This window comes from Kocuria gwangalliensis, assembly GCF_039544365.1.
Lineage (GTDB): Bacteria > Actinomycetota > Actinomycetes > Actinomycetales > Micrococcaceae > Kocuria > Kocuria gwangalliensis.
Genome location: NZ_BAABLN010000008.1, coordinates 115344 through 171604 on the forward strand (window position 1 = coordinate 115344; position 56261 = coordinate 171604).

The window sequence follows — 56261 nt, forward strand, 5'->3', positions numbered from 1 at the left end:
CGAATCCAATGGTGACCGTCAGGTGCCCCGCGGACAGGTCGTGGGCCTCACCGGTGTCCTGCGGCGGGGCGTACTGGGAGCCGCCGTCGAATCCCGTGTCGGTGACGTCCAGGCCCTGGGTGATGCGCGCGCACGCTGCGCTCCATTGGGTGAGCAGGTCCACGAGTTCGGCGCGGTCTTCGGTGAGTACGTTGAGCGCGGCGAAACACAAGCGGTCCTGGGCGGGGGTCACGATCCCGGCTTGGTGGTCGCCGAAATAGTCGACGACGTCGCTGTGGGCCTCGCCGTTGACGGTGTCCTGGATCGCGGCGGCCGCGGGTCGTCCGAACCAGCCGAGCCCCGCGCCCACCGCCACGGCACCGGCTCCGGTGCCGAACAGGGCGCGACGGCTCACGCCCTGTTTCGCACCCGACCGCTCCGGCCTGTCGGACCGGTCGGGCTGATCTCCCGATCCGGGCTGCTCCGGGGGTTCGGGGTGTTCTGCGCGGTGATTCATGGATTACTCGACGACCTTTTCCGTGACCATGGACAGGGGTTCGGACAGGGCGTTCACGGCATCCGAGAGTTCCTTGACCTGCTCCTGGCTCAGCTCGTCGTAGTAGGCAAAGCCATCGCCCTCCTTGTGCTGATCCAGCAGTTCTTGCAGGTCGCTGAAGCGGGTGTCCAGCGTCGTGTTCAACTCGGCGTCTCGCTTGTCGAGCAGCGGGGACAGATTTTCGTAGGCAATGCGTGCGCCGTCCACGTTGGCCTGGAAATCCCACAGGTCCGTGTGGGACCAGATTTCCTCTTCGCCGGTGACCTTGCCCGTGGCGACCTCGTCGAGCAGTTCCTTGGCCCCGTTGGACAGCTGGTCCGCCGTGAAGCTCAGGTCGCGGGTGCGGTCGTAGAGCACTCGGGTATCGGCCACCAGCTGGTCGGCGTACTTCTGCCGGTCGGCCTGGCTCAGCTCCTGGTACCCCTCGGCCGGGGGCCACAGGTCCTTCTCGATCCGGTGCCACCCCGTCCAGTCCTGGCCTTCTTCCAGGTCCGCTTCACGCAGGTCCAGTTTGGGGTCCAGGTCCCCGAAGGATTCGGCCACGGGTTCCACGCGCTCCCAGTGCATGCGCACCGGCGCGTACATCTCCCGGGCCTTCTCAGCGTCCCCGGCCGCATATGCTGTGGCGAACTCCTCCGTGCCCGTCATCAGCTGCTCGGTCTGGTCTTTGACGTACGCCGCGTACTGGGTGGTGGCCTGGTCCTTGAGCTGCGAGTCCTCGGCGTTGACCTCGGCACCACCCTCGCCCTCGGTCACGGTGAATTCATTGCGGATACCCTCGCCGACCATGCCGGGCTTACATGCCGTGAAGTACTGGCCCTGCGGTGCGGACACGGTCAGCGTGCGGTTGAGCCCGGGTGCGATGTTCTCCACCTCGCCCACAATGCGCAGGCCGTCCTCGCCCAGCAGATAGAACTCGGTCACTTTCGAGCCCTCATTGGTCACATCGAAACGCAGGGTTCCGGCGGGGGCCTCTTCGACGCCGACGTCGCATTGGTCGTCGGTGCTCGAGACGGCGATCGCGCCGTTCTCCCCACCCTGGTCGTTGGGTTGGCACGCGGCCAACGTGAACATCAGGCCCACGGCGGTCACGGCGGCGGGGAGGCGGGTGGAGACGGAGCGCATGGGTGGTCCTTAGGAATTCAGTGCCCCGGGGACGGGTGCATCAGGGAAGTAGAGGTCATGACGGTTCAGGCGGAGGCCGAGGTGCTGGCGACCGAGGCCGAGGAGGAAACCGGCGGCGGCGTCGGCTTTCTCCTGGCCGAGCGGGACCGGGTGATGAACAGCGGCATGACCGTGAGCACGTAGGCCCACCACACGCCGAATTCAAGCCACGTGGTGGCCGGTGAAAAGTTGAACACGCCCTTGAGGAGCACGCCGTACCAGCTGGTGGGTGGGATCTGCTCGGAGACGTCGAAAGCCAGGGAGTTCAGCCCGGGCAGCACGCCGGCCTCCTGGAGATCGTGGAAACCGTACGCCAGTACACCCGCCGCAATGAGAACCAGAAAACCGCCGGTCCAGCGGAAGAACGTGGAGAGGTTGAGCTTGAGGAGCCCACGCGTGATGAGCCAGGCCAGGGCAATGGACACCAGGATGCCCGCGAGCGCCGCGAGCGTCGGGGCGAAGATCCCACCGGCTTCCCCGGTGGCTCGAGTGGCGGCCCAGAGGAACAGAGCTGTTTCCAGGCCTTCCCGCCCCACGGCAAAGGCGCCCAGCAGGATCAATCCCACGGCGGAGCCTCGGAGAGCAACATCGGCGCGGGATTCCAGCTCGCGTTTGAGCCCCCGGGACGCGCTGGCCATCCAGAAGATCATCCACGTCACGAAACCCACGGCCACGATGGAGAGGGTTCCGCCAATGATTTCCTGGGCTTCGAAGGTCAGGGTGGACGGGCCGAACGTCAGGAGCGCACCGAAGGCCAGCGAGATCGCGACGGCAACGGCAATGCCGATCCACAATCGACGCACCGCGAACCGCTGCCCCGTGCGTTTGAGGTATCCGATGAGGATCGCGACGATCAGCGCGGCCTCGAGGCCCTCGCGCAGACCGATCAGAAATGTCTGGAGCATTCGACTGTCTTTCACTCATGAGGTTAGGTGAGGCTAACCTGAACACAGTGAAGTTAGCACAGTGCCTGCCGGTACAGAACATTCCGGGCCGAGAATTTTTGGGCCGCGCTCAGTGCGTCGCTGTGTGACGCGAACAACACAGGTCAGCGGGCATCCGGTCACATGGTCAAGCCGCCGCTGACGGAAATCGCCTGCCCCGTGATGTACGCGGAGCCTTCGCTGAGCAGGAATCCGACGGTCGCGGCGATTTCCTGGGGCTGACCGAGCCTGCGCGCCGGGATGCCCTTGGCCATGCCCGAGAACACCTTGCCCGTCAGCCCTTCGGTTTCCGCGGCGTGACGATACATTTCCGTGTCGGTCGGTCCCGGGCACACGGCATTGACGGTCACCGGCACGGTCGCGTTTTCGCGAGCCACCGACTTGACCATGCCCAACACGCCGGCGCGCGCCGCCGACGACGCCGCGTCACCCATCGAGCCCGCCTTGGCGCTGTCCGAGGCCACCACCACGATGCCCGCGCGCCGCCCGTTGCTCCCGGAGTGACGGAGGAAGGGCAGGGCGTGGCGGACCAGGGACATCACGCCCACCAGTTCGGTCTCGATGATGTCCCGCGCCCACCCGGCCTGGGTCTCGTGCAGCGGTGCGAGGTCGTGGCGGTGCCCCGCGGTGACCACCAGGGCATCCAGACCGCCCAGGATGTCCGCCGCGCGGGCGACACCCCACTCCACGGCACCCTCGTCGGTGATGTCCAGGGTGAGGTGGCCCATCACGAGGCCCAGCTCGTCCTGGGGGTCCTCGAAGGGTCCCCCCATGCGCACGTTCCTGCCCGCGACCACCACGCGCGCGTCCTCGGTGACCAGGTGCTCCACCGTTGCGGTACCGATGCCGCCGGCTCCGACCACCAGAATCCTCTGACCCGCGTGCTGACCCACACTCATACCCGTTCCCCCTACTGACCCGTGAATCTCGGTGCGCGTTTCTCCAAGAAGGCCCCCGCGCCTTCGGCTTTGTCCTCGCTTTGGTACAGCAACGACTGTGCCAGGCGTTCAATGATCTGCCCGGTGGCCTGATCCGCATCCGCACCGTGCCTGATGACCAGCTTGGCCAGGCGGATGGCCAACGGGCCCCGGGCGGTGATTCCCAACAGCGTGTCCCGTGCCGTGTTGAGCAACTCGCCCGGTTCGGTGACGCGCGTGACGAGCCCCATCTGCAGGGCCTCCTCCGCCGGTACGAACCGTCCGGAGAGAATCATGTCCACGGCCCGGCCGCGCCCCACCAGCCGTGTGAGGCGTTGCGTACCACCGGCTCCGGGGAGCACTCCGAGCGCCGTTTCGGGCAGGCCGATCTGGGCCGTGGTCGAGGCAATGCGCAGATCACACGCCATGGCCAGTTCACAACCGCCGCCCAGGGCGTAACCATTGATTGCGGCGAGGGTGGGTCGCGGGAAGTTCTCAATGCGGTCGTAGAGCTTCTGCATGGCGGCGGTGAGTCCGTCCACGGCGGTGTAGTTGACCAGACCGGAGATGTCCGCGCCCGCAATGAAGGCCTTCTCCCCCGCCCCGGTGAAGATGATGCCCTGCACGGCGTGGTCCGATTCGGCGTCGCCGAGCACCTCCCCGATCTCGGTGAGGACCTCCGCGTTGAGGGCGTTGCGCACCTCGGGGCGGTTGATCGTGACGGTCAACAATCCGTCGGTGAGGTCGGTGGTGAGAAGTTCGGTGCTCATGCCTGGTCCTCCGTGAAGCGCTCGCGCAGGTGGTATTTCTGGATCTTGCCGGACGGGGTGCGCGGGAAGTCCGCCAATATCTCCACGCGTTCGGGCCAATAGGACTTGGCCACACCCTTCTCGTCCAGGAACGCCCGGATGGCCTCGAGCGTCAGGGGCGCGGCGTCGTCGTTCAGCACCACGGCGGCGCAGGCGATCTCCTGGAGGCGCACGTGGGGCGCGCCCACGACCGCCACGGAGGCGATGTCCGGGTGCTCATGCAAAACGTTCTCCAAGTAGGCGACCGGGATGTTCTCGCCGCCGCGGATGATCAGGTCCTTGGAGCGTCCCGCAATGGTCAGGTAGCCGTCCTCGTCGAGGGTGGCCAGGTCACCAGTGTCGAACCATTCGCCGTCGAAGTCCTCACGGGTCTTGTCCAGCTGGCCCAGGTACCCCACGAAGAGGGAGGGTCCGCGCACCCACAGCTTGCCCTCGGAACCGGCCGGCAGTGTTGTGCCGTCCAGGTCTGTGATCCGCACGTCGATCCCGCGCACGGGCCGGCCGTCCGTGGAGGTGATCTTCTCGATCGGATCGCTCGGGTGCCCGCACGTGGACAGCGCGCACTCGGTCTGACCCCAGCCGCCCAATACGGACAGCCCGGGAATCTCCTCGCGGGCGTTGCGCAACAGCACCCGCGGGATCGGTGCGCCCATGCAGCAGAACCGTTGCAGGGAGGACACATCGTGATCGGCCAGGTTCGAGGCGTCCAAGAGGTCATGCAGGAACGGGGTGGCACCGGAGGTGTGGGTGATGCCGTGCTCGGCAATCAGTTCCACGAACGTCTCCTTGTGCCACACGTCCTGGAACACGCCCTTGGCCCCGAGCAGGATGGGAAGTTCCACGCCGAACAGGTAGCCGGTGAGGTGGCCGAAGGTCGAGGCCATGTGAATCACGTCCCGGTGGTCCATGCCCATGCGATCCGGCCAGGGCAGACCGGCGGCGCACACCGTGTTGTGCGTGTGCATCACACCCTTGGGCCGCCCGGTGGTACCGGAGGTGAACATCAGCAGGGCCACGTCGTTCGCCTCGGGACGGCGCTCGGCCAGTTTCTCCGGGGAGCCCTGTGCTTCCCAGCCGGTGGCGATGAACTCGTCCCATGCGATCTCGCCGCGCTCAAGGGCCGGCGGGTTGGCGGGGTCCTGGGCGAGCACCAGCACGCGCGCCGGGTCCTGCTGTCCGCCCACCATGCGGCGGGCCAGAGCCAGGTGGTCGTAGCCTCGGAAGGACTCGGGCACCACCAGGATCCGGGTGTTGGCGCGCTCCATCATGAACGAGATCTCCCGGTCACGGTAAATGGGGATCAGCGGGTTGGTCACCGCGCCGATCCGCACGGCGGCCAGGTGGAGAATCACCCATTCCTTCCAGTTGGGCAGCTGCAACGAGATCACGTCACCGCGGCCCAGGCCCAGGTGGATCAGGCCGTGCGCGGTGCGCTCCACCCGTTGGGCCAGTTCGCCGTAGGTCAGTGACCCGCGGGAATCCACGGAGGCCACGGCGTTCGGGTCACGTTCCACGGCCCGGTCCAAGTGGTCGGTGAGAATCCGGCCGTCCCAGTAACCGGCCTGGGTGTTGTGATCGATGATGTCCTGGGTCAGGAGGGTTTCATACGTGGTCATGACGGGTGCTCCTTTGCACGCTGGGACGGTTCGCGCTCGGCAGCCGCGGGGGCTGTGCGCGGCGTCAGATCATGGTGAGACCACCGCTGACGGACAGCGTCTGGCCGGTGATGTAGTTGGACCGCGGGGAGGCCATGAAGGCCACGGCGTTGGCCAAATCCTCCGGTTGGGCCAGGCGACGCAGCGGAATGGCGCGCTCGAGGGACTCGCGCAGCTTCGGGTTCTCTTTACCGATCTCTTCGAACAGGGGCGTATCGGCCGGGCCCGGGCACACGGCATTGACCGTCACCCCGTAGCGGGCCAGTTCGCGCGCCATTGTCTTGGAGAAGGCAATCAGACCGCCCTTGCACGCGGAATAGACGGCCTCGCCCGAGGAACCCACGCGGGCGGCGTCGGAACCAATATTGATCACGGTGCCCGAGCCCTGGTCCTTCATCACGCTCATCACCGCGTGACTCATGGTCAGGGTGCCCATCAGGTTGATACCGATGACCCGTTCCCAGGTCTCGGGGGTGCTGTCCAGGAACGGGCCCACCTTGTCCCAGCCGGCGTTGTTGACCAGCACGTCAATGGATCCCCAGGTGTCGAGCACGTGCGCAACGAGGGCGGCGACGTCGTCGGGGCTGGTGATGTCGGCGCGCACCCCCACGGCCTGCTCGCCGATGCGCTCGGCGGTGGCGTTCGCGGTCTCTTCGTTGAGATCGGCAATGACCACGCGTAGCCCGTCCTGGGCGAGACGCTCGGCAATGGCCGCGCCGATGCCCTGACCGGCGCCGGTCACAATGGCCACGCGGGGGGTGGTGGTTTCTGAAGTCTGAGCGGTCATGATGTGAGGTCCTTTCCTCGGTGTGCAGCGGTGGGACCCGAGTTACGGGGCGAACTGTCGGCCGGCGGATTGCCGCGCAATGATGAGCTTCATGATCTGGGCGGTGCCGTCCCCGATCTGGAGACCGAGCACGTCACGCATGCGCTGCTCAATGGGCTTGTCCGTGCGATACCCGAACTGACCGTGCAACAACAGACACTGGGTGATGGCGTCGTGCGAGACCTTGGGGGCCCACCACTTGCACATGGCGGCTTCCTTGGTGTGCTTTTGACCCGTGTCCTTCAGGTGAAGGGTTCGCAGGCACAGCAGGCGTGCAGCGGTGAGCTGAGTTTCCGCTTCCGCCAGTGGGAAGGACACGCCCTGGAACTTGGACAGCGGCTGGTCGAAGGCCTGGCGGTGACTGACGTAATCCCAGGTTTCCTCGACCGTGACCTCCGCGGTCCCCAGGCACTGCAAGCCGATCAGGGCACGGGAGAAGTCGAAACCCTGCATCACCTGGGTGAAGCCGGCGCCCTCGGTCCCCAGCAGATTCGAGGCCGGTACGCGCACGCCGTCGCAGTGAATCAGGCCCCGTTCCACGGCGCGAGTGCCGGCGTCCTCCACCGGTTCGATCCGCACGCCGGGGCTGTCCATGTCCAGGAGGAACGCGCTGATGCCCCGGCCCCTGCCGGCCTCGGGATCGGTCCGGGCGAACAGAACCGTGGCCTCCGCCTGGGTCGCGAACGACATGGACTTCACGCCGTCGATGACCCAGGAGTCACCCTCCTTACGCGCGGTCATGCGCGGGTTGCCGGCGTCCGAACCGGCATCCGGTTCGGACAGCCCGATCCCCACAATGGCCTCACCGCTCGTGATCCGCGGAACGTACTTCCCGGCAATTTCCGCAGTGGCGTTGCTGGCCAGGATCTGGCCCACCAGCGAACCCACGACCTGCAGGTATCCCACGTTGAAGTCACCGCGGGCGATTTGTTCCACGATCAGCCCGGAGGTCAGGCGAGGAAGGTCGCGGCCACCGTACGCGGACGGCAGCTCGGGGCCGATCAGGCCCAGGGCGCCGATCTCTCGGCGCAATTCCGGTTCGATCCGACGAGCCGTTTCGCGTTCGCGGTAGCCCGCGGCCAGTTTCTCGTGGAGCCCGCTGGCTGCGGCCACCAGTTCCTCCTGGGCCGGGCTGAGGGTCATCTCCATGGTGCGGACTCCTGGGTCTCACGTGCGGTTGTCGTTGTCACGATGGCTTCCTGAACCGGCGCGGCTCAGTGGCTGATCACGTGGCTGTTGAAGTCGGGCATGCGTTTCTCGGCAAAGGCTGCGGCACCCTCCCGGCCCTCCGGGGATTCGGTGAACAGGTCCAGCCCCGACATCGCCAGGTTGGACAGCCCCGCCTGGTGGTCGGTGTCCGCGTTGAAGGACTGCTTGAGGAAGCGCAGTGCCGTGGGTGACTTCTCCGCGATTTCCGCGGCCCAGGCTGTGGCCTCCTCCAAGAGCTGGTCGGGTGCCACCACCGCGTTGACCAGACCCCAGCGTTCGGCGGTGTGGGCGTCGTACTGGCGGCACAGGTACCAGATCTCTCGGGCGCGCTTCTCCCCCACCACGCGAGCCAGGTAGGCGGAGCCGAAACCGGCATCGAAGGAGCCGACCTTGGGTCCGGACTGGCCGAAGCGCGCCGTGGCCGAGGCGATCGTCAGGTCACAGATCACGTGCAGCACGTGGCCGCCGCCGATGGCCAGCCCGTTGACCGCCGCAATCACGGGTTTGGGAATGTCCCGAATGGTCTTGTGCAGGTTGCCGATCTCGAACATCCCGGACGGGGAAGGCCCGTAGTCACCGGTTTCCGCGCGCTGTTTGACGTCGCCGCCGGTGCAGAAGGCCTTGTCCCCCGCACCCGTGAGAATCACGGCCTGCACGCCACGATCCGCCCACGCCAACCGGAACGCCGTGATCAGTTCATGCACGGTCTGGGCGCGGAACGCGTTGTAGCGCTGCGGGCGGTTCATGGTGATCACGGCGGTGGGGCCATTGATCTCGTACAGGATGTCCTCGAACTCGGGAGCGGCGGGCGCGGTGGGTTCTACGGTCCTGGCTCAGTCCTCTTTCGCGGTGAGGTAACGGGAGTACTCGATGTGATGGTCGGGGGTCAGCGCGGCGGAGAGCACGAGCGCCAACTGCCCGCGGATGTAGCTGTCCACGGTGTGCTGGGGCTGGAAGTACCAGGACTTCAAGGCCCATCCGTGGGCGAGCAGCACCAGGTTGTAGGCGAACAAGTCAACGTCCACGGGGGCGAAGAGTCCTGCCTCCACGGCTTCCTGTGTGGCCCGGCCGAGGGGTTGCACCGAGCCCATTTCCAGGTCCTTGATGAGCGTGCGGTTCTCGGCGGACAGCCTGCTGCTCTCGCGGTAGGTGATCACGGCGGCCTCGCTGTTCTCGGCAATCACCCGGCAGTACGCGTCGAATCCGGCGGCCACTTGATCCACGGGGTCTTCCCCCGCAGCGAGAATCGCCGCCGGCACGCGGGCCTCAATGTCCTCGAGCACCCCCACGATCACGCTGCGCAGCACGTCTTCCTTGTTCGCGAAGTACCGATAGATCAGCCCCACACTCACGCCGGCTTCCTGCGCGACGCTCTGCATGGACATCTGTTCGCTGCCCTTGCCCTGCAGCACCGTCACGGCCGCCGCCAACAATTGACGACGCCGCGCTCGGGTCCTCGCGTCGCGGGCCGCCGCGACGGGTTCGGCGGCGGAAACCTGGATAGGTGAATCTGTATTCATTAGTGGTGAATCTAGATTCACTTTTTGGGCGCGTCAAGGCCGGGAGGGAAAAATCGGGCACATATTTGCCGCCCCTCCGCGAGAGAGGCCACCGGAACAGGCCCCCGCCCGGCGACGGTCAGGCGCGCACGAGCGCGGGCACCAGCCGAACCATGGCCACCATGACCAGCAGCTCCACCAGTGTTTGGGTGACCACCACGAGCGGGGCCACGTCCAACGCCGCGGGCAGCGCGAGAGCCAGCGGCAGGATCACCAGGGAATTGCGCGTGACACCGGAGAAGACGAGCGCGCGTCTCCCGGCGACGTCGTACACGCCGCGTCGGCCCACCCACTGCCCCAGGCAGAACATGATGAGCGCGAACGCGACGAACAACGGGATCACCACCAGCAAGGCCGACAGCTGCGCACCGACCCCGGCGATTTGTGACGCAACCACCACGGCCAGGGTGAGCATCATGAGCGGGACCATGGCGGCCTGTGCGGCGGCGTCCAGCATGCGACCCGCGCGCGTGCGGGCCGCCAGCTGGGTCAGAATCGCGGCGCCCAGGGGTAGCACGATCAAGACAATGAACGCTTTGAAAAACGGCCCGAACTCGACCACCGAGACCACGTCCGAACCGGCCATCAGCCCCAGGTAGACCGGCAACAGGAGCATCTGGGCGAGCATGAGCACCGGGGAGGCCGCGAGGAGGCGGTCGTGCGCACCGCCGGCCAGGCCCGTGAAGACCATGACGTAATCCACGCACGGACACAGCAACACCAATAGGACACCCGCCAACACGGCTTGATCGTGGGCGACAACGCGCGACAGGCCGAACACCACGAGCGGGACCAGCGCAAAATTGAGCCACAGCGTGGCCCTCAGGAATGCCCAGTCCCGAAAGACTTCACCCAGCCGAGTGAACGGAATGCCCAGGAAGGTCGCATACAGTAACAAGGCGAGCACGGGATTGATCAGAGTTTCCGCAGGCGCCGCGATCTCGGGCACCGTCAGGCCGGCGATCACGGCGAGCCCGATGGACCCCACGTAGAGGGCAACCTGATGCCGCTCGAGCCACTGAATCATTCGGTCCAGGGTAGTTCACACAGCTCGGACCTGGATCAACCCGATATGCAGGGAGCTCCCCGCCCGATGGAACGAGGAGCTCCCAGGGAAGTTCTTGATCAGTTATTGCTCCTTGATCAATGACAGCTCGAATTCCAGGCTGATCTTGTCGCTGACCAGCACCCCGCCGGAATCCAAGGGGGTGTTCCAGGAGACGCCCCAGTCCTTGCGGTCGATGCGACGCCCGCCTTCGAGGCCGGCACGCAGGCCACCGGTGTGATCGGTGTCGATACCCAGGAGCTCCATGGGGATGGTGACCGGGCGTGTGATGCCGCGGATGACCAAGTCACCGGAAATGATGAACTGCGACTCGTCCACTTCGTCCACCCCTGTGGACCTGAAGACGATCTCGGGGTGATTTTCCGCGTCGAAGAAGTCAGCACTGCGCAGGTGCTGATCACGTTGGCTGTTGCGGGTATCAACGCTCTGGACCTTGAGCTTGACTTCCACCGTGGAATTGTTCCAGTTCTCGGTATCCAAGTGGGCGTGACCTTCAACCTCGTTGAAAGCACCACGCACTCGAGTCACCATCGCGTGGCGGGTGGAAAACCCGAACCGCGAGTGCGACGGGTCGATGGACCAGTCGCCGTTCAATGCCGAATCAGTAGCCAAAAAGGACACCCCCATGTCAGGACCAGCTGAGCCGTGGTACGTGCGCCTCAGTAGCCGTTCAACTCTCAACCCCTGTAGTTATACGCCATGTCGCTGAGACTACTCAGACCCTCGGCCCAAAGTATTCGACAGCAATTATCCTGGACGGGACCCTGCGGGTCAGCTGCGGCACCTTCATACGGAACTCGAATCTCCCTCCTGAAGATAGGGTGGAATCCATGGGCTGGCAGTACTGGACGGAATCGGCAGGCACGGGCACGTGGCGGGAGGTGCCCGAACCCCACGCTGACATCACCGCGGGTGAGCTGCGGGTTCGTACCGTGGCCACAGCCGTTTCTCGCGGCACGGAAACCCTGGTTCACACCGGACACGTTCCGGCGTCCATTGCGCACCTGATGAGGGCACCCAAGCAACTGGGTGACTTCCCCTTCCCCGTGTCCTACGGGTATCTGGGTGTGGGTGTCGTCGACGAGGGCCCCACGGACTGGCTGGGTGCACGGGTGTTCGGGTTGTTGCCGCACCACACCCATCACGTGGTCACCACGGAGGACGTCCAGCGCATTCCCGACGACGTCCCCGACCACCGAGCGTTACTGGCCGGCGCGGCCGAGACCGGTTTGAACATCCTCTGGCAGGTGCCCCCGCGCATCGCGGACCGGGTCGCCATCATCGGCGCCGGCATGATCGGCACCGCCGCGGCGCTGCTGGCCTCCGGAATGGCGCTGGATCGTCTCGAAGTCCTGGAAACCAATCCGCAGCGCCGCCGGCTGCTGACATCTCTGGGTCTCACCGCCGTGGACCCGAGCGACGCCGCTCCGGACAACGACATCGTCATCCATACCTCCGGCACCGAACAGGGCCTGGCACGGGCCTTGGAGATCACCGGCGATGACGGCACGGTGGTCGAGGCCTCGTGGTTCGGTTCCCGCGCCCCCGCGGTCCCCCTGGGCGCGGACTTTCACGCCCGGCGGCTGGCCATCGTGGCCAGCCAGGTGGGTCAGGTCGCCGAGGGCCAGCGCGCTCGACGCACGCGCGCCGAGCGACTCCGGACAGCCCTGCGTGCCCTGCGCGATGACCGCTTAGACGCGCTGCTGACCGGCGCATCTGCCCGGCAGGAACTCCCCGAGGTCATGGACCGGATCACCGCAGACACCGACCTGGCCCGCACCACCCTCTGTCACGTGCTGACCTACTGAGCGGCCCACCGGAACAGACACCACCCGGACCACCCCATCCACCCGAGCAGGAGAACCATGTACAGCCTCACCGTCAACGACCACGTGATGATCGCCCACAGCCTGCCCAACGAATTCTTCGGGCCGGCCCAGGGAATGCACGGCGCGACCCTCACGGTGGAGGCCACCTTCACCCGCGCCGAACTGGACGAGCACGCCGTGGTCCTGGACATCGGCCAGGCCATGGACATGCTTGATCAGGCGCTGTCCCCCCTGCGATACGCCAACCTGGACGAGCACCCGGCCTTCGCGGGCAAGCTCTCCACCACCGAGGCCACCGCGCAGTACATCGGGCACCGGCTGGCCGACTCCCTGAGTGATCGACCGGATATTGGAATCACCGTGACCCTCACCGAGAACCCCCGCGCCAAGGTCGCCTACACCGTGCCCGGGCGCCCATGACCGTACTCATCGAACCGGATCTCGGGCGGGTCAGCGGCGGGCTGCGCTACAACCGCTTCGTGGCCGACGCCGCGCACGGCGCCATCACGCGTCATGCCCTTCCCGGGACGTGGCCCGATCCGTCTGCCCGGGACGACGCCGCTCTGCGTCACCTGGCCGCGCGCTTCGCTGAACCGGTCATCGTGGACGGTCTGATCGGGTGCAGCCTGAGCAAACCGCTCACGGTGGCGGTGCCGGTCGTCCAGCTCGTGCACGCCCCCTTGGCCGTGGCGAACCCGGCCGCGCAGGAGCGCGAGCGGGCGAACCTGAGGGCCGCGAGCGCCGTCGTCACGACCAGCCACCACGCCGCCGATCAAATCCGCGACCTGTACGGCCTGGACGCCACCGTGGCCGCACCGGGCGTCACACCGCGTGAGCCCGCCGCCGGCACCGCCGCCGGATTGCGCCTGGTGTGCATTGGTGCCCTGGAGGAGAACAAGAATCAGCTGTTCCTCGCGCGAGTGCTGGGCGCACTCACGCGGGCCGGGGTGGACGGGTGGCACTGCACCTTTGCCGGGCCCCCGACCGACCCGGCGTACGCGCAACGGTTCCGACAGGTGTGTGCCGCGCTACCGCCGGACAACGTGAGCATTGCGGGTGAACTGGACCCGCAGGCCGTCGACCGCCTGTTGGCCGCGTCGGATCTCTTGTTGCTGCCCTCCCACCGGGAAACCTACGGGATGGTCGTCACGGAAGCCGCCTCCGCCGCGATCCCCGCCCTGGTGAGCGCAGACACGGGGGCCGAGGAGGCGCTGGCTGCGGGGCGGGCCCTGCCCCTCGTGCAGGAGCAGTGGGTGGCGGCGCTGACTCGCTGGCTGACGGATACCGAGTATCGTCAGTGGCTTCGCGATGCCGCCGCGAGGTATCGTCCGGGCCTACGCACCTGGGAGGACGCGGCCCGCGCCTTACTGGGCGCCGTGGCTTCGTGTGAAGCCCGCCCCGCAACCGAGTCATCGAGTGAGAGGAACCCGCAATGATTGGTGCTGCCCAGGATTGGCTCGAGGCTCGCGTTCCGTTCGACGACGCCGCTCGGCAACAGTCCCTGCCCCTACTGGACCGTGCCGCCCAGGCTCTCCTGGATGCAGACCCCACCGGGCGGACGCCGCTGACGGTCGTGGATCTGGGCGCCGGCACCGGAAAATCGGCGGCGTGGTTCCGGCAGCACCTGACCCCTCGGTTGCCCGGCCGCAGCATCCACTGGTTACTCGTGGACGCTCACGAGCCCTCACTGGAGATCGCAACCCAGCACCTGGCGGACGCGGACACCATCGTGACGCGGTTGTCCGGGCTGCCCACGGCCCTGGCCAACCATCTCCCCGAGCATCCCGCCCCGGGCACACTGTTGTTGACCTGCAGCGCCGTCCTGGACGTGCTCACCCAGGGCGATGTGGAGGCCATCCTCACAACCCTGACCACCTACCAGGGTGTGGGGTTGTTCCTGCTGAGCATCACCGCGGACTGGCACCTTGAGCCCGCGCATCCTCGTGATCCCGAACTCGCTGAAGCCTTTGCCGATCACCAGCGCCGGGACGGCAAACTCGGGGCGGAAGGGGGCCAGGCAATGCTTCGGACCGCCCGAGAACACGCAGTGCAGACCACTCACGGCAACAGCGCCTGGCACCTGAGCGCGCCCCGGGACACGGAGTTCACCCGTCGATTCCTGACCGAACGTGTGGCGGCCGCCGTGGAGGCCGCTCCCGAGCTGGAGGATGCGGCCCTCGAGTGGCTCGAGACCCGCAACCAGCAGGCCACAGACCAGCTGAACGTGACCGTGGATCACTGCGACGTACTGGTGGACGCCCGGCGGAGCCGTTGACTTCGTGATCACGCGCTGGCTCCAACGAACCGTGCTGGTCGCGGTGACCCTCCTCCTGCTGGGGTTGACGGTACGCGCCGTCGGAACTCAGGCACTGCTGGCGGGGTGGCGGGTATTCTCCCCGCTGTCCGTGCTCGCCGCACTGGCCGCCGGTCTGATCGTCGCGCTGAGTCAGGCGGTCCGCTGGAAAGTGCTGGCCGCCGAGCAGCAGATTCACCTCAGCTTCCGCAGGGCATGGGGTGACTGCTACGCCTCGGCCTTCGCCAACATGCTCCTACCGGGTGGTCTGGGCGGGGACGTCGCTCGGGTGGCCGTCTACCGCCACCGGGGGCGGCGCCGGTGGTGGTCTCCTTTGCTGGCCGTTGGTGCCGAACGGCTCAGCGCCACAGCGTGCCTGTTCATCGCCACCGCCCTTGTCGTGGGCGCGAGCGCGGGGCAGGGCGAAGCGCGGTGGCCGGTGGCGGTCGTGGCTGCGGTTGCCGCCGCGTTGTTCCTGGCCGCAGCCATCGTGTGCTTGCGGGGGGTACCCGCGCGCCGCCAGGTCATCGTGTGGAGCACCTCGGCTCTGAGCGTGCTCACCCTCATAGCGTTGTTCCTCCTGGCCATGGCCCACCTGGGTGGACCGGTTCACGCACCGGTCGCGACCGTGGGATTGGCGTCGATGAGCGTGCCGGTGGGAGTGGGTGGCTGGGGCGTCAGAGAATTCTCGGTCGGGGCGCTGGCACCCGCCATGGGCGTTGCCGCGGATCAGGCCGTCACCGCGGCCACCGGTTACGGGTTGCTCGCGTTCGTGTCCACGCTGCCCGGGGCAGCGGTCCTGGCCCGGGGAGCCCTACGGCGCGCGGCCCAACCCAGCTACCGGGCCTCGGGGCCCTGACCCGCGTTCTGCATGGTCACGTGCCCGGCAGGTTGGGCGGCGGATTGCCCGTGGACCTGGGCGGCGTCGTGCTCTCTGGCGGTCTGGCTGAGCACGAATTCGGTGCAGACATCGTCCTCGAACGTGTACCGGCGGAACGGTGCGCGCAGCGCCTCCCCCATGACGTTCGAGCCTTCGAAACGAACCCCGGGAACCCCGTCCCCGATCAACACCGGTGCCACGGTCAGGAACAGTCGATCCAGCACTCCCGCGGCCAGGAACGCGGACACCGATTTGCCCCCGCCTTCCACCAGGATGGAACCGCTCACGTGTTCCCGCACCACGTTCAGGACCGTTGCGGGGTCCACCGAGGCGCCCCGGGCGCCGTTGGACCCGTTGCTGGTCGTTGCGGACCCCGCGGGAAGCCGCACCACCTCCACGTGCGCGCCGACCCCGGAAGGTACTCCGACGCCTTCGTCGACCAACCACAGGGTCCGCGCATCCGGGGACTGCAGCACGCGGCTGCACACGGGAATCCGGGCTCGCGGATCCAGCAGCACACGCACCGGGTTTTCCCCCTGCACGGCCCGTACCGTGAGCTGCGGATCGTCCCGGGTGACCGTGGTGGCCCCCACCAGCACCGCGTCCACCGCTGCGCGTAACCGATGCAGGTGCGTGCGGTCGGCCTCGCCGGAGACAAATTCCGCGTCCCCGCCACGGGCCGCAATGAAACCGTCCGCGCTCTGGGCCAATTGCGCAACGATCTCCGGGTATTCGGCCAGGGTCCGGTAGACCGGGAAGGTGTCTTCCTGCACTGAGACTCGGCCGGCCAGCGGGTCATGACGCATGCGCTGGCGCTTGGTCTGCAGGTAGTGGGAGTTCTCGGGCCGGTCCAGAACCGGCAGCACCACCCGGTCCGCCACCGTAATACCCAGGCTGGTCAAAGCTTCAGCCTTGGCCGGGTTGGAGGACAACAGGCGAACCATGGGCACCCCCAGGTGCCTGAGCATCTCCGCGGCCGCGGTGTAATCCCGGGCGTCGTCCGGCAAACCCAGCGCCCGGTTGGCGTCCACGGTGTCCATACCGTCATCTTGGAGCGCGTAGGCCCGCAGCTTGGCGGCCAAGCCGATTCCACGGCCCTCATGGCCGCGCAAGTACAACAGGATCCCCGTGCCCTCCGCGGCAATGGCCTGCAGGGCCGCCTCCAGCTGATCCCCGCAATCGCAGCGGTGTGAACCGAGGGTGTCGCCGGTGAGACATTCACTGTGCATCCGCACGATCGGCGCCTCGGCCCGAGCCGGATCCCCCATCAGCATGGCCACGTGCGTGACGTCGCCAAACGTGTAGGCGCACGTGGTGAAGACGCCATGGTCGGTGGGCAGCACGGTCCGAGACTCGAGCACGAGTGCGTAATCCTGTTCTGACTGATGCATGCGTTTCAGTCTATGGTCAGCACGCCGCCGGACGGGCCACGGAATTGCCCGCGGTCGCGTCTGTGTCGCGGGCCGGTTCAGGCCCCGGAGTGGCCGCCGCGACCTTCCAGCCACACGATGTCCCGCCCGAACGAGTACAGCACCGACACCACCGCGGCCGCGACACAGAGCACCCCGAACGGCGGCACGGCCACCGCAATGGGTGTGCCCGCGGCGAGCAAAAGGATTCCCTGTGCGGCAGCGATCACCCTGCGGCTCAGGGATGCGGGCAGCCGCTGCCGCCACGCTGGACGGAGGGCGGCCACCAGGTGGAACACGTAATACATCAGCCCCGGGATCAGACACCACGGCCCCCACAGGGCAACGAGTCCCACGGACAGAATGAGAATGAACAGCGCGTCCACGGTCTCGTCGTACAGAGCACCGGCGCGGGTGCTCCCGGTGCGACGCGCAATTTTTCCGTCCAGGCCGTCCATGGCCAGGGCCGTTCCACCCAGCGTGACGGCGGTCCAGGAAAACCCCGGACCCTCGTCGGCCAGGAACAACGCCGTGACGATCACGATGAGCCCGAGCCTGAACGTGGTCAGGTCATCCGCGCGGGTCCACGGATCACGCCGCAACAGACTCCGCGCGGCACCGATCACGGCCACGAGAGCACACACCACGACGCCGGCCAGGTCCGACGAAAGTAACCCGGCGATCGCCACGGCCATGATGAGAACCAGAAGAGGAAGCGCTCTCCACCGGACCGGACGACCCTCATCATTTCCCATGGGCCCAGTTTGTTACAGGAGCTCAGCCGTCCGCTTGAGCCACGCTGTCTGAGCGCGAGTTTCCACGGCACGCGGGTGATAGTGCGCACGAACCCAGGCCACGGCGTCGTCGGCGGCCACCCCGCTCATCACGGCGAGCAGGGCAATGGCCGTTCCCGTGCGACCGACTCCCCCGCCGCACGCGATCTCCACGCGCTCGGACACCGCCCGTTCATGGGCTTCGCGCAGTGCCGCCACGGCGTCAAGGGTGTGCGCAGGAACACGGAAGTCCGGCCACTCGACCCAGCGATACGGCCACGCGTGAATGCGGGGGTTCTTCCGCAGTAAATAGACCGCGAATTCCGGCGCCTCCATTCCCCGCCGACGCCGCCGCACTCCGGTCCCGCGCACGGCCCGCCCGTCCGGGAACCTCACGACACCCGCTCCGGTTTTCCACGCGCCCATGCGTCAAGCGTAGGTGCTCCGCGATGGGCAAACCCACCCACGGATCGCGAGATGGCCCTTCACTGGACCAGTGCGCTCAGAAACTGAACGTGGCGGTGCAATCATCGCCGATCCATTCCCACAATTGAACGGTTCCGGCGACTTTCGCATTGTCCACGAGTGCATCCGGATCCACGCCCTTGGCCTTGACGCAAATCCCGCAGGCAATGTAATGCCCACCGGCGTGGGCGAATCGATCCATGAGGTCGGGCAATGGTGGGCATCCTTCGCACGCCGTGCCCTTCGCGAAACCGGTGACGGCCAAGCGGACCGCTTCTTTGGTCAAGAAAATAAGTGTGTCTCGGCCTGATTCTGCGGCACCGACGGCGACCAGGAAAGCCACCGTCACTTTCTCCGCGTCCTCGAGGCCAGTGGTGAGTGTGATGGCTGCCTTGGTCATGATGCCCTCCAGAGGGCTGACGAGATCCCCCGTGAATCCCTATTTACAAGTATGACCCCTCGTGATAGTGAGTCAATGGCATCAGCGCTCCTGGGTATCGCCCCGACGTGCCGCCCGAATGTACCTCACGCCGGCGAGCACGTGCAGACCGGCGCCTAGATCCGCCAGGGCACGGGGCATCCTCCCCAGCCGGCCTCGCTTCCCCGGACCTGCCGCCGCCACCAGTGCGACAAAGAGAATGGCGCTGCGCACCTTCCCCACAGAGGAGACGCGGAGCTGGCCGCGATAGGCGGCCTTGGACGTCAGCAGGGCTGTGGTGATGTCCACGATGAGTACCGTGATGGGAACGCTCCGAGGTAACTGCCCCGCCCGTGCGAGGCTCCACGCAATGGCGGCAATCCCCGCGCGGTCCGCGAGGGGATCAAGCGCCGAGCCGAGCACGGATTCCCAGTGCATCCGGCGAGCTAACTGGCCGTCCACCCAGTCCGTAGCGGCCCACGCGGCAACACCCACCGCGGTTCCCACGCCGGTCCGCCCGCTTCGGATGCGCCGAACCAAGGGAACGGTCGCAACGAGCCGAACGGCGGTGAACACATTGGGTAGCTGGTGGGTGATGCGCATGAGGGGTACAGGCCTTTCCGGTCCGGTGATCAGGCAGTCAGGAATGCGTCGATCTGATCGATCGACGAGGTCGCTCCCTCCTCCATACCCATGTCGAGGACCTCCTGCAAGGCCCCGGCGGAGGCGAACACCGACACGTACGTGGCGCGGACACCTTCTCCTGTCGATTCGAATAAGTAGCTGCACTCGGACGCGGGCAGGCCCTCGGCCGGTTCAAAATTCTCTGTCGCGAAAAAATCCTCGAACGTGAACCCGTTCGGCCGATCCACCCCCGTGATCCGCCACAGACCCGGGTACTTCTCCCCCTCGGGGCTCGTCATGAAGTACTTGGTGGTGCTGCCTTCCGTCAGTTCGTGTTCCACGAACGTGGCCGGGTAGGTGGGTGGTCCGAACACTTTTTCGAGCTGGCGGGGATCCGCGTACAGCTCCCACAACCGTTCCACCGTTGCGGAGAATTCCGCGACGATCGTGATCGAATAAGCGTCTACGTCTTTGGTGACCTCGATAACTGGCATCTCAACTGTCCTTCAATAGTTCGTCGATGCGGTCGATGCGGTCTCGCCACACCTGCTCGAACTCGTCGAGCAGTGCTGCCACGGATCGTACGGCCTGCACGTCACCGCGTGCGTGCTGTTCGCGACCCCGGCGCTGTTTGATCAGCAACCCGGAGCGCTCCAGAACGGCAACGTGTTTCTGTACTGCCGCGAACGACATGTTGTAGTTCGCGGCCAGAGCCGAAATCGACTGCCCCTCGGAGAGCACACGGCGGAGGATGTCACGCCGCGTGCGGTCCGCAAGCGCATGGAACAACCTGTCGGTGCGCTCCTCTGTGATCTGGCTCATAATGTCAATTTACAACCGATTGGTTGTACATACAAGAGCCCAGCAATCCCATCCCGCCACCGAGAACCGAATTCCACCGGTGGATTGACGACCGGACGTTAGACTGCGGACCGATCCTTCATCCGTTATTGAGCCCGCTATCGGGAGATTGTGGGGCTACGTATCGTGACCACTTTCGGTATCGAAGAGGAATTCCTCCTCATGGACCGCGGCACGCAGCTGCCCGCGACACCCGCCCCGCAGCAGGCCGAAACCCTGCTCGCCATTGCTGCCGGCGGCGGCAAGGCCACGCCAGAATGGCTCACCTGCCAACTCGAGCACACCTCCCCCGTGTTCAGTGACGCCGCCATGGCGCTCGAATCACTGGTGAGCTTTCGGCGCGAACTCGCCGCCGTGGCCGGGTCCATGGGCTTCGACGCCGCGGCGACGGGTGCCGCACCCGACATTGCCGTGGCAGCCGCCCAGATCACCCCCGGCGATCGCTACCACCGGTTGGCGGGCATGTCACCAGCCATCGCGGCGGACCAGTACCTCAACGGCATGCATGTGCACATTGGGTTGGACACTCTCCACGACGGCGTGCAAGCGCTCAACGGCTTGCGCCCGTGGCTGCCGCTCGTGGTGGCCTTGGGCGCCAACTCGCCCATCTGGCGTGGCTCCGATAGTGGATTCGCCTCGTGGCGTTCCATTCACTACCGCCGGTGGCTGGCCAACGGCATCCCCCCGCAGTTCGACAGCCTGGCCGATTACCGGGCCCGGCTGGATGCCCTCCTGCGTTTCGACGTGGTCGAGAGCCCCAGCACCCTGGCCTGGCTCACCCGTATTTCTTTCGCCCACGGCACCCTGGAAATCCGAGCGTGCGACGTTCAGCTCGAAGCCGGGGACGCCGTGGTCATTGCCCTGCTCATCAGGGCGTTGGTGCGAATGGCCCTCGACACTCCGGTCCTCACCCGGATACCGCCCGAACTGTTAGAGGTTGCTACGTGGCAATCGGCGAAATTCGGCCTGTCGGGTTCCCTCATGGACCCCGCCACGGGAACACAGAAGCCCGCGGCGGATCTTCTGCATGAAACTCTCGAGCGACTCCAGCCGTACTTCGAAGGTGCCGAGGACCGGTCAGTGGTGCAGCACGGCCTGGAGCGCGTGCTCTCGCACGGCACCGGCGCCGAGCGCCAGCGCCGAGCCATGCAGGGCGGTGGCCTGAGCGGACTACTGACCCACGCATACGCGTCATTGACGGCCCGCCCCGACCTACCCGGTGTGCTTCCCGCCGCACGGTGCTAGCGTGCCCACCATGGCTACCGATAACGTTCTTGCCCGCTGGGTGACGCCCCAGGGGGTCCCGCAGCGCCGTCTCGTGTTCTTTCCCCACGCCGGTGCCGGCGGGTTGACGGGGCGCTCGCTGGCCGCCCACGACGTCGAGATTCTCGCCCACCGCCGCCCCGGTCGGGAAGCGCGCATGGCCGAACCGGCCGCGGCATCCGTGGGGGATGTGGTGGACGAGGCCACCGCGGCATTGCTACCGGTTCTCGATTCCGATGAACTACCCACCGATGTGCTGGGGCATTCCTTCGGCGCACTGCTCGCCGCCGAATTCGTGACCCGCATGGAGCGCGAACGCCCGGGTCGTGTCCGGCGTCTTGTGGTGTCCGCCAAAGTACCGCCGCCGGACCCGAGCCCCGAGTTGGCGGCCGCGCTGCATGACGATCACGCGCTGGTTGAGTGGCTCGTGGGCCTGGGTGGCACTCCCGCCGAGCTCTTGGAAGACCCGGGAATGCGCGCCATGGTGCTCGACCCGCTGCGCGCGGACCTGACCGCCTCCATGAACTACCAGGGGGAACCGGCCCAGCTGAGCACTGCGCTGTTGGTGGTGGCAGCGGACGGCGACACGACGGCCCCACCGAGTGCGGTGGAGTCCTGGAGTACGTTCACCACGGGCCCGGCGCAGGTGCTTCGACTGCACGGCGGGCACCACGCACTCTTTGACCAGTCCGAGCTACTGCACGCGGCATTGCGCGAACCGGGCGCGAATTAATCCCCCACCGGGTCTGTGAATCCGCCACCCGGGTAGAGCACGCGGTTCTCAGCGGTCTTGCTCGACCGTTTTCATCAGGTCATCGAGAATACGCGCGTCCGGCATGTTGTAGTGGTTGCGACCGGTCAGCAGCTGAAGATCGACTCGTTCAAAGCCTTGGTCGTCGTAGAATGCCGCGCCGGACTCGGCGGCACTCACCGCATCGAACGGGGCCGATGTGGTGGAGCCGTCGTCCTCCGTGCCCGTGACCCACCACAGGGGCATGGTCTCCAGCTGGGACTCGGTGGGGTCCGTGGTGAGGCCCTGGGGGGCTCCTCCGCCTCCGACCAGCGCTGCTCCCCCGGTCACCAGCTGCCGGGGTCCGGCGAGAATTCCGTAGCTGAGCATCTCGGCGCCGCCGGAGTACCCCATCCAGGTGATGCGGTTGCGGTCCACGGGGTAATCCTGCAGGATTCGGTCGTTCACCAGGGACGTCAGCCAGTCGCGGTTGCCTTTGAGGTCTTCCCACCAGGTGGGGGCTCCGGTCTTGTCGGGGCTGCGGGGCACCACGAGCAATGCGTTGTGGGATGCAGCCACGGCGGCCAGGCACGTTACTCGGCCACTGGGATCGTGGTATTCCCGGGCGCCGTCGCCATGCAGGTGCATCACCAGCCCGACAGGCTTATTCGTGTCCACGCCTCCGTCAATCACGTGATACTGCCCCGTGAGACCGTTGTGAGTGAAGGTCTGCGCCATCTCCCCGAGCTCGCCCGCGGCGGAGTAGGTCGTGCCGGCCCGGAAGCTCGCGTCGATGATCTGTGTGGGTTCGGCGCGTGGATCATCGGCCGCAAGACCGTAGGTCGTGCAGCTGACGGCGCTGGTTTCCTCGTCCGGGTCGAAGGAGAACAGGAGGGGGGAAAGTACAGTCCCCAGCGCCAACAACAAGGCTGCGCCCAGCGCAACACGGGATATGACAGAAAGGGAGCCGTCCCCCGATTGACGGGTCGGCATGGGCTGATTCTATCGGGATCAGGGTGCGCTGCGTGAACGGGGCGCGGCTCATCCCCCGTTAGTCACCGAAGCTACGCCTCCGACCCTGATCCCGGGTCGGGAGCGGGCTGCCGCTAAGGCCTGCGAGGGTGGTTGCGCGCTATCGGGGTGTGGCTGCGCGCTCGAGTGCATCGACGTCGAGGATCGTAACGTCACGGCGCCCGTGCAATTCGATGACACTCGCCGCGGAGAGCGCGGCGAGCCGGCGGCTCAGAGTCTCGGGTGTGGTGCCCAAGTAGGCGGCGATCTCCCGCTTTGGCATCGGCAACCTCACGGCGAGCACTCCCCCTTGCATGCTGCCGGGTAGATCGAGTAGGTAGGCCGCGACACGGGCGCTCACGTCGTTGGAGGTGACCGCGGCCAGTAGCCGTTCGACGGATGAGAGCCGGTCGGACAAAGTCCGCATCATGCGCTGACTGATATCGGGATAGTCGCGCAGCAGAGTGGCAAGGTCCCCGTGGTCGAAGACGCACATGTGGCTGTCGTCGAGCGCGACGACGAACTCGGTCGGGCGGTGGCCAGTCAGTAACGCCCGTTCTCCCACGACATCACCGTGAGTCACAGTGCGCAGGATTTGTTCTTGGCCGTTAGCGGCCATGTGGCTGACCTTGAGCTGCCCGCTATGCACCACGAGTAGACGAGACATCGACTCGCCAGGCCCGTAGACCACCTCGCCCTTCTCGACGCGCTGAGGGCGGACGAACTGCGCGACGTGTAGCTGTTGGTCGTGGGTGAGTCCCTGGAAAATCGGGACGCGAGTGACACACAAATCAGCCTCGGGCATGGTACGAGCCTATCGGAACCGGCGCTAACGGCACCGCAGCCCGTACTTGATCCGCGTCAAGGAGTTCCGAACGACACGAATCTATCGTGAAGGTTGTTCATAGAGAACATCACAACGAAAGGAAAAACGCCATGAACGCCTCCACCACCACACGCACTGTTCTGCGCGCACAGGGGTTCTCGTGCCCGTCCTGTGTGGCCAAGATCGAGAAGCAGGTCGGCCGCCTCAAGGGCGTCGAGAACGTGTTGGTCCACTTCGCCTCCGCGCGCATTGAAATCGACCACGACCCTGAACGCGTCTCCGTTGACGATCTCGTCGCCGCTGTTGGCAAGGCCGGCTACACGGCCACCCCCTCGGCGTTCTAAAGAATCAAACAAAGCCGCGGCCCTGTCCCACCCACTCTGTCGGTTCGCCGGCACACAACGCCGAAAGGTCGTACCCGAAAGTGAACAAGCTCCAGAAATGGGTGTACGGGAACTGGTCGGTTCCCGTCGTGTCCGGTGTGTTCATCATCATCTCGTTCGCCATCCAGTGGCTGGGCGGAGGGGTGGCCAACATCGCCGTCGGCCCCCAGTGGTGGGTCGACGCCGGCGCCCACGCCACCCACACCGGCGGGGCATTCGTCCTCGGAGACGTTTTCATGTTGGCTGCCGCCGTGGTGGCCGGCTACGGGATCGTGGTGAAGGCTGTTCGTGCGGTGATCGCCAGGGTTATCGGCATTGACTTGCTCGTGTCGGTCGCCGCGATCGGCGCGGTCATCATTGGTAACTTCTGGGAGGCCGCAGCGGTCACGTTCCTGTTCGCGATCGGCCACGCGCTGGAAGCTGCGACCTTGAACAAGACACGCTCGGCGCTGGCCGAACTCGTCGCCGTCGCCCCGGACTCCGCGATCGTGGTGCGCGAGGGTGAGCAACAGGAGATCCCTGCCGCGCAGGTGAGAATGGGCGAGATCGTGCTGGTCAAGAACGGTGCGAAAGTGCCCGTGGATGGCCAGGTCGTGTCCGGAACCGGGGCCCTCGATGAGGCCTCCATCACCGGCGAGTCGATCCCGGTGGAGAAGACCAAGGGCAGTCAGGTTTTCGCGGGGACCGTCTCCCGGGGCGGTTTCCTGCAGGTGTTGGCCACCGGCATCGGCGCGGACACCACCTTGGCCCGCATCATCCACCGGGTGGAGGAGGCCCAGGACGCTAAGGCGAGGACTCAGGCATTTATCGACCGTTTCTCCCGCTGGTACACACCGGCCGTGATGGTGCTGGCGCTGGTGGCCGGGCTGATCTCCGGTGACGTGGTCCTGGCCTTGACCTTGCTGGTCATCGGCTGCCCTGGCGCCCTGGTGATCTCCATTCCGGTCGCGATCGTGGCCGGCATTGGGCGCGCCGCCCGCAACGGCATCCTCATCAAGGGCGGGGAGTTCCTGGAGACCTCGGCGAAGATTTCCGCGGTTGCCGTGGACAAGACCGGTACGCTCACCGAGGGCCGGCCCCGGCTGACCGATGTGGTCGTCCTGGACCCCGTGCTGGGGCGGACGGAGGTGCTGCGCTGGGCGGCAGCCGCCGAGGCCGGTTCTGAGCACCCGCTGGCCCGTCCCATCCTGGAGACGGCCCACGCCGAGGGAGTCGGCGCGCAGGGCGTCCCCGGCGCCGTCACCCCGGTCCCCGGCAAGGGCATCGTGTCTGAGGTCGATGGTCGTGTGGTGCTGATCGGCAACCCACCGCTGCTGGAGCAGTACGGCATTGTCGAAGCCGCCGCCGAAGCGGCCCGGACAGCTCAGCAGCTGGCCACCGAGGGCAAAACGCCCATGATCGTCGCGGTCGACCAGACGGTGATCGGCGTCGTCGCCGTCGCCGATCAGATCCGCCAGGATGCACCCGAGATGGTCGCCCGCCTGCACCGGGCCGGCGTCGAGAAAGTGGTCATGCTCACCGGGGACACCCGGCTGGTGGCCGAGGCCATCGGGAAAGCCACCGGGATCGACGAGATCCACGCCTCCCTGCTGCCCGAGGACAAGCTGGACGCGGTCACCCAACTCCAGCGTCAGGGCCACACGATCGCGATGGTCGGTGACGGTGTCAACGACGCCCCGGCCCTGGCCACCGCGAACATCGGCGTGGCAATGGGCGCTGCGGGCTCGGCCGTGGCCGTGGAGACCGCGGACATCGCCCTGATGGGTGACAACCTCCTCAAGCTGCCCGAGGCCATCGGTCTGGCCAAGCGGACCGTGTCGGTGATGCGGCAGAACATCGCGATCGCCCTGATCACGGTGGTGTTGCTGCTGGCCGGCGTCTTCGCCGGCGGGGTGACCATGTCGATCGGCATGCTCGTCCACGAAGCCTCCGTACTGGTGGTCATTGCCAACGCGATGCGACTGCTGCGCAACACCGCAGGCTCCACGACCATGTCGAAGAGCGCGCGGACCACCCCGCAGGCAGCCGAGCAGGTATCCGCCTGATCTCACCCGCGTGACAGCGGGCCCGCGGCACCTGGCGCACCGGGCAGTTCAAAGGCCTCAACAATCCAAACCAATACATGAACTAGAGGAGATCAATCATGAGCGGAAACAACTTCACCCTTGGAGACAACCTTGAGCACTTCACCATTGCGGACGTGGCCAGGAACAACCCCGACTTCAGGAAGGTGCTGTGGACCGGTGCGCACGCCCAGATCGTGGTCATGACCATTCCGCCCGGCGGTGAGATCGGGGACGAGGCCCACGAACACACCGACCAGATCCTGACCTTCGTCTCCGGAACCGGAGAAGCCGACCTCAACGGCCACACGCACCCCATTGATGCCGGTGACCAGTGCGCGGTACCGGCCGGTGCCCAGCACAACTTCCGCAATACCGGGGACCAGCCGCTGGTGCTGTACACCATCTACAGCCCACCCGAACACGCTGCCGGCGCCGCATTTGCCACCCGGGAGGAGGCTGACGCCGCCGAAGCGGCCGGTGAGGACGAACCCCGACCCTGACACCCACCGTCCCGACGAAACTCGTGCGGGACACCGAAGCCCCCACCCAGCCCAGATCCGAAGGAGACCCATTCATGTCCAAGGTTTATGTGTTCACCGACTACGGCGGGCCCGAGAACCAGCAGCTGATCGACCGACCCGCTCCCATGCCCGGGCCCGGGGAGGTGGCCATCGAAGTACGGGCCGCCGGCGTGAACCCGGCGGACTGGAAGATCCGGGAAGGCCACCTGGGGCGTCACTGGAGCCTGCCGGCGCCGATGGGACGCGAAGCCGCCGGCGTGGTCACTCAAGTCGGCGACGGAGTTGAGGACTTCGCCGTGGGCGACGAGGTGCTCGGTCTGGTGGCACCCGGGCAGGGAGGGATGGCCGAGCACACGCTGCTGCGCGCCTCCACGACTGTGGCCAAGCCCGAGGAGATCTCATTCACCGACGCCGCCACCATCCCGGTGGCCGCGGCCACCGCCTATGACGCCACCCACCAGATCGAACTCGAACCGGGCCAGACCCTGCTGCTGCTCGGAGCCGGCGGCGGAGTGGGACTGATGGCCGCACAGATCGGTCGCGTACACGCGTTCACCGTCATCGGCGTGGCCAGCGCAACCAAGCGGGAACTGGTCGAATCCACCGGTGCCGTGTTCATCGAATCCGGTCCGGGCGTGAGCGACCGGGTGCGGCAGACCATCCCCGACGGGCCCGACCTGATCGTCGACCTCGTGGGCGGCGACCCGCTGCGCGCCGTCGCGGGCTTGGTGCACGACCGAACCCGGATCATCTCCGCAGCCGATCCAGAGACCGCAGTCGAGCTGGGCGGCCGGGCCCTGGAACGCACAAGTGAGGCCATGGGGAAGATCACCGACGTGATCCAGTACGGACTGGTCGACCCCCACGTGCGCGCCCAGTTCGACCTCAATGAAACAGGTCAGGCGATCGCCGCCGTGGAGACCGGGCACGCCGCCGGGAAGATCACCGTGATCCCCCAAGACTAAAATCCGGTCCACAGAGACCGGCGGCGGGATTACAACAGCGAGCGCTACTGCCTCTGCTGCGACGAGTGCGGATCCCTGGGGACGCCGCACCAGCACAGTACGCGAGCTGACGACCGAACGATCCACGCACGACAGGAGCACCTGATATGACCGAGCCGAACAACCGCGATTTCGGTGGCGCCGGCCGTCCCGAAGAACATATTGATACGGGCGAACGCCCCGACCAGAACACCCTGCACAAGGCCGCCGCTCACGACTCACACGAACACGGCGAACACGCCCAGCACAACGGTCACATCATTCACTCCGAGCACAACGCAGCCGGCGGCCACGGCGGCCACGGGGACCACGTGGCGAGCTTCCGGCGTTTGTTCTGGATCATGCTGGTCCTGGCGGTGCCCACCGTGCTGCTCAGCGGCATGTTCGCCGACCTGGTCGGTTACACTCTGCCGAACATTCCTGGCCTGGGGTGGGTGGCTCCGGTGTTGGGTACGGTGATCTACGTCTGGGGAGGGCGGCCGTTCCTGACCGGCGCGGTCAGTGAGATCAAATCCCGCAAGCCGGGAATGATGCTGCTGATCGGCATGGCGATCACCGTGGCCTTCGTCGCTTCCTGGGGCGCGAGCCTGGGTTTGATTTCCCATGAGCTGGACTTCTGGTGGGAGCTGGCCCTGCTGGTGGTGATCATGCTGCTGGGCCACTGGCTGGAGATGCGCTCTTTGGCTCAGACCTCCTCCGCACTGGACTCCCTGGCCGCCCTGTTGCCCGACGAGGCCGAGAAAATCGACGGCGATCAGGTGATCACGGTCCCCGTGGCGGAGTTGGGAGTCGGTGACATCGTCATCGTCCGCCCCGGCGGGCGCATCCCCGCCGATGGTCAGGTCATCGACGGCACCGCCGACGTGGATGAGTCCATGATCACCGGGGAGTCCAAGGCGGTGTCCCGCACCGCGGGAGACGACGTCGTAGCCGGCACCGTGGCCACCGATAATGCCCTACGGGTCCGAGTCTCCGCCATCGGCGAGGACACCGCTCTGGCCGGTATCCGGCGTCTGGTCGCCGACGCCCAATCCTCTGCCACCCGCGCCCAGCTGCTGGCCGATAAAGCAGCGGGATGGCTGTTTTGGTACGCCTTGATCGCCGCGATCATCACCGTGACCGTGTGGTTTATCATCAGCACCCCCGATTTCGCCATTGTCCGGGCTATCACCGTCCTGGTCATTGCCTGCCCCCACGCCCTGGGCCTGGCCATCCCGCTGGTGGTCTCCATCTCCACCGAGAGGGCCGCCCGCGGCGGCGTTCTGGTCAAAGACCGCGGAGCACTGGAACGCATGCGCACCGTCGACACCGTGCTGTTCGACAAGACCGGCACCCTGACCAAAGGCGAACCGGCGCTTACCGAGATCACCACCACCGCGGACTACTCCGAGACCGAGCTGCTCGCCCTGGCCGCGGCCGCGGAGTCCGACAGCGAACACCCCCTGGCCCGCGCCATCGTGGCCGCCGCCAGGCACCGAGACCTACGGGTGCCTCGTGCCTCGAACTTCCGTGCCTCCACCGCCGTCGGGGTCTCCGCGACCGTCACCGGCCGGCGGATCGCCGTGGGCGGACCTGCCCTGCTCACCGAGAACGGTCACCAGCCCCTGCCCGCCGCACAGCCGTGGGCCGAAACCGGCGCCACCGTGCTCCACGTGCTCATCGACGGCCAGATCGCCGGGGCCGTGGCGCTAGCTGACGAGATCCGTCAGGAGTCCCGCGAAGCCGTCGACGCGTTGCACGCGCTCGGTATCCGGGTAGTGATGATCACCGGTGACGCCGAACCCGTCGCTCGGTCCGTGGCCGTCGAACTGGGCATCGACCAGGTCTTCGCTCAGGTCCGCCCGGAGCACAAGAGCGAAAAGGTCCTTCAGCTGCAGCGCGATGGCCGCACCGTGGCCATGGTCGGCGACGGCGTCAACGACGCGCCCGCCCTGGCCCAGGCGGATGTGGGCATCGCTATCGGCGCCGGCACCGACGTCGCCATCGCTTCCGCCGGTGTCATCCTGGCCTCCGATGACCCCCGCTCGGTGCTTTCGGTGATCCAGCTGTCGCGGGCCGGGTACCGCAAGATGAAGCAAAATCTGTGGTGGGCCGCGGGATACAACATCGCCGCTGTTCCCCTGGCCGCCGGGGTCCTGGCCGGCATTGGGTTCGTCCTGCCCATGGAGATCGGTGCAATCCTCATGTCGGTCTCCACCATTGTGGTCGCGGCCAACGCCCAGCTTCTGCGCCGCCTTGACCTCAGCCCCGGGGCGAGCACCACAGCCGCCCACGGCGCCCCGAAAATTAACCAATCCCGTCGCCGCGCTGAACCGGTGGGACACCACGAGGAAGCAACCGACCTGCGCTCATGATGAGGGGCGGTGGGCAGGGCTATACATGTGCTGTTCGAGGGCAGCGAACAGTGGTACCAAATGCGATCGAAAAGTTACTTCTCACGCTTGTCTCCATTCGGTAACGAGAAGTCTTCGCTGTTGGACGTGACGAATGCATAGGGCTGTTGCGCAAGATCGACATTTGCAATGGCAGTCGCGTACAACTCGATCAGCAACGCATCGGCAACACTGTTGCGCGAGCGGTGAAAGGGAGCATGTTTCGCGAGACCGCGTTCAACGACCGCGTGATGTTCCGAGTCGATGTCAGCGCCAATCCACCGCAATGTTCAACCTCGGGACAGTCTTCCTGATCACGGCGTACCGACTAGGAGTATCTCGTGTTCAAGCCGATCAACCACCAGGCGTTCCACACGGGCACGAAACGACTCGGAATACTTTGGGGGCAGGTGTCCGATCCTCTCGATAACGGACCAGAACGAAACCCAGGACGGTTCATGCATCGAAAACGCCCGCAACTACCAACCCCTCGGACAACAAAAAACCCGGACCCCAAAAGTGGTCCGGGTTGTTACTGATCTCCTCAGAAATCACGATGTGGAGCTAAGGGGACTCGAACCCCTGACCCCCTGCATGCCATGCAGGTGCGCTACCAGCTGCGCCATAGCCCCGTGCTTTACCTCGAAGACTTTACCACAGTCCATACAACCAACCGATGCCGGTTGTCCGTGTGCTTTCCGTGGCATTCCTCGTGGGCAACGCATTTATCCTAGACAGTCGTTCACCCGCCGTGCAAATCGGGTGTGCCGCATCGGGCCGCCCGGATACCGGGCCGTTATTCGGCGTGCGAGGCGCCCGGAGCGGCGTCGCCGTTCGAGGTGGAGACCTGCTCGGGAAGGTTCAGCGAGATCTTGGGGCTGTCCCCCCAGAGACGTTCCAAGGCGTAAAACGCACGGTCCTCGTCGTGGAGCACGTGGATCACGATGTCGCCGAAGTCGAGCAGTACCCAGCGGCCCTCGCCGCGACCTTCGCGGCGCAGTGGCTTGACCTTGTGCTCCTGGATGAGCTTGTCCTCGATGGCGTCGACCACCGCGGCGACCTGCCGCTCATTCGGGGCGGACGCGACCATGAAGGCGTCGGTGATGGCCAGGGCGTCGCTGACGTCGAAGGCCACAATGTTCTCGGCCTTCTTCTCGTCCGCGGCCAGGGCGGCGGTGCGAATGATCTCGACGGATTCGGGAAATGCAGTCACAGAGGGGTGAGTCCTTTCAGAGACTAAAGCGTTAGAGCACAAAAATGATGAGCACCGCGATGAGCGCGGCGATGACCAGGAACAGAAGCACGAGCAGCGGCACCAGGGCCCAGGATCGTTGTTTGTAATCCTTGGCCTCGAGCAGGTCCAGGCCCTGGGCGTCCACGGCACGAACGGGTGTACCGGGGGCGCTGACCGATTCCGACGGTCTGGGATCGGGATCGAGGGACTCATTTGACGGTAGGGCCTCCGGTTCCGCCTCCGCGTTGTTCCCGGACGACGCCGCCGGCGCGGGTTCTTGCCGCCGCTCCTGCGCGCCGTCAAGGGCCGTATCGAGCGCGGACGCCACCGGAACCACACTGATCGTCACGGTGTGCGGATTCGATGCGGCAGCAAGGGGAGAACTAGGGAAGTGCCCGGGATCAACCCGCAACGGGTCCGCGGCCAGGGACGAACCCACGGTGGCCGACTCGGGGAAGGATACCGTGATGGTCTCCTCCCCCGCCGCGGGATTGGGCTCTGCCCCCGCACCATCACCTTGTTCAGCGTCACGGGCCCGCAGGGCGGACTGGGCATCCTTGCGGTCCTGCTCGTTGGCCGCGGCCGCGCGCAGGGCGAGTTCCGCAAATCGTTGCTGCTTCAGCAGCAGGTCTTGATCCACTGCCCCGGCGTTCGATTGCTCGGCCTCGTGGATCTCCTGGGCGTGCTCGGCCATTTCCCGTTGCAGTCGCGCCAGCCGACGCGGCCCCAACGGCCTGACCGGACCGGTTTCGGTGGGGCCGTCCAGGTCGATCACCGGTGCCGGTCCGGGCACCCGGGGAACCTCCGAGGTCCACGGAGCGACCGTCGACCCGGATTCTCCGTGCGAGGTCTCCAGGCTGGTCTCTTCGATCGCATCCGGTTCCCGTGCTTCCCCAGGATTCGGGCTCCTGTCCTCTTCGGACCGAGGCTCACTCACAACGTGCTCCTGGTGGTTTCTCGGGGTCCGTTCTCGGTATCGCGGTCAACCGCGAGAAGGGTGGTCGAGGTGTGCTCATCGTGGACGTAGAGACCGTACTTGTTGATGTACTGAACCACACCGTCCGGCACCAGATACCAGACGGGCTTGTCCTCCTCGACACGAGCGCGGCAGTCCGTGGACGAGATTGCCATGGCGGGAACGTTCAGCAGGGACACGCTGGACGACCCCCTGGGTGCGGTCAGCTCGTGTCCCGGCCGGGTGACACCCACGAAATGGGCCAGATCCCAGAGCTCGTCCGTGCCCTTCCACGTGAGGATCTCGCCCATGACGTCCGCACCGGTAATGAAGAACAACTGGGCGTCGGGGCGTAGCCGCGACAAATCGCGCAGCGTGTCGATCGTGTATGTGGGCCCCTCGCGATCAATGTCCACGCGGGACACCGTGAAGCGCGGGTTCGAGGCCGTGGCCACCACCGTCATCAGGTAGCGGTGCTCCGCGTCCGAGACCTGTTTGCCGGCCTTCTGCCACGGTTGCCCGGTGGGCACGAAGACCACTTCGTCCAGGTCGAACACGGATGCGACCTCGGAGGCCGCCACAAGGTGTCCGTGGTGAATGGGGTCGAAGGTGCCACCCATCACGCCCAGCCGGGTCTTACCCGGCTGGCGCGGTGGGATGTGCAGCTCAGTGCCCTCTGCGACGGTTGAGGAAACGTTCGAATTCACGCAGTCAGTGTTGCCGGAGACTCAGTGCTGACGCGGCGAATTGAGGTCGCTGATCATGGCGCGCTCATGGGCGGGCAATTCCGCCGGATCCTCGTATTCGCCGACCTCCGGGCTCTTGCCGCGGGACGAGAAGGAAACCGTTGCAATCAGCATGAGCACGAACAACATGAACGCAATCACGCCGAACATTTCCGTGGGGATGGGCAGTTCGTTCACCACGTGATGTCCGCCCTCTTCGGCGGACAGGGCGGCGTTGTTCAACAGGTGCAACATGTCTGTGCGGTTTCCCTTCTGCTACCGGGCGGTTCCGGTGTCAACAGTGCGATCCGCCCCGAGGCGGTTGATTACATGGTACTTGTCAGGAGCGCACGTGGCCGTCACCCTGAACAACCCACTTGGTGGTGGTCAGCTCTTCCAAGCCCATGGGACCGCGGGCATGCATCTTCTGGGTGGAAATACCGATCTCGGCGCCCAGACCCAATTGGCCGCCGTCCGTGAAGCGGGTGGACGCGTTGACCATTACGGCCGCGGATTCGACTTCTGCGACAAAACGCTCCGAATTGGCCAGGTCATTGGTCACGATGGCCTCGGTGTGGCCGGTCGAGTACTTGGCAATATGAGCCAAGGCCTCGCCCACGGAATCCACGACCTTGACGGCCATGTCCATGCCCAGGTACTCGGTCTCCCAGTCCTCCTCGGTGGCCTGGAAGTGCTCGGAACCCGGGGGCAAAAGCTCGGCAGCCCGCTCGTCCACGTGCAGCTTCACACCGGCCTTGTCCAATGCGGCCAGCACCCGCTGACCGGCCTCCGACTTGGAGTGCAGCAACAGCGTCTCCGCGGAATTGCACGTGGAGGTGCGGTGCGTCTTGGAGTTGAGCGCGATCTTCTCGGCCATTTCCGGGGTGGCGGACTCGTCGATGAACACGTGCACGTTACCCTCGCCGGTCTCAATGACCGGGACGGTGGCGTTCTTGACCACGGACTGGATCAGCCCACGGCCACCGCGTGGAATCAGCACGTCCACCTTGCCCCGGGCACCCATCAGGGCGTTCGCGCCGTCGCGACCGTAGTCATCCACCGTTTGCACGCAGTCCACGGGCAGCTTGGCGTCGGCGAGGGCGTCACGCAGGATACCCACCAAGGCACGGTTGGATTCCAGGGCGGCGGAACCGCCGCGCAGCATGGCGGCATTACCGGACTTCACGGCGATACCGGCAATGTCCACAGTCACGTTCGGGCGGGCCTCGTAAATGACACCCACCACGCCCATGGGCACGCGCATCTGGCGCATGCGCAGTCCATTGGAGAGGGTCTGCCCGCGCACGATCGTGCCCACCGGATCCGGCAGTGCCGCCAATTCACGCAGGGAATCAGCGAGCCCCTTGATGCGGGCGGGGTCCAGCTTGAGGCGGTCCAACAATGCCGACGACGTCTCGTTTTGTCGTCCGCGTTCCAGATCCTTGCCGTTCGCCTCCAGGACCACGTCCTGGCGCTCCTCGATGCGCCGAGCCATGAGCAGCAGCGCGCGGTCCTTCCACGCGCGGGGGGCCCGCGCCAGCCCGCGAGCTGCCTGGCGCGCGTCGTCAGCCATGAGCCCGACGCCCGCCACGGGGTCTGCCCCAAATGTTTGCTGCGCGGTCAGTATTGACGTGTTCTCGGCCAAAATTCCTCCTGGATGTTGGTCGGTTCGACGCCCGGGGGCGCCTGTCGTGTCAGCGTACTTCTCAAACATGGGACGCGGGCGGCTACTTGAGCTTGGTGCGCGCGGATCGTGGGCGCAGCGTGACCAGGTTGTCCACGTGGATCAGTTCCCGGGCGAAGTCCTCTCCGAACTCGTCACCGAGCTGGTCGGTGCGCTTACCCAGCATGTCGGGCACTTCGTCCGAGCTGTAGTTGATCAAACCGTGGGCGACCTCATTGCCGTCCTGGTCCTTCATGGAAACGGGGTCACCGGCGGTGAATGTGCCGCTCACCGCGTTGACTCCCGCGGCCAGCAGTGACCGCCTGCCACGAATGGCTTCCACGGCGCCGTCGTCGAGTGTGAGGGTGCCCTTGATGTCGGCGAGGTGAGCCAGCCACAACAACCGTACGTTGCGGCGACCACCGGTGGTGGAGAACCAGGTGCCCACGTTTTCCCCGGCCAGGGCCTCGTTGATATTGCCCGCGGAGGTCACCAGCGCGGGAATTCCCGACGCCGCCGCGATGCGAGCGGCCTGCACCTTGGTCACCATGCCACCGGAGCCCACACCCACGCGACCGACAGATCCGATTTCGACACCTTCCAGGTCCGCGATCGGGTCATCGATGCGAGCGATCCGCTCGCCGCCGTCCTTGGGCGGCTTGGTGTACAGGGCGTCAACGTCCGAGAGCAGCAGCAGCGCGTCCGCCTTGATCAGGTGCGCCACGAGCGCGGCAATGCGGTCGTTGTCGCCGAACTTGATCTCGTGGGTCGCCACGGCGTCGTTCTCATTGACGATGGGCAGGATACCCAGGTCCAACAAGCGTTCGATCTGGCGGTGCGCGTTCTTGTACTGCGAGTGCCGCATGAGGTCTTCGGCGGTCAGCAGCACCTGCCCCACCGTGACCCCGTAACGCGCAAAGTATTCGGTGTAGCGGGAGATCAGGAGTCCCTGTCCCACGGACGCGGCCGCCTGCTTGGTGGAGAGGTCCTTGGGCCGCTTGGCCAGACCCAGCGGTGACAGACCGGCGGTGATCGCACCCGATGACACGAAGATGATGTCCGTGCCGCGAGCCTTGGCGCCGCCGAGGGCGTCCACAATGCTGCGCAGCGCGTTCTCGTCAATGGAGTTCTCGACGGAGGTCAGCGACGAGGACCCCACCTTGACCACCACGCGTCGCGCCTGGGGCAGCTGGGAGGGCTCAGTGATCGGAGACCGACGGTTCTTCCCACGGTTCTCCGTGCTCAGCTGCATGGCCGACTTGGCCGCGTCCTGCTCGACGGCTGCGACATCAATCTTCTCGGTGGTCATTTTTTCACTCATGCTCGGGGAGATCCTGTCGACGCTGATCAAGGTGACGGCCGCGCGCCTGGTCCACTGATTCCGTCCAGACACCTGCCTTGCGTTCGGCCTCGAGCTCGGCACGAGCCTCGGCCTTCGCGTCCATGCGATCGTAGAACTGTTCGCGCTTTTCACGGCGCGTAGGTCGGTTCGTTTCGTCCAACCGCAAGTCCGTACCGCGCGGGCCGCCCAACAGCTCCGCGCCTCCCACCATGGTGGGCTCCCAGTCGAAGACCACGCCGTTGTCCTCGGGACCGATCAACACCGCATCACCGGGACGGGCACCGGTTCGGAACAATTCGTCCTCGATACCCAGCTTGGCAAAACGGTCCGCGAGGTAACCCACTGCTTCGTCGTTGTTGAAATCAGTTTGTTGCACCCACCGCTCGGGCTTTTCACCGCGTACGTGCCACAGGGGTTCTCCCCCGCGGTCCTCACGGGAAATCGTGAAACCCTTGCGGTTCTCGCCGCGACGGCCACGCACGGGCTCCGGACGCACCACCTGGGACTGTGTGTCGGTTTCATCGGGTTCATCCTCGGTGCGCACCTGCGCCACGAGCTCTGCCATGGCGAACCCGAGTTGACGCAACCCCTCGTGTGATGCCGTGGACACCTCGAACACGCGGTAGCCGCGCTTCTCCAGATCCGGGCGGATGAACTCCGCGAGCTCCCGGGCCTCGGGGACATCGATCTTGTTGAGCACCACCATCCGGGGGCGTTCCGTCAAGGGCACGGTGTCCTGGTTCTCGTCCTGGATGTCCTGGGCGTAGTGGGCCAACTCGGTCTCCAAGGCGTCCAGGTCCGTGAGCGGATCACGGCCCGGTTCCAGGGTTGCGCAGTCGATCACGTGAACCAGCGCGGCGCAGCGCTCCACGTGCCGCAGGAATTCCAGGCCCAGACCCTTGCCCTGGGAGGCCCCCGGGATCAGACCGGGAACGTCCGCCACGGTGAAACGTGTGTCGCCGGCCTGCACCACGCCCAGGTTGGGTACCAGGGTGGTGAAGGGGTAGTCCGCGATTTTCGGGCGGGCCGCGCTCATCGCCGCGATCAAGCTGGACTTTCCCGCCGAGGGGAAGCCGACCAGGGCGATGTCCGCAATGGACTTGAGCTCGAGTTCGACCTCGTGTTCCGCGCCCGGCGTGCCGAGCAGGGCGAAACCGGGGGCCTTGCGCTTCTGGGAGGACAGTGCGGCGTTGCCCAGACCACCGTAACCGCCGCTGGCGATCACGTATTCGGTGCCTTCACCCAGCAGGTCCGCCAGGACGTTTCCCCGGCGGTCCTTCACCACGGTTCCATCGGGAACGGACAGGATCAAATCCTGACCCTTGAACCCGTGGCGGAGATCGCCCTTACCCGGTTCACCGTTGGGGGCCTTCTGGTGAGGTGAGTGGTGGAAACCCAGCAGCGTGGTGGACTGGCCGTCCACGCGAAGGATCACGGAACCGCCGTCTCCGCCATTGCCGCCGTCGGGTCCACCGAGCGGCTTGAACTTCTCACGGCGCACGGACACACAACCGTGTCCGCCATTGCCGCCAGTAGCGTGCACAATGACTCGATCGACAAAACTGGCCACGGGGCTCCTTAAAGTCCTCGGCGCCTTCGCTGCCTCAGGGGCACAGCGAACACCTCTGGTTGAAAGACTAAAGGGTGAGCGCGTATTGCGCCCACCCTTTAGTGGTTGCCGGCCACGGGAAACCCGTGGACAGCGGGTGGACCCGGAGGTCCAAAAGTCAATTACTCGGCGGTCTGGATGTTGACCACGCGACGACCGCGGCGGGTACCGAACTCGACGGCGCCGGCGGACAGGGCGAACAGGGTGTCGTCCTTGCCGCGGCCCACGTTCAGACCCGGGTGGAAGTGGGTGCCGCGCTGGCGGACCAGGATCTCACCGGCGCTGACGGTCTGACCGCCGAAACGCTTCACGCCCAGGTACTGAGCGTTCGAGTCACGACCGTTGCGAGTGGAGCTCGCGCCCTTCTTATGTGCCATGGTGTGTGCCTACCTTCGTGTCAAATGTACGGGAAAGGGTGTGACTTAGGCGTCGATGCCGGTGACCTTGACGGTCGTCAGCTCGGCGCGGAAGCCCTGACGCTTCTTGTACCCGGTCTTGTTCTTGTACTTCATGATCGAGATCTTGGGACCGCGAAGGTCTTCAATGATCTCGGCAGTGACCTTTACGTTGGCCAGGGTCTTGGAATCGGAGGTGACCTTGTCCCCATCGACCAGCAGCAGCGCAGGAAGCTGAATGGTGCTGCCTGCCTCACCGGCGACGCGGTCAAGGGTCACGAGGTCTCCAACGGAAACCTTCTCCTGGCGGCCGCCTGCGCGGACAATCGCGTACACCACTTGGGAACTCACTTCTCTCGACATCTATGGACTACGTGTAAGGGTCGGGAACACACCTGGAGGACCACGAATGTCGAGACATCACGTCGCGGCAGTCCTAGCAGACCGCGCCTAGCGTGGCTTTCGCATCAAACAGGAGGTGAACCCGAGTGTGCCGCCTGACGCGGTGGATTTAACTGTCCACACACACGCTGGTACCCGGCACCGAAAATCTAGCATACCCGATGCGTGGAAGCTACGGCAAACGGGCGGGCCCCGGCGCGTCGAACGGGTTCGGCGAAGAACCGCAGCTCCAGCTCACAGCCTCGCATGAACACCTCCCGCATGCGCCGTCGGGTAACCGGGTCTGCCGTTGCGGCTGCCCGGTCCACGATGTCCTTGGCCCGCTCGGTCGCGAGGTGGAATCCGGGAGCATTGTAGGTGGCCAGCCAATCGCCGTACGGATGCGGTTCCAGTCCGGCAGCGCGGGCCTTTTCCGTCAGCGCGCCACCCACTGCCGCGTAGAGCCAGTAGCACGGCAATACTGCCGCGGCCCCCACCGCGAAGGTCTCACTTCCCGTGGCCGCCAGCAGAAAATCCGAATACGTCTTGGTCACCTCGGACGCCGGCTGCGGGGGCGCACCGTGGAGCCGCGTGCGGTGCAGCGCAGACTCCACGGTCACGACCTCCGCCGCTCCGTGGGCGAAGAATGCGCGCGCCGATTCCGACGGCGCCGCCGCGGCCAACGCGGCCAGCGCACGTGAGTAAACAGCCAAGTACTGCCTGTCCTGGTCCAGGTACCACTGGAAGGTCTCGGACGGCAGCGTGCCGTTGCCCAACTGGGCAACGAAGTCCAGGGTGTCGATCTCACCACGCACACCCTCGCAATCGCGCCAGAGCGCATCCGTGAATCGCCCGTGGGAGTCGGTGTCCACCAGAACATGCTGAGCATGGTGGAAATGATGTACGGGGCCGTTGCCCCGTCCCACGTGGAGACCGTCGGCGTGTTCGAGCGCGCCGCGCAGCCACGAGCGCGCCGTGCTCACGGCGCCCACCCAGTCCCCCGTGCGTGCCACGACCGTGGCAATGGCGCAGGACAGAGAACACCCGGTGCCGTGAGTGTTGGACGTTGCGACGCGCGGATCGTCGAACACGATCACGGGCTCGTCCCGCCCGGGTTCGAGCAGAGCATCCGGGGTTCGCGCTCCGGGCAGGTGGCCACCCTTCACGAGGACGCGCGTGCCGAACCGCTCGGCCACGTCTTGGCCCTGTCTCAGGGCCTCGGTCCACGTGCCAGCCGGCGCCGCACCGGCCAGCACGGCCAGTTCCGGGAGGTTGGGCGTGATCAGGTCGGCGAACGGCAGCAGTGACAACAGGGCCGTTTGAGCCTCCGCCCGCAACAATCGCCCACCGGCCGTGGCCACCATCACGGGATCAAGCACCGTCACCGGTGGTTTCACCTCGGCCAGCCAGTCGCGCACGGCCTCGATCACCTCGACCGATCCGAGCATGCCCACCTTGACCGCGTCCAGAGTCACGTCGGAGCTCACGGCCTCGAGCTGGGCGCGGAGGACCCGCACGGGTGGGGTGTGGATGTCGATCACGCCCTTGGTGTTCTGGGCCACCACCGCGGTGATCACGTTCATGCCGTAACCGCCCATTGCGGCGATGGACTTCAGGTCGGCGGCCTGCCCGGCGCCGCCCGTGGGATCGGTGCCCGCGATCGACAGGACGCGGGGCACGGTTGGAACAGCAGAATGCGTAGTCAGCACGACATTCCCTTCGCTAGTACGAGCTAGATCAGGTTCAACGGGTGTTATCTCAGCCGCTCGTGCGGCACCCCGTGTCAGTGGTACAGATCATGCCACAAGGGTGCGGGGTTCTGATTCCCGCACCCTTGTGGCATGTCATGTCTTGCGGTCGGTGACCGGTGTCAGCTCGTGGCGCCACCCGTCATCTTCATGTCCTCGGCCTTCACACCCACGCCCACCACGGTGGGCTGAGCCGAGGCCTTGGGCGCCTTCTGCTGAGAGATATCGGCCGTGAACCGCTTGACGGGTTCCTCCGTACCAACCGGCTCGTGGGTCCGAACACTGGCCGTTCCCGGTGCCGCCGCGGGTGCGGACGCTCGGCGGGAACGACGCCGCGTGGCCGGCTTGATCTCCGCCTCCGCAGCGGGTGCCACGGCCGCCTTGGCGCCCCCCGGTTGCGACTCATTGGTTGCCGGGCGCTGGGCCCGGCGCGAACGGCCTCCGCGGCTGCCACGCGAGGACTGCTCCTGCGAGGCCGTATCACGTGCCGGCTGCCCGTCCGAGGACTGCTCCCGGGTTGCGTCGTGAGCGGGTTCCTCCGTGAAGGCCGCGGTCAGCGAGTCCAGCGTGAATGACTGCTGACCGGTCTGCGACTGCTCCTCGTGGTGAGCGCTGCCGTGGGGCAACTCGATGACCTCACCATGAATGGTGAGACTGGACGAAGGGCCCTCGCCCGTGTCGTTCGACTCCCGGCCGCGGTCACCGCGGGCCGAGTCCTGGGAATCCGCTGACGACGCGTCCTCGCCCTGGCCGTCCTGACCCGACTGACCTCGGCCACGACTGCGCTTGCCGCGACGCTTCTTACGGCGACGATCGCCGTCCTGATCACCGTGTTCCTGGTTGTCCTGGGCACCGGACTGATCCTTCGCCTGGCCCTCGCCGCCGGAGCGCTCGGCGGACTGGGCGTCACCCGGCTGACCCGGCGCGGCGTCGTCGTCGTGCTGTGAAGCCGCCGCGATACTGGCCAGTGCGCTGCGAGCCGCCTCGGCGCGGGCCTTGGAGTCTTCCTCGCTGCCCGCGTGGCCGTTGTCCGAGCCGTTGCCACCGTTACCGGTGTTCTTGGGCTTGTCCTGCGATCCGCCCGGCTGAGCACCCTGGTGCTGCTGCTTGTGCTTGGAGCGTTTGCGCTCGTTGCGGTTGGTGCGGTGGTCCGCGCCCGAATCCCCGGCGCGCCCCTTGAGCGGGTGGTCGTGCACGATCGCGCCGCGACCGGCACACGCCTCGCACGGCTCCGAGAAGACTTCGAGCAGGCCCGTGCCCATGCGCTTGCGCGTCATCTGCACCAGACCCAGGGAGGTCACCTCCGCGACCTGGTGCTTGGTGCGGTCCCTGCCCAGGCACTCGACCAGGCGACGCAGCACCAGCTCACGGTTGGACTCCAGGACCATGTCGATGAAGTCGACCACGATGATCCCGCCGATGTCCCGCAGCCGCAGCTGGCGGACGATCTCCTCGGCGGCCTCCAGGTTGTTCTTGGTGACCGTCTCCTCCAGGTTGCCGCCGGAGCCGGTGAATTTGCCGGTATTGACGTCCACCACGGTCATGGCCTCGGTGCGGTCGATCACGAGCGAACCGCCGGAGGGGAGGTAGACCTTGCGGTCCAGGGCCTTCTGGATCTGCTCCTCCACGCGGAAGGATTCGAACAGGTCCGTGTCATCGCTCCATTGCTCCAACCGGTCCAGCAGGTCCGGGGCCACGTAGGTCACATAGGCCTCGATGTTGTCCCAGGCCTGCTCGCCCTGGACGACCATGGCGGTGAAGTCCTCGTTGAACACGTCACGCACGGTCTTGATGGTCAGATCCGGCTCGGCGTAGAGCATTTCCGGGGCCAGGGTCTTGGTGGACCCGGCTTTCTCCTGGATCTGTTCCCATTGCGAGCGCAACCGGTTGATGTCGTTGGTGAGTTCTTCCTCCGACGCGCCCTCCGCCGCGGTGCGAACGATCACGCCGGCGCCCTCGGGCAGGCGGTCCTTGAGGATCTTCTTGAGGCGCTGCCGTTCCACGTCGGGCAGCTTGCGAGAAATGCCGGTCATCGAACCGCCCGGCACGTACACCAGGTAGCGGCCCGGCAGGGACACCTGGCTGGTCAAGCGGGCACCCTTGTGGCCCACCGGATCCTTGGTGACCTGAACCAGGACGGAGTCCCCGGACTTGAGCGCGTTCTCGATCTTGCGGGGTTTGTGGCCCAGCTCCGCGGCATCCCAATCGACTTCGCCCGCGTAGAGCACCGCGTTGCGGCCGCGTCCGATGTCCACGAACGCGGCTTCCATGGACGGCAGCACGTTCTGCACCTTGCCCACGTACACGTTGCCGATCAGCGAATCCTGTTGGGTGTGGGAGACGAAGTGCTCGGCAAGCACACCGTCCTCGAGCACACCGATCTGGATCCGGTTCTCCTTCTGGCGCACGAGCATCTTGCGTTCGACCGATTCGCGGCGGGCCAGGAACTCGGCCTCGGTGATCACGTGGCGGCGGCGACCCGACTGGCGGGATTCACGACGGCGCTGCCGCTTGGCTTCCAGGCGCGTGGATCCCTTGACGCCGGTGACCTCATCGGCTCCGCTCTCGCTCACGCGGGGCGCGCGGACTCGGGTGACGGTGCCGTCGGACTCGTCCACGAGTTCCATGTCCACATCACCGCGGCGACGGCGTCGCCTGCGCCGGCTGGTCACGGCGCCCGAGGAGTCGTCCTCTTCGGTGTCGTCCTCGTCCGGCTGCTGGGGCTGGCGACGCTGGGCGTCCCGCTCCTTGGCGGCTTCGCGCTGGCGAACGGCGGCAGCCTCGGCGGCCGCACGGATCTCATCCTGGTCGGGAGCGTGGAACATCAGACCCGCCCCCACACCGAAGGATGGCTCGGCCTCGGGCGTGTCCTCGGTGTCGGGTTCCATGGCCTCGGCGGTGTCCTGGGGCTCGGCCGTGTCCAAGGATTCGGCGGTGTCTTGGGGCTCGGCCGTGTCCGGCTCGTCGGTTACCTGGGTGTCGCCTTGGGGTTCGGTCGGGGTTTGCTCAAGAGCGGGCTGCTCGGCGGCTGTGTGCGCCTCCGTGGTCTGCTGCTCCGCAGCAGATACCTGTTCCTGTGTCGTCTGTTCCGCGTTGTCCTGTTCGGATTCCATGTGAGGTTGTACTCCTGCTCGGAACACCGTCCGCACCCGGGTCCGAGGTGTGCTCGGTCGGTCGAACCGGTGGTGTGACACCACGCGGTCGCCGGAAGTCATGGTGGTACCTGCCGAGTGCGCCGACTGACGTGAACGCTCGTGGCAAGCCGGCGGATGTCCGAGTCGCATAATCCTTGGGGATTGCGAACTTTCTCCGGACGGACGCGCTCGATCTGTTGAGAGCCGCGGGTCCATCCGCCATGTATCGGAGGTCCTGCCGGACCGGTTCCCATGTACGGCTGGGTACCGACCGTTGCCAAGTATCTCACAGTACGTCCGCGCACCCCAGAATTGACGTGTGCGGCAGGCCACATCGCCCGTGGCACCGTGTCGATTAGCATCGGTCTGTGAGCTCAACAAACACCCCGGACCGTCAGCACACCGCCCCCACAGATCGAGGCTGGGCGAGCCTCGCGCTGATTCTGTCGATCATCGGATTCGGTGCTTCCGCGACCCTGGTGATGGAACGCCTGGCCATTTTCGCGGACGCCGGCCACCGCACGAGTTGCGACATCAACGCATGGCTCTCGTGCGGAACCGTGATGCGCACTCCCCAGGCCGAACTCTTCGGATTCCCCAACCCGTTCATCGGCATCGTGGCCTACGCGGTCGTGATGGCGATCGCGGTGGGCGTCCTGGCGGGTGCTCGCTTTGCCGACTGGTACTGGTGGCTCGTGTGGGTGGGTACCCTCGCGGGTTCCGTGTTCACCCTGTGGTTGTGGTGGCAGACCACCTTCGAGATCAACACCCTGTGCTTGTATTGCATGATCGTGTGGATCGCACAGACCATCCTGCTGGCCCACACCACGGCGCGAAACGCCCGGGCGGGAATGTTCGGCGACCGATTCGTCCGGGCCGGCCATTCCGGCGCCTGGGCGTGGTTGATCGCCATCGGTCTCCTGGTGGTGGCTTTCGGCATCATTGCCGTCCGTTTCGCCACCGTGATTTTCGCGTAGCGACCCGCACGGGCCCGGACAGTCAAAATACGCGACGGCGGGGTGCGACCGGATATTCGGTCGCACACCGCCGTTGCTCGTTCCACGAGTCCGAGTGGGTCAGTGCGGATCAGGCGAACCAGATGCCGATCTCGCGCGCTGCGGACTCGGGTGAATCCGATCCGTGCACCAGGTTCTTCTGAACCTTCTCGCCCCAGTCGCGGCCCAGATCCCCGCGAATGGTGCCGGGGGGCGCGGTGGTGGGTTCGGTGGAACCGGCCAGGCTGCGGAAACCTTCGATCACGCGGTTACCCTCGACCACGGCGGCAACCACCGGGCCGGAGCCCATGAACTCGACCAGCGGTTCGAAGAACGGCTTGCCCTGGTGTTCCTCGTAATGCTGTTCGAGGATCTCCCGCGTGGCCTGCACGAGCTTGAGCTCCACGATCTTGTAGCCCTTGGCCTCGACACGCGCGAGGATCTGACCGGTCAGGCCGCGCTCCACGCCGTCGGGCTTTACCAGCACCAGGGTGCGTTCCGTCATCAACATCTCCTTGGATCGATCTCGTCAGGGGTACCGCGACCAGCCTACCGGCCGTGCTACGCTGCGCGGTGACTCACTCGAGTTCATGCGGGTGTTCGGCTTCCCACTGTTCCTGGAGACGATCGCGTTCCCGGTTCTCCCGGTCGATCGCGGTGCCCTTGACCACGGCGTAGCACCACGCCGCCGCGCACACCGCGCCGAGCACGAACATGGCCGGCACCAGGAAGCCCGTGGCAATCAGCACGAGCTGCAACACCCAGCCGAGCACGTATCCGCCGGGCCTGCGCACCATGCCGCACGCGATCAGGAACACCAGGGTGAGCAACACCCCGCCGCCCACGAGCAGCCACTGGTGGGTGGTTTCCCAGTCCCGTGCCAGGATCCCGAAGGCCGCCAGCGTGGCGAAGAAAACAATGAACGCCTCGATGGCCAGTACGGACACCGCGAACATTGCCTTGATGGAGCCGCGCGGTTTCTTCTGGCCCGGGCGCCATTCGCGCTGGGCCCTGGTCATTTTTGCCATGGTCATGTCCTCCCAACGCTGTGGCGGTTCTCAGAGGCCGAGGAGCGCACGGGCTTCACCCACCACGGTGACGGAACCGGTGATCAGTACCGCGCCGTCGAATTCCTGGCGGTCGGCGGCGTCCTGGACGGCGGAGGCAATGGCGTCGTCCAGGCGGCCCTCCGCGTGGACCATGTCCTCGTCGAATCCCATGTCCGCGGCGATCTCGGCCAGCTCCTGGGGCGGGATCGCCCGCGGGGACCGGGATTGGCTGCACCACAATTCGAGCTCGTACTCGCCGTACTCCTCGGCGAGCGTGCGCAGCATGGTCTCCGCGTCCTTCTCGCCCAGAATCCCGACCACCAGGTTGAGTTTGGCGAACGTGAACGATTCCTTGACGGCCGCCGCCGAGGCTTTCAGCCCGTGCGGATTGTGCGCCGCGTCCAAGAGCACGGGCGGTGCCTTGCGGGCCAGCTCGAGCCTGCCCGGAGAGGCCACGGTGCCCAACCCTGCGACCAACAGCTCCTGGTTGAGGGGTTTGTCTCCCCCACCCAGCAGTGCCTCCACGGCTGCGATGGCCAGCGCCGCGTTCTCCGCCTGGTGCTCACCGAACAGCGGCAGCATGAGGTCCGTGTACTCGGCGGCCAGGCCGTGAACGGCCATGATCTGCCCGCCCACGGCAATGGTGCGGCCACTCACACCGAATTCCACGCCCGCGAAGCGGAAATTCGCTCCGACCTCTTGAGCCCGTTCCAGCAGCACCTGGGCCACCGCGGGGTCCTGGGCCGCGGACACCAGGAATCCGCCGCTCTTGACGATCCCGGACTTCTCCAACGCAATGTCCTGGAGTGTGTCCCCGAGCATCTCCGTGTGATCCAGGTCCACGGGCGTCACGATGGACACCGCGGCGTCGGCCACGTTGGTGGCGTCCCAGCTGCCGCCGATGCCCACTTCCAGGACCATGACGTCCACGGGTTCGTCCGCGAAGATCGCGAACGCCAGAACGGTGAGCACCTCGAAGTATGTGAGCCGGGGCTCGCCGCGCTGCGCCAACTCGGTGTCCACAAGCCGCAGGTACGGGGCGATTTCGCCGTAGCCGCGCACGAAGGTCTCATCCGCCACGGGCTTGCCGTCCAGGCTGATGCGCTCGGTGACCTTCTCCAGGTGCGGGCTCGTGTAGCGGCCCACCCGGAGGTCATGGGCGAGCAGCAAGGACTCCACCATGCGAGCCGTGGAGGTCTTGCCGTTGGTCCCGGTGATGTGGATGACCGGCGCGCTCTTTTCGGGGTTCCCGAGAATGTCCACGGCGCGCTGGACCGCGTCCAAGCGCGGCGCCATCCGGTTCTCCGGCGCACGGTCGAGAAGCTCCGCGTACACCTCTTCCACGGTCTGGGGAGTCGAAAGATCCCATGCGTCACTCATCAGTTCACCACCTCCACGGTTACCGAGGACTCGTCCGAGACAATGACCTCGAGCTCACGGCTCAGGGTCTCCCCCGCCACGAGGTCACGATTGGCGTCGACCGCGGCACACGTTGGCGCATCCGCATGAATGGTCGTGTGGATCCGGTCGGAGACGTTGAGGTCCGCGTTCTTACGCTCCTGCTGGATAGCACGGATCATGTCCCGGGCGGTGCCCTCCGCGCGCAGCTCGTCGGTCAGCTCGGTGTCCAGTACCAGGAAACCGCCACCGGGCAGCACCGTGACGGCGCGCGCGGAGGTCTCCGCGGCGTCGTCGACGACCGTGGCCAACTCGTATTCACCCGCTTCCAACGGAATCGATCCGGCCGTGACCGTGCCGTCCTCGGCCACCGACCAGTCGCCCGACTTGGCGGCCTTGATGACCTGCTGGACCTGCTTGCCCAGGCGCGGTCCCGCGGCGCGGGCGTTGACCTTGAGTTGCCGCGAGATGCCGAAGTCCGCCGGCGAGACCTCCGCCGAGTCGAGCAGCGTGACGGTCTTGAGGTTGAGCTCGTCCGCGATGATGGACTCGAACGTTCCCCCGAGGCGCTGTCCCTCGGGAACCGCCACGGTGAGACCCGCCAGGGGCTGGCGCACGCGCAGGTTGTGGGCCTTGCGCAGGGCAGAACCGGAGGAGCAGATGGCGCGCGTGCGGTTCATGAGCGTCATGAGGTCCTCGTCCTGCGGGAACAGGGAGGCGTCCGGCCAGTCCGTGAGGTGCACCGAACGGCCACCGGTCAGTCCGCGCCAGATCTCCTCCGTGACCAGGGGCAACAGTGGCGCGGCTACGCGGCACACGGTCTCCAGGCACGTGTAGAGCACGTCGAAGGCCTGGGTGTCCTCGTCGAAGAACCGCTCGCGTGAACGGCGTACGTACCAGTTGGTGAGTGTGTCCATGGCGGAACGCAGGGTTTCGGCGGCGGACCAGATGTCGTAGTCGTCGAACTGCTGCTTGGTCTCGGTGACCAGCCGTCCGGTCTCGGCCAGGATGTAGCGGTCCATCACGTTCTCGGCGCCGTAGCGCAGTTGCGCCTCGTACCCGGCGCCGCCGTTGGCGGCGTTCGTGTACAGACCGAAGAAGTGGTAGACGTTCCACAGCGGCAACATCATTTGGCGGACACCCTCGCGGATGCCCTGCTCGGTCACCACCAGGTTTCCACCGCGCAGGATGGGTGAGGACATCAGGAACCAGCGCATGGCGTCCGCACCGTCACGATCGAAGACCTCGTTGACGTCCGGGTAGTTGCGCAGGGACTTGGACATCTTCTGCCCGTCCGAGCCCAGCACGATGCCGTGCGAGATCACGTTGCGGAACGCCGGGCGGTCGAACAAGGCGGTGGCCAGCACGTGCAGCAGGTAGAACCAGCCGCGGGTCTGTCCGATGTACTCCACGATGAAGTCGGCCGGGTTGTGGGTCTCGAACCACTCCCGGTTCTCCATGGGGTAGTGCACCTGGGCGTAGGGCATGGACCCGGAGTCGAACCAGACGTCCAGGATTTCCGGCACACGGCGCATCACGGACCGGCCGCTGGGATCGTCCGGGTTGGGCCGGGTGAGGTCGTCGATCCACGGGCGGTGCAGATCCACCTCACCGTCCGCATTGCGCGGTAGCGTACCGAAATCCCGTTCGATCTCGGCCAGCGAGCCGTACACGTCACGGCGCGGGTAATTGGGGTCGCTGGACTCCCAGACCGGGATGGGCGAACCCCAATAACGGTTGCGGGAAATGGACCAGTCGCGCGCGTTTTCGAGCCACTTACCGAACTGGCCGTCCTTGACGTTGTCCGGGATCCAGTTGATCTCCTGGTTGAGTTCCACCATGCGGTCCTTGATGTCCGTGACCCGCACGAACCATGAGGAGACCGCACGGTAGATCAGGGGGTTGCGGCAGCGCCAACAATGCGGATAGGAGTGCACGTAGCTGGATTCGCGCACCAGTGCATCCTGGGCGCGCAAGTCGCGGATCACGGTGCGGGCCACGTCCTTGTCGAACACATTGTGTCCGGCGATCCCGGCCAGGGGAGCTCCGGCGGCCAGGGTCTCGTCCGTGAAGAAGTCGTAGAACACGCCGGCCTCGTCCACCGAGAGCACCACGGGGATGTCGTAGCGGGCGCACACGTTCTGATCGTCCTCACCGTAGGCCGGAGACTGATGCACCAGCCCGGTGCCGTCCGTGGTGGTGACGTAGTCGGCCACGAGGATCTGCCACGCGGTGCCGGTGCCGAAGCGTTCGGCGTCCGTGAAGTAATCCCACAGCGGGCGGTAGCGCACGCCCTCCAGCTGAGCACCGGTGAAGTGGGCGGTCACGGCCTCGCGGGCGGCCGCTGCGGGGTCCTCGGCGTCGCCGTGCCCCAGGTCCTTGGCGTAGCCGTCCAGCAGGTCGGAGGCGATCAGGTAGCGACGCCCGGCCAACTGCGCCCCGCTGTGGACCAGCACGTAGTCGATGTCCGGGCCGACCGCGAGCGCCTCGTTGGTGGGCAGGGTCCACGGCGTGGTGGTCCAGGCAAGGGCGCGGGCGCCGGCGAGCTGGGCCACGACGTCGGGCTGTTCGGCCCAGGACGCGTCGTCGAGGATCTCGAAGCCCACGGTGACGGTGGTGTCCTGACGGTCCTTGTAGACGTCGTCATCCATGCGCAGCTCGTGGTTGGACAGCGGCGTCTCGTCCTTCCAGCAGTACGGCAACACGCGGTAACCGGAGTAGATCAGGCCCTTGTCGTTGAGTGACTTGAACGCGGCCATGACCGATTCCATGTACTCGACGTTGAGGGTCTTGTAGTCGTTGTCGAAATCAACCCAGCGGGCCTGACGGGTCACGTAGTCCTGCCATTCGGTGGCGTACTTCATGACGGAGGCGCGGCAGGCATCGTTGAACTTGTCGATGCCCATGGTTTCGATTTCATGCTTGTCGCTCATGCCCAACTGCTTCATGGCCTCGAGTTCGGCCGGCAAACCGTGGGTGTCCCACCCGAAGCGGCGCTCCACGCGGCGGCCCTGCTGGGTTCGATAGCGGGCGACCAGGTCCTTGACGTAGCCGGTGAGCAGGTGCCCGTAGTGGGGCAGGCCGTTGGCGAAGGGAGGGCCGTCGTAGAAGACGAATTCGTTGGCACCGTCCTGGCCGCGATCGCGCCGGTCGATGCTGGCCTGGAAGGTGTCGTCCTGCTTCCAGTACTCGAGAACGCGCTCCTCGACCTGCGGGAACCGCGGGGCGGACGGGACGCCCTGAGCGGCGGGGTCGGTGCTTACCTTGGGGTAAACGAGTGAATCAGTCACGGTGCTCCATCCTGAGACGTCAGTAAATTCAGGATGCGAGGACGCTGGGGCGCACGGAGTACGCCGGCGGCGCGGTACCACCTCGCTTACTCGCGCCGTTGCGCTCCCACAGGGAACGACGACGCCGCGAGCCGCTCATTCGAAGGCTGTCACGGGCCCACCCGTTCGGTTCTACTGACATCGCTCCGCCGGAGCGATCCGTTCTTCCGAAGACTCCCCGGTGATGGCCGGTTCACGGTCTGTGCGTGCACGGGGTGCACCGCGCCATTCTAACCCCACGAGGGACTCAGTCGTCACCCCAGTCCCCGTCGCACTCCCACTCCTCGTCGTCCCACTCGCACACGCCACCCAGGGCGGGGGCCTGGGGAACGGGTACGGGAGCCAACGACGGCGCGGGAGCGACCGGGCGTTCGGTCGGCGCCGGGGCCGCGGGGTCCGGGGCCTGCTCGGCGTGGCCCGCCGCGCTCCGGGTCGTGGCCTCGCTCGGTGACGCGCTGGTCGTGGTCTGCGGGGTCACCACAATGCCCGGAACGGTGGTGGTCTCAGGGGAGTCCATGGGCATGATCACGAGGGCGGTGGCCGTCACCCCCAGTGCCGCGAGGATGGCGGCGTTCCGAAGCATTTTCATGTCTCAACTGTGCTGCGGGTCAATGAAACCACCGTGAGCCGGACATGAGGAACTTCTCATAATCGCCCGGCCGGGGCGGGCGAACCTACGACGCACGCGGATCCACCAGTTTGTAACCGGCTCCACGCACGGTGATGAACCGGTCCGCACCCATTTTTTTCCGCAGGTAACGCAGGTAGACCACCACCACGTTGGACGCGCCGTCGTAGTCGTAACCCCACACCCTCGACAGGATGATTTCCTGGGTGAGCACCTGATTCGGGTGCTCCAGGAACAACGACAGCAGGGCGTACTCGCGGCTGGACAGTTCAACCTCGCGCTTGTGCGCACCCGCGCCCACGGTGGCAACCCGCGTGCGGAGGTTCAGGGTGAGATCCCCGAATTCACGGCTCTCCTGGGCGGGTCGTGCGCCGCCGCCGTTGCGCTCGCGAGCACGCAGTTTGATCCGGGCCAGCAGTTCCTCGAACCGGAAGGGCTTGGCCAGGTAGTCGTCCGCGCCGCCCTCCAGTCCGTGCACCGTGTCCGCCACGGAATCGCGGGCGGTGCACATGAGGACCGGGATGTCCGCGCCCATCTCACGCAGGGCACGCAGCACGGCGAATCCGTCCATGCGGGGTAGCCCCACGTCCAGGACCAGCAGATCGAACTCACCGCTGCTCGCGTAGTCCAAAGCGGTGATCCCGTCCTCCACCACGGTGGGCGTGTAACCGTGAGCCTTCAGGCCTCGAGCCACAAATCGCGAAATGCGGGGCTCGTCCTCGGCAATCAGTATTCGCATGTCAGCGCTCCTCGGGATCTGGCACGGGGGTGTTGTCCTGCGGGAAAATGATGGTGAACGTGGAACCGTGCCCCGGCCGGGACGTGAGGCTGACCGAGCCGCCGTGGGCTTGCGCAATGGCCTCGACAATGGCCAGGCCCAGACCGGAACCCGATTCACCGCCGCTGTCGGAGACGCGGGCAAAACGTTCGAAGATCCGCGCCTGGTCCGCCTTGGCAATCCCGATGCCCTCGTCACGGACTCCCACCATGATCATGGACCGGCCGGACAGGCTCATGTGCTGGACCTTCAGTTCGATCGTGGTGTGCGGTTCGCTGTACCGCACGGCGTTGGCGGCCAGTTGCACCACGGCCTGGGTGAGGCGGTCCTCGTCCGCCCGGGCCATCACGTCCGCCCCGAAATCGAGCAGCCAGCGCCTGGGGCCCAGGTGCTCGATGCGGGACATGGCGTTGCGAGCGAATTCCGCCATATCCACGGGCGCGAATTTCACGAAATCGGGCCGGCCGGTCTTGGCCAGGGTGGAGAGGTCCGTCACCAGGTTGTTCATCCGGTCCAACTCGTCCAGGGCGATCTCGTGGCCCTCGCTCACGTCCGCGGGGTCGGAGAGGTCCGTGGTTTCCAGGGTCCCCCGGATGATGGTCAACGGCGTGCGTAGTTCGTGGGAGACATCGGACATGAATTGCCGTTGATGCGCGTAGCCCTCGTGGATGCGTTCCAGCATGCGGTTGAAGTTCTGGGCGAGCGCGGCCACGTCGTCCCGGGTACCCGGATCGGGAACGCGACGTTCCAGGTCGTCGATGGTGATCTCCCGAGTGGCATTGCGCAGATCCCCAATGGGGCGCATGAGTTTCCCCGTCACGACCAGGCCCACCAGCGCAGAGGCCAGCAACGTTGCCAGGCTGACCACGGTGTAGGTGACGGCGGAGATCCAAATCTGATCGCGCTGATTTTGGATCCTGTTGGCCGCCACGAAAATACCGGGCGTGTCATCGCTGTACAGCTCCACGGACGCGACGGCGGCCGGGATCGCCTCACCGTTGATCTCGAGGTGGGTGAAAATGGTGCTGCCCGGCGTGTGAGTGCTCAGGATCTGCTCGACCGTGTCCGGGTTGTCGAGTTCAAAGGCCTGCTCTTGCGGTTTCAACTGCGGGCGGTCGTCCAAGAAGGCGAGGAACGATTCATGTTCCCCCGGGACGGCGCTCTGAATGGCGGCCCGCATCAGGTCCTCGGTGCTTTCGTTCCCGCCCACATCCGACTGGCGAAGCTCCGCGATCCGCTGGAACTCATCCACCTCCTGGAGCAGTTCCGCGTTGACCCGGTCGTCCAACACGGTGAACTGCACGTAGTAGCTGACGAATCCGGCAATGAGCAGGCCACCGGCCATGAAGGCGAGCATCGTGGACAGGATACGCACTCGCACGGACCGTGAGGAGAGGTCCTTGTTGAATGGGCCTTTCACGGTCACCTTCCGATGCGTCGATGCCAGGGCTACGCGCAGCGTCCCGCGGGACAGCGGTTACTCCGTGGCGCGTCCCCGTTTCCAGTACCCCATGAACGATATGTCAGTTTTCGGCACCCCGGGTGACAGCGCCGCCGGCCCGGCCGGCAACGTGGCATCCCCGTGCGAGGAGACCTCCCCGGCTACGTGCACGCAATACCACTCAACGAAATGAATTGATCACGCAGTCGATGACGACGCCGCGGCGCCCGGGCGGGTCGCTTCATCGCCCCCGCGCAAACCAGTTGGGTACGCGGCCACGCCCACGAGCGACGCAAGTGCCAGGCGGCGCCGGGTCACGGCCGGCGTATGGGCGGGGTGTGACAATGCGTGAACTGTGCCTCATCGAACAGCCCCATTAGATCAGGTTCGCCCAACCCAGCGGTGTGGTACATCCGTCTGCCCCCTCCCGAGGGGATGCGCGCGGAGATTGCGACCCGCCTTGTCCGCCACGCCGACCAACTGGTCATTCCGTGGATCATCCGCCGGAGAAGCGACGGCCGCACCGTCGGGATGACGACGTTTCTGAACCTTCGCCTCGATCACCGCCGACTGGAGATCGGCTCCACCTGGCTCGCCGCCAGTGCCCAGGGCACGGGGCTGAACACCGAGGTCAAGCTGCAGCAGCTGACCTGGGCCTCGAAGGCCTCAATCACCGCCTGAGGGCGTTACTGCTGACACGGTCAAGTAGCCGTCGGTTACCACCGTCGCGCGGAGCGATACCCGTCCTCCCCTATAAGATTCGGCAGATGAGTGCTGCGCCAATAGTTGCCCTGTCCGAGGTCCCACGACGTCAAGTGGTGGTGTTCGATCTGGACGGCACTCTGGTGGCCGGGGATTCCTTCGGGGCTTTCTTGCGCCATCTGATCACACGAAATCTTCTCCGCTGTGCTATGGCGGTGGTCACGGTGCCGGTCTGGTTGCCGGCCTGGCTTCTGCCGCCCACCCGCCTGGCTGCCGAGCGGTACCTGGTGTGGCTGGCCGCCGCCGGAATGGACGAAGACGCCTTCGCCGCCGCCGCTGGCGACTTCGCGACCCGGCACGCCGGGCCCGCTACCGGGCGCGCTCCCGCGGCAGCCCTGGAACGAGTGCGCGAGCACCGGGAGGCCGGGGACTGGGTGGTCGTGGCCACCGGATGTGCTTCGCCGTTGGCGCAGGAGGTTTGCACTGTGATCGGCCTGGACGGGGTCGATGTGGTCGCCTCGACCCTGATCCGCCGCCGCTGGGGTCTACCACAGGCGATGCCCGCCCGCGGCGAGGCCAAGCTGCGGGCTCTGGGGGCCGCCGGTGTGGCACTACCAGTCGATCACGCCTACTCCGATAGCTTCTCGGACCTGCCCCTGCTGCGCGCGGCCCGCACCGCCCACCTCGTAGACCCCTCTCCGCGCGATCAGGCGCGGCTGCAGCGGGCGCTCGGCAAAGACATCGAGGTGCTGCGCTGGGCAGCTTTCCGGGGGCGAGAGGCTCGGGACCGGACACGTGGCAGTAATCAATGACAAATACCGGACCGGTTCCCGGGCGGAGACGAGCCCGCGGTGCGTTTCAGCCAGGGTGGTCGAGGCCGCCCAGGGCCTCCAGGATAATCTCAGCGGTGGCCCGTCCCCTGGTCACCGGGAACAGGTGCCCACCCTCGACCCACCGCACGGTGGCCCCCAGCTCTTCGGCCAGTCGCAGCTGCGCCGGATGCCGGGAATCCTCGGGGGAGCAAACCACGGTGCAGGGGCCGCGGTAGGCCCTTGGTATTTTGGGCGCCGTAGTATGAAGACGGTCGGCGGCCGCCCCCAGGGACAGCGGAGCACCTGCAGGAGGCTGGGCGGCATAACGTTTGTAGGCGTGCTCTCGCAAAAGCCGGCGATCGCCTCGCCCGCAACCGGCAGCCAGCTCAACCCCCGCAGACAACCGCGCACGAGCACCCGCCCTCTTCGGGGCTTGTCGAGGGTGCTCGGGGCCAGCAGGACCATGGACACGTCCTCGCCGGGCTTGAAAAACAGTGCCTCTAGAGCGCCCAGCGAGTGGGCAATGACCACGCGCTGCGCCGGGCCCTCGTAGCGAGTCAGTTCAACCATCAGCTCCGCGTAGTCGTGGACCGGCAGGGGAAACCCGGGGAAAAACCGCACATCGAAGACCATTCCGATAACGTAGCAGCGGAGCTCGGCTGCGGCTCTGCCCCCATTGCCGCGTAATGCCCATGACCTCGGTACACATCACGTTATGGGAGGGCTCTTAACGTGGTCTTTATAAGTGGTTCCAACGTGAACCTTGTTCAGTGGCTCGAGGTGACTCGCTCATTTCGGGAACGCCGAATTTGGTATGCCGCACCGAGCACTACACCGGCACCAGTCAAAATCACCACGGCCCCGTAAAGAGGGGAATCAATGGCCTGGGTCACCAACATCCCGATCCCGGCCAGGAGCAGGCCTCTCTGATGGCAATGACCTCCCTAACATTATTCACTTCTTCATTTAGCGCTGGTTGGGAAAAGCTGAATAAGAAAGCAAAAAAACCTTTGTGGCTGGATCGGCGCACCGTTGCGATGCTATGTCCTTGCCTCGACCTGACGCACCAGGAGAGCTCACCGTCTGCCGAACCAACCCGTCAGCGCGCTGGCCGGCCCAGCCCCCCGTGCGACGACTTGGGCCAGCACGGCCGACGGCACCAGCAGGGCCGCCCCTCGCACACGGTCTGCGGCGATCAGCCAGATCCCCTCGCGCTCCAGCTCCTCAACGGCCAAATGGCAGCCGGGCAGCATCAAGGGCATAGCCGTCAACAGCCCCGGCGTGTAGCCCCGGGTGAGTACCGAAGCGGCGACATGCGTCCCGAGATGGGCCTCCAACCCCGCCACTACGGCTCGGTACATCGTGGAGTGCCCTCGGGTGCGGGTCCCGGAGGCGCAGGCGGCCCCTGGCAGCAGTGCTCGACCTCCTCTCCGAGGACGGCTATGCACCGCTGACGACAGCGAAGGTCGCCAAACGGGCCGGGGTGTCGACGGGGACCCTGTACCGGCGCTGGCCCTCAAAACGGAAACTG

At 66.1% G+C, this 56261-nt stretch carries 57 protein-coding genes, 1 tRNA gene and 1 riboswitch (2 of these 59 cut by a window edge); of the genes, 16 read left to right on the forward strand and 42 right to left on the reverse strand.

Annotated features, from left to right (window positions below):
* From efeB to ABEA06_RS03845, 12 genes are all read right to left on the reverse strand, one after another.
* Positions 1-394, reverse strand: partial view of an iron uptake transporter deferrochelatase/peroxidase subunit gene (gene efeB / locus ABEA06_RS03790; RefSeq protein WP_345310605.1) — the start only. 863 nt of this gene lie to the left of the window's left edge; only the first 394 of its 1257 coding nucleotides appear in the window; it begins with the start codon at positions 392-394; its stop codon lies off the left edge, out of view.
* A 105-nt stretch (positions 395-499) separates the two neighbouring features.
* A complete protein-coding gene (efeO, locus tag ABEA06_RS03795) occupies positions 500-1660 on the reverse strand; it encodes an iron uptake system protein EfeO (RefSeq protein ID WP_345310606.1) in 1161 nt (386 codons plus the stop codon).
* A gap of 65 nt (positions 1661-1725) precedes the next feature.
* Complete coding sequence (efeU, locus tag ABEA06_RS03800) at positions 1726-2604, reverse strand: iron uptake transporter permease EfeU (protein ID WP_345310607.1); 879 nt, start codon at positions 2602-2604, stop codon at positions 1726-1728.
* A 158-nt stretch (positions 2605-2762) separates the two neighbouring features.
* Positions 2763-3542 (reverse strand): SDR family NAD(P)-dependent oxidoreductase, encoded by a 780-nt coding sequence (locus ABEA06_RS03805; protein WP_345310608.1) that lies wholly within the window; start codon positions 3540-3542, stop codon positions 2763-2765.
* 11 nt (positions 3543-3553) lie between these two features.
* Entirely contained in the window at positions 3554-4330 is a 777-nt protein-coding gene (locus ABEA06_RS03810; protein ID WP_303382406.1) for an enoyl-CoA hydratase/isomerase family protein, read from the reverse strand.
* Positions 4327-5985 carry an AMP-binding protein gene (locus ABEA06_RS03815; RefSeq protein ID WP_345310609.1) on the reverse strand — a complete coding sequence of 553 codons (1659 nt, stop codon included), beginning with the start codon at positions 5983-5985 and terminating at the stop codon, positions 4327-4329. The genes ABEA06_RS03810 and ABEA06_RS03815 overlap by 4 nt, the downstream gene beginning before the upstream one ends.
* 64 nt (positions 5986-6049) lie before the next feature.
* Positions 6050-6811, reverse strand: coding sequence for an SDR family NAD(P)-dependent oxidoreductase (locus ABEA06_RS03820; protein ID WP_345310610.1), 762 nt, complete (start codon positions 6809-6811; stop codon positions 6050-6052).
* Positions 6812-6853: 42 nt separating this feature from the next.
* Positions 6854-7999 carry an acyl-CoA dehydrogenase family protein gene (locus ABEA06_RS03825; RefSeq protein WP_345310611.1) on the reverse strand — a complete coding sequence of 382 codons (1146 nt, stop codon included), beginning with the start codon at positions 7997-7999 and terminating at the stop codon, positions 6854-6856.
* A gap of 65 nt (positions 8000-8064) precedes the next feature.
* On the reverse strand, positions 8065-8844 hold the full coding sequence (locus ABEA06_RS03830) for an enoyl-CoA hydratase-related protein (RefSeq protein WP_345310667.1): 780 nt from the start codon (positions 8842-8844) through the stop codon (positions 8065-8067).
* Positions 8845-8892: 48 nt separating this feature from the next.
* Positions 8893-9579, reverse strand: coding sequence for a TetR/AcrR family transcriptional regulator (locus ABEA06_RS03835; RefSeq protein WP_303382401.1), 687 nt, complete (start codon positions 9577-9579; stop codon positions 8893-8895).
* 118 nt (positions 9580-9697) lie between these two features.
* The gene (locus ABEA06_RS03840; protein WP_345310612.1) at positions 9698-10645 is read right to left on the reverse strand and encodes an arsenic resistance protein; all 948 of its coding nucleotides are present in this window, start codon (positions 10643-10645) and stop codon (positions 9698-9700) included.
* Between the two features lie 102 nt (positions 10646-10747).
* Positions 10748-11311 (reverse strand): YceI family protein, encoded by a 564-nt coding sequence (locus ABEA06_RS03845; RefSeq protein ID WP_396415700.1) that lies wholly within the window; start codon positions 11309-11311, stop codon positions 10748-10750.
* Between the two features lie 203 nt (positions 11312-11514).
* Between ABEA06_RS03845 and ABEA06_RS03850 the strand changes: the two genes are divergently transcribed.
* Genes ABEA06_RS03850 through ABEA06_RS03870 form a run of 5 tightly spaced genes read left to right on the forward strand, consistent with a single transcriptional unit; the run spans position 11515 to position 15665 of the window.
* Positions 11515-12492: a zinc-dependent alcohol dehydrogenase gene (locus tag ABEA06_RS03850; RefSeq protein ID WP_345310613.1), complete on the forward strand. Its 978-nt coding sequence runs from the start codon at positions 11515-11517 to the stop codon at positions 12490-12492.
* Between the two features lie 57 nt (positions 12493-12549).
* Positions 12550-12933 (forward strand): 6-pyruvoyl trahydropterin synthase family protein, encoded by a 384-nt coding sequence (locus ABEA06_RS03855; RefSeq protein ID WP_345310614.1) that lies wholly within the window; start codon positions 12550-12552, stop codon positions 12931-12933.
* Entirely contained in the window at positions 12930-13949 is a 1020-nt protein-coding gene (locus tag ABEA06_RS03860; RefSeq protein WP_345310615.1) for a glycosyltransferase family 4 protein, read from the forward strand. Before ABEA06_RS03855 ends, ABEA06_RS03860 begins: the two co-directional genes overlap by 4 nt.
* On the forward strand, positions 13946-14788 hold the full coding sequence (locus tag ABEA06_RS03865) for a class I SAM-dependent methyltransferase (protein ID WP_345310616.1): 843 nt from the start codon (positions 13946-13948) through the stop codon (positions 14786-14788). Before ABEA06_RS03860 ends, ABEA06_RS03865 begins: the two co-directional genes overlap by 4 nt.
* 4 nt (positions 14789-14792) lie before the next feature.
* A complete protein-coding gene (locus tag ABEA06_RS03870; RefSeq protein ID WP_345310617.1) occupies positions 14793-15665 on the forward strand; it encodes a lysylphosphatidylglycerol synthase domain-containing protein in 873 nt (290 codons plus the stop codon).
* On the opposite strand, the gene ribA is transcribed toward ABEA06_RS03870, so the two are convergent.
* From ribA to ABEA06_RS03905, 7 genes are all read right to left on the reverse strand, one after another.
* Entirely contained in the window at positions 15644-17077 is a 1434-nt protein-coding gene (gene ribA, locus ABEA06_RS03875; RefSeq protein ID WP_345310618.1) for a GTP cyclohydrolase II, read from the reverse strand. The genes ABEA06_RS03870 and ribA overlap by 22 nt on opposite strands.
* 77 nt (positions 17078-17154) lie before the next feature.
* A complete protein-coding gene (locus ABEA06_RS03880; RefSeq protein ID WP_345310619.1) occupies positions 17155-17790 on the reverse strand; it encodes a CDP-alcohol phosphatidyltransferase family protein in 636 nt (211 codons plus the stop codon).
* Positions 17791-17862: 72 nt separating this feature from the next.
* Complete coding sequence (locus ABEA06_RS03885) at positions 17863-18294, reverse strand: protein-tyrosine phosphatase family protein (RefSeq protein ID WP_345310620.1); 432 nt, start codon at positions 18292-18294, stop codon at positions 17863-17865.
* A gap of 76 nt (positions 18295-18370) precedes the next feature.
* Entirely contained in the window at positions 18371-18733 is a 363-nt protein-coding gene (locus ABEA06_RS03890; RefSeq protein WP_345310621.1) for a DsrE family protein, read from the reverse strand.
* 81 nt (positions 18734-18814) lie between these two features.
* On the reverse strand, positions 18815-19354 hold the full coding sequence (locus ABEA06_RS03895) for a CDP-alcohol phosphatidyltransferase family protein (protein ID WP_345310622.1): 540 nt from the start codon (positions 19352-19354) through the stop codon (positions 18815-18817).
* A 29-nt stretch (positions 19355-19383) separates the two neighbouring features.
* Positions 19384-19869, reverse strand: a complete 486-nt coding sequence (locus ABEA06_RS03900) for an SRPBCC family protein (RefSeq protein ID WP_303383172.1) — start codon at positions 19867-19869, stop codon at positions 19384-19386.
* Between the two features lies 1 nt (position 19870).
* Positions 19871-20197, reverse strand: coding sequence for an ArsR/SmtB family transcription factor (locus ABEA06_RS03905; protein ID WP_303383173.1), 327 nt, complete (start codon positions 20195-20197; stop codon positions 19871-19873).
* Positions 20198-20362: 165 nt separating this feature from the next.
* On the opposite strand from ABEA06_RS03905, the gene ABEA06_RS03910 reads away from it, so the two are divergent.
* On the forward strand, positions 20363-21481 hold the full coding sequence (locus ABEA06_RS03910; RefSeq protein WP_345310623.1) for a carboxylate-amine ligase: 1119 nt from the start codon (positions 20363-20365) through the stop codon (positions 21479-21481).
* Positions 21482-21491: 10 nt separating this feature from the next.
* A complete protein-coding gene (locus ABEA06_RS03915) occupies positions 21492-22232 on the forward strand; it encodes a thioesterase II family protein (RefSeq protein ID WP_345310624.1) in 741 nt (246 codons plus the stop codon).
* 48 nt (positions 22233-22280) lie between these two features.
* Here ABEA06_RS03915 and ABEA06_RS03920 read toward each other — a convergent pair whose 3' ends face one another.
* Together ABEA06_RS03920 and ABEA06_RS03925 are read right to left on the reverse strand one after the other, a co-directional pair.
* On the reverse strand, positions 22281-23222 hold the full coding sequence (locus ABEA06_RS03920; RefSeq protein ID WP_345310625.1) for an alpha/beta hydrolase family protein: 942 nt from the start codon (positions 23220-23222) through the stop codon (positions 22281-22283).
* 139 nt (positions 23223-23361) lie between these two features.
* On the reverse strand, positions 23362-24045 hold the full coding sequence (locus ABEA06_RS03925) for a Crp/Fnr family transcriptional regulator (RefSeq protein WP_345310626.1): 684 nt from the start codon (positions 24043-24045) through the stop codon (positions 23362-23364).
* A gap of 131 nt (positions 24046-24176) precedes the next feature.
* On the opposite strand from ABEA06_RS03925, the gene ABEA06_RS03930 reads away from it, so the two are divergent.
* The 5 genes from ABEA06_RS03930 to ABEA06_RS03950 all read left to right on the forward strand — a co-directional run bounded on the left by ABEA06_RS03930 (position 24177) and on the right by ABEA06_RS03950 (position 30394).
* Positions 24177-24410 carry a heavy-metal-associated domain-containing protein gene (locus ABEA06_RS03930; RefSeq protein WP_303383065.1) on the forward strand — a complete coding sequence of 78 codons (234 nt, stop codon included), beginning with the start codon at positions 24177-24179 and terminating at the stop codon, positions 24408-24410.
* Between the two features lie 80 nt (positions 24411-24490).
* Positions 24491-26494: a heavy metal translocating P-type ATPase gene (locus ABEA06_RS03935; RefSeq protein WP_345310627.1), complete on the forward strand. Its 2004-nt coding sequence runs from the start codon at positions 24491-24493 to the stop codon at positions 26492-26494.
* A gap of 98 nt (positions 26495-26592) precedes the next feature.
* The gene (locus ABEA06_RS03940) at positions 26593-27015 is read left to right on the forward strand and encodes a cupin domain-containing protein (RefSeq protein ID WP_345310628.1); all 423 of its coding nucleotides are present in this window, start codon (positions 26593-26595) and stop codon (positions 27013-27015) included.
* 74 nt (positions 27016-27089) lie between these two features.
* A complete protein-coding gene (locus ABEA06_RS03945) occupies positions 27090-28001 on the forward strand; it encodes an NADP-dependent oxidoreductase (RefSeq protein ID WP_345310629.1) in 912 nt (303 codons plus the stop codon).
* A 146-nt stretch (positions 28002-28147) separates the two neighbouring features.
* Positions 28148-30394, forward strand: coding sequence for a heavy metal translocating P-type ATPase (locus tag ABEA06_RS03950; RefSeq protein WP_345310630.1), 2247 nt, complete (start codon positions 28148-28150; stop codon positions 30392-30394).
* 577 nt (positions 30395-30971) lie between these two features.
* On the opposite strand, the gene ABEA06_RS03955 is transcribed toward ABEA06_RS03950, so the two are convergent.
* From ABEA06_RS03955 to ABEA06_RS04010, 12 genes are all read right to left on the reverse strand, one after another.
* Positions 30972-31044 (reverse strand) — tRNA-Ala (locus tag ABEA06_RS03955).
* Between the two features lie 164 nt (positions 31045-31208).
* A complete protein-coding gene (rsfS, locus tag ABEA06_RS03960; protein ID WP_345310631.1) occupies positions 31209-31625 on the reverse strand; it encodes a ribosome silencing factor in 417 nt (138 codons plus the stop codon).
* A 31-nt stretch (positions 31626-31656) separates the two neighbouring features.
* A complete protein-coding gene (locus ABEA06_RS03965; protein WP_345310632.1) occupies positions 31657-32583 on the reverse strand; it encodes a hypothetical protein in 927 nt (308 codons plus the stop codon).
* A complete protein-coding gene (nadD, locus tag ABEA06_RS03970) occupies positions 32580-33308 on the reverse strand; it encodes a nicotinate-nucleotide adenylyltransferase (RefSeq protein ID WP_345310633.1) in 729 nt (242 codons plus the stop codon). Before nadD ends, ABEA06_RS03965 begins: the two co-directional genes overlap by 4 nt.
* 21 nt (positions 33309-33329) lie before the next feature.
* Positions 33330-33581 (reverse strand): hypothetical protein, encoded by a 252-nt coding sequence (locus ABEA06_RS03975; protein WP_345310634.1) that lies wholly within the window; start codon positions 33579-33581, stop codon positions 33330-33332.
* 85 nt (positions 33582-33666) lie between these two features.
* Positions 33667-34971, reverse strand: coding sequence for a glutamate-5-semialdehyde dehydrogenase (locus ABEA06_RS03980; protein ID WP_345310635.1), 1305 nt, complete (start codon positions 34969-34971; stop codon positions 33667-33669).
* A gap of 82 nt (positions 34972-35053) precedes the next feature.
* Positions 35054-36310 (reverse strand): glutamate 5-kinase, encoded by a 1257-nt coding sequence (gene proB, locus ABEA06_RS03985; protein WP_303383072.1) that lies wholly within the window; start codon positions 36308-36310, stop codon positions 35054-35056.
* Positions 36303-37901 (reverse strand): GTPase ObgE, encoded by a 1599-nt coding sequence (gene obgE / locus ABEA06_RS03990; RefSeq protein ID WP_345310636.1) that lies wholly within the window; start codon positions 37899-37901, stop codon positions 36303-36305. Before obgE ends, proB begins: the two co-directional genes overlap by 8 nt.
* A gap of 161 nt (positions 37902-38062) precedes the next feature.
* On the reverse strand, positions 38063-38317 hold the full coding sequence (gene rpmA / locus ABEA06_RS03995; protein WP_190780252.1) for a 50S ribosomal protein L27: 255 nt from the start codon (positions 38315-38317) through the stop codon (positions 38063-38065).
* Between the two features lie 45 nt (positions 38318-38362).
* Positions 38363-38674 (reverse strand): 50S ribosomal protein L21, encoded by a 312-nt coding sequence (gene rplU, locus ABEA06_RS04000; RefSeq protein ID WP_303383076.1) that lies wholly within the window; start codon positions 38672-38674, stop codon positions 38363-38365.
* A gap of 212 nt (positions 38675-38886) precedes the next feature.
* Positions 38887-40425: a bifunctional hydroxymethylpyrimidine kinase/phosphomethylpyrimidine kinase gene (locus ABEA06_RS04005; RefSeq protein WP_345310637.1), complete on the reverse strand. Its 1539-nt coding sequence runs from the start codon at positions 40423-40425 to the stop codon at positions 38887-38889.
* A riboswitch (TPP riboswitch) is annotated at positions 40413-40507 on the reverse strand. Its footprint overlaps the gene before it by 13 nt.
* 79 nt (positions 40508-40586) lie before the next feature.
* The gene (locus ABEA06_RS04010; protein WP_425559487.1) at positions 40587-43814 is read right to left on the reverse strand and encodes an Rne/Rng family ribonuclease; all 3228 of its coding nucleotides are present in this window, start codon (positions 43812-43814) and stop codon (positions 40587-40589) included.
* 152 nt (positions 43815-43966) lie between these two features.
* Between ABEA06_RS04010 and ABEA06_RS04015 the strand changes: the two genes are divergently transcribed.
* Entirely contained in the window at positions 43967-44575 is a 609-nt protein-coding gene (locus ABEA06_RS04015; RefSeq protein ID WP_303383159.1) for a vitamin K epoxide reductase family protein, read from the forward strand.
* 109 nt (positions 44576-44684) lie between these two features.
* Here the strand turns inward: ABEA06_RS04015 and ndk are convergent, their stop codons facing one another.
* The 7 genes from ndk to ABEA06_RS04050 form a co-directional block, all read right to left on the reverse strand.
* Entirely contained in the window at positions 44685-45098 is a 414-nt protein-coding gene (gene ndk, locus ABEA06_RS04020) for a nucleoside-diphosphate kinase (protein ID WP_190780250.1), read from the reverse strand.
* A gap of 73 nt (positions 45099-45171) precedes the next feature.
* Positions 45172-45621, reverse strand: coding sequence for a DUF4233 domain-containing protein (locus ABEA06_RS04025; protein ID WP_345310639.1), 450 nt, complete (start codon positions 45619-45621; stop codon positions 45172-45174).
* A 30-nt stretch (positions 45622-45651) separates the two neighbouring features.
* On the reverse strand, positions 45652-47022 hold the full coding sequence (locus tag ABEA06_RS04030) for a bifunctional folylpolyglutamate synthase/dihydrofolate synthase (protein ID WP_345310640.1): 1371 nt from the start codon (positions 47020-47022) through the stop codon (positions 45652-45654).
* Positions 47022-50330 (reverse strand): isoleucine--tRNA ligase, encoded by a 3309-nt coding sequence (gene ileS / locus ABEA06_RS04035; protein WP_345310641.1) that lies wholly within the window; start codon positions 50328-50330, stop codon positions 47022-47024. Before ileS ends, ABEA06_RS04030 begins: the two co-directional genes overlap by 1 nt.
* 286 nt (positions 50331-50616) lie before the next feature.
* The gene (locus tag ABEA06_RS04040) at positions 50617-50958 is read right to left on the reverse strand and encodes a superantigen-like protein SSL4 (RefSeq protein WP_345310642.1); all 342 of its coding nucleotides are present in this window, start codon (positions 50956-50958) and stop codon (positions 50617-50619) included.
* A gap of 85 nt (positions 50959-51043) precedes the next feature.
* A complete protein-coding gene (locus ABEA06_RS04045; RefSeq protein ID WP_345310643.1) occupies positions 51044-51736 on the reverse strand; it encodes a response regulator transcription factor in 693 nt (230 codons plus the stop codon).
* Position 51737: 1 nt separating this feature from the next.
* Entirely contained in the window at positions 51738-53195 is a 1458-nt protein-coding gene (locus ABEA06_RS04050; RefSeq protein ID WP_345310644.1) for a sensor histidine kinase, read from the reverse strand.
* Positions 53196-53618: 423 nt separating this feature from the next.
* Here ABEA06_RS04050 and ABEA06_RS04055 point away from each other — a divergent pair, with 423 nt between their 5' ends.
* Positions 53619-53897 carry a GNAT family N-acetyltransferase gene (locus ABEA06_RS04055; RefSeq protein ID WP_345310645.1) on the forward strand — a complete coding sequence of 93 codons (279 nt, stop codon included), beginning with the start codon at positions 53619-53621 and terminating at the stop codon, positions 53895-53897.
* 86 nt (positions 53898-53983) lie between these two features.
* Positions 53984-54730, forward strand: a complete 747-nt coding sequence (locus ABEA06_RS04060; RefSeq protein ID WP_345310646.1) for a haloacid dehalogenase-like hydrolase — start codon at positions 53984-53986, stop codon at positions 54728-54730.
* Between the two features lie 46 nt (positions 54731-54776).
* Here ABEA06_RS04060 and ABEA06_RS04065 read toward each other — a convergent pair whose 3' ends face one another.
* Both ABEA06_RS04065 and ABEA06_RS14535 read right to left on the reverse strand, forming a co-directional pair.
* The gene (locus tag ABEA06_RS04065) at positions 54777-54947 is read right to left on the reverse strand and encodes a hypothetical protein (protein WP_345310647.1); all 171 of its coding nucleotides are present in this window, start codon (positions 54945-54947) and stop codon (positions 54777-54779) included.
* Positions 54948-55806: 859 nt separating this feature from the next.
* A complete protein-coding gene (locus ABEA06_RS14535) occupies positions 55807-56091 on the reverse strand; it encodes an HXXEE domain-containing protein (protein WP_425559488.1) in 285 nt (94 codons plus the stop codon).
* 53 nt (positions 56092-56144) lie between these two features.
* On the opposite strand from ABEA06_RS14535, the gene ABEA06_RS04070 reads away from it, so the two are divergent.
* Positions 56145-56261: the 5' portion of a TetR/AcrR family transcriptional regulator gene (locus ABEA06_RS04070; RefSeq protein WP_345310648.1), read on the forward strand. Its footprint extends 426 nt past the window's final position; 117 of the gene's 543 nt are visible here — the first part of the coding sequence; it begins with the start codon at positions 56145-56147; its stop codon lies off the right edge, out of view.

Bases quoted from the DNA above. Each gene is read 5' to 3' on its own strand.
- efeO (WP_345310606.1), bottom strand. From the start codon at position 1,660: ATGCGCTCCGTCTCCACCCGCCTCCCCGCCGCCGTGACCGCCGTGGGC.
- efeU (WP_345310607.1), bottom strand. From the start codon at position 2,604: ATGCTCCAGACATTTCTGATCGGTCTGCGCGAGGGCCTCGAGGCCGCG.
- ABEA06_RS03805 (WP_345310608.1), bottom strand. From the start codon at position 3,542: ATGAGTGTGGGTCAGCACGCGGGTCAGAGGATTCTGGTGGTCGGAGCC.
- ABEA06_RS03810 (WP_303382406.1), bottom strand. From the start codon at position 4,330: ATGAGCACCGAACTTCTCACCACCGACCTCACCGACGGATTGTTGACC.
- ABEA06_RS03815 (WP_345310609.1), bottom strand. From the start codon at position 5,985: ATGACCACGTATGAAACCCTCCTGACCCAGGACATCATCGATCACAAC.
- ABEA06_RS03820 (WP_345310610.1), bottom strand. From the start codon at position 6,811: ATGACCGCTCAGACTTCAGAAACCACCACCCCCCGCGTGGCCATTGTG.
- ABEA06_RS03825 (WP_345310611.1), bottom strand. From the start codon at position 7,999: ATGGAGATGACCCTCAGCCCGGCCCAGGAGGAACTGGTGGCCGCAGCC.
- ABEA06_RS03835 (WP_303382401.1), bottom strand. From the start codon at position 9,579: ATGAATACAGATTCACCTATCCAGGTTTCCGCCGCCGAACCCGTCGCG.
- ABEA06_RS03840 (WP_345310612.1), bottom strand. From the start codon at position 10,645: ATGATTCAGTGGCTCGAGCGGCATCAGGTTGCCCTCTACGTGGGGTCC.
- ABEA06_RS03845 (WP_396415700.1), bottom strand. From the start codon at position 11,311: ATGGGGGTGTCCTTTTTGGCTACTGATTCGGCATTGAACGGCGACTGG.
- ABEA06_RS03850 (WP_345310613.1), top strand. From the start codon at position 11,515: ATGGGCTGGCAGTACTGGACGGAATCGGCAGGCACGGGCACGTGGCGG.
- ABEA06_RS03855 (WP_345310614.1), top strand. From the start codon at position 12,550: ATGTACAGCCTCACCGTCAACGACCACGTGATGATCGCCCACAGCCTG.
- ABEA06_RS03860 (WP_345310615.1), top strand. From the start codon at position 12,930: ATGACCGTACTCATCGAACCGGATCTCGGGCGGGTCAGCGGCGGGCTG.
- ABEA06_RS03865 (WP_345310616.1), top strand. From the start codon at position 13,946: ATGATTGGTGCTGCCCAGGATTGGCTCGAGGCTCGCGTTCCGTTCGAC.
- ribA (WP_345310618.1), bottom strand. From the start codon at position 17,077: ATGCATCAGTCAGAACAGGATTACGCACTCGTGCTCGAGTCTCGGACC.
- ABEA06_RS03880 (WP_345310619.1), bottom strand. From the start codon at position 17,790: ATGGCCGTGGCGATCGCCGGGTTACTTTCGTCGGACCTGGCCGGCGTC.
- ABEA06_RS03885 (WP_345310620.1), bottom strand. From the start codon at position 18,294: ATGGGCGCGTGGAAAACCGGAGCGGGTGTCGTGAGGTTCCCGGACGGG.
- ABEA06_RS03890 (WP_345310621.1), bottom strand. From the start codon at position 18,733: ATGACCAAGGCAGCCATCACACTCACCACTGGCCTCGAGGACGCGGAG.
- ABEA06_RS03895 (WP_345310622.1), bottom strand. From the start codon at position 19,354: ATGCGCATCACCCACCAGCTACCCAATGTGTTCACCGCCGTTCGGCTC.
- ABEA06_RS03900 (WP_303383172.1), bottom strand. From the start codon at position 19,869: ATGCCAGTTATCGAGGTCACCAAAGACGTAGACGCTTATTCGATCACG.
- ABEA06_RS03905 (WP_303383173.1), bottom strand. From the start codon at position 20,197: ATGAGCCAGATCACAGAGGAGCGCACCGACAGGTTGTTCCATGCGCTT.
- ABEA06_RS03915 (WP_345310624.1), top strand. From the start codon at position 21,492: ATGGCTACCGATAACGTTCTTGCCCGCTGGGTGACGCCCCAGGGGGTC.
- ABEA06_RS03920 (WP_345310625.1), bottom strand. From the start codon at position 23,222: ATGCCGACCCGTCAATCGGGGGACGGCTCCCTTTCTGTCATATCCCGT.
- ABEA06_RS03925 (WP_345310626.1), bottom strand. From the start codon at position 24,045: ATGCCCGAGGCTGATTTGTGTGTCACTCGCGTCCCGATTTTCCAGGGA.
- ABEA06_RS03930 (WP_303383065.1), top strand. From the start codon at position 24,177: ATGAACGCCTCCACCACCACACGCACTGTTCTGCGCGCACAGGGGTTC.
- ABEA06_RS03940 (WP_345310628.1), top strand. From the start codon at position 26,593: ATGAGCGGAAACAACTTCACCCTTGGAGACAACCTTGAGCACTTCACC.
- ABEA06_RS03945 (WP_345310629.1), top strand. From the start codon at position 27,090: ATGTCCAAGGTTTATGTGTTCACCGACTACGGCGGGCCCGAGAACCAG.
- ABEA06_RS03950 (WP_345310630.1), top strand. From the start codon at position 28,148: ATGACCGAGCCGAACAACCGCGATTTCGGTGGCGCCGGCCGTCCCGAA.
- ABEA06_RS03975 (WP_345310634.1), bottom strand. From the start codon at position 33,581: ATGTTGCACCTGTTGAACAACGCCGCCCTGTCCGCCGAAGAGGGCGGA.
- proB (WP_303383072.1), bottom strand. From the start codon at position 36,310: ATGAGTGAAAAAATGACCACCGAGAAGATTGATGTCGCAGCCGTCGAG.
- rpmA (WP_190780252.1), bottom strand. From the start codon at position 38,317: ATGGCACATAAGAAGGGCGCGAGCTCCACTCGCAACGGTCGTGACTCG.
- ABEA06_RS04010 (WP_425559487.1), bottom strand. From the start codon at position 43,814: ATGGACCCGCGGCTCTCAACAGATCGAGCGCGTCCGTCCGGAGAAAGT.
- ndk (WP_190780250.1), bottom strand. From the start codon at position 45,098: ATGACGGAACGCACCCTGGTGCTGGTAAAGCCCGACGGCGTGGAGCGC.
- ABEA06_RS04025 (WP_345310639.1), bottom strand. From the start codon at position 45,621: ATGGCAAAAATGACCAGGGCCCAGCGCGAATGGCGCCCGGGCCAGAAG.
- ABEA06_RS04030 (WP_345310640.1), bottom strand. From the start codon at position 47,022: ATGAGTGACGCATGGGATCTTTCGACTCCCCAGACCGTGGAAGAGGTG.
- ABEA06_RS04040 (WP_345310642.1), bottom strand. From the start codon at position 50,958: ATGAAAATGCTTCGGAACGCCGCCATCCTCGCGGCACTGGGGGTGACG.
- ABEA06_RS04045 (WP_345310643.1), bottom strand. From the start codon at position 51,736: ATGCGAATACTGATTGCCGAGGACGAGCCCCGCATTTCGCGATTTGTG.
- ABEA06_RS04060 (WP_345310646.1), top strand. From the start codon at position 53,984: ATGAGTGCTGCGCCAATAGTTGCCCTGTCCGAGGTCCCACGACGTCAA.
- ABEA06_RS14535 (WP_425559488.1), bottom strand. From the start codon at position 56,091: ATGTACCGAGCCGTAGTGGCGGGGTTGGAGGCCCATCTCGGGACGCAT.